The 55,784-nt window shown below is 67.7% G+C and carries 57 protein-coding genes and 1 riboswitch (2 of these 58 running past the window's edge); of the genes, 35 read left to right on the top strand and 22 right to left on the bottom strand.

Translation table 11 applies throughout. The features are described from left to right. The 4 genes from B7L05_RS11850 to ispH form a co-directional block, all read right to left on the bottom strand. Positions 1-111 carry the start of a hypothetical protein gene (locus B7L05_RS11850; protein ID WP_085810454.1) on the bottom strand. The gene continues 489 nt to the left of window position 1, outside the view, so only the first 111 of its 600 coding nucleotides appear in the window; the start codon lies at positions 109-111; its stop codon lies beyond the left edge, outside the window. Positions 112-184: 73 nt separating this feature from the next. Further along, a complete protein-coding gene (rnhA, locus tag B7L05_RS11845) occupies positions 185-661 on the bottom strand; it encodes a ribonuclease HI (RefSeq protein WP_085810453.1) in 477 nt (158 codons plus the stop codon). Further along, positions 658-1,611, bottom strand: a complete 954-nt coding sequence (thrB, locus tag B7L05_RS11840; protein ID WP_085810452.1) for a homoserine kinase — start codon at positions 1,609-1,611, stop codon at positions 658-660. The genes rnhA and thrB overlap by 4 nt, the downstream gene beginning before the upstream one ends. 28 nt (positions 1,612-1,639) lie before the next feature. Further along, positions 1,640-2,608: a 4-hydroxy-3-methylbut-2-enyl diphosphate reductase gene (gene ispH, locus B7L05_RS11835; RefSeq protein ID WP_085810451.1), complete on the bottom strand. Its 969-nt coding sequence runs from the start codon at positions 2,606-2,608 to the stop codon at positions 1,640-1,642. An 80-nt stretch (positions 2,609-2,688) separates the two neighbouring features. Here ispH and B7L05_RS11830 point away from each other — a divergent pair, with 80 nt between their 5' ends. From B7L05_RS11830 to B7L05_RS11805, 6 genes are all read left to right on the top strand, one after another. Next, a complete protein-coding gene (locus tag B7L05_RS11830) occupies positions 2,689-3,336 on the top strand; it encodes a hypothetical protein (RefSeq protein WP_085810450.1) in 648 nt (215 codons plus the stop codon). 88 nt (positions 3,337-3,424) lie between these two features. Further along, positions 3,425-3,527, top strand: a riboswitch (glycine riboswitch). A gap of 162 nt (positions 3,528-3,689) precedes the next feature. Beyond that, the gene (gcvT, locus tag B7L05_RS11825; RefSeq protein WP_256926709.1) at positions 3,690-4,847 is read left to right on the top strand and encodes a glycine cleavage system aminomethyltransferase GcvT; all 1,158 of its coding nucleotides are present in this window, start codon (positions 3,690-3,692) and stop codon (positions 4,845-4,847) included. Between the two features lie 3 nt (positions 4,848-4,850). Beyond that, a complete protein-coding gene (gene gcvH, locus B7L05_RS11820) occupies positions 4,851-5,222 on the top strand; it encodes a glycine cleavage system protein GcvH (protein ID WP_085810448.1) in 372 nt (123 codons plus the stop codon). A gap of 93 nt (positions 5,223-5,315) precedes the next feature. Next, positions 5,316-6,674, top strand: coding sequence for an aminomethyl-transferring glycine dehydrogenase subunit GcvPA (gene gcvPA, locus B7L05_RS11815; RefSeq protein WP_085810447.1), 1,359 nt, complete (start codon positions 5,316-5,318; stop codon positions 6,672-6,674). Positions 6,675-6,761: 87 nt separating this feature from the next. Next, positions 6,762-8,336: an aminomethyl-transferring glycine dehydrogenase subunit GcvPB gene (gcvPB, locus tag B7L05_RS11810; protein ID WP_085810446.1), complete on the top strand. Its 1,575-nt coding sequence runs from the start codon at positions 6,762-6,764 to the stop codon at positions 8,334-8,336. Continuing rightward, the gene (locus B7L05_RS11805) at positions 8,337-8,648 is read left to right on the top strand and encodes a hypothetical protein (RefSeq protein WP_085810445.1); all 312 of its coding nucleotides are present in this window, start codon (positions 8,337-8,339) and stop codon (positions 8,646-8,648) included. Here the strand turns inward: B7L05_RS11805 and B7L05_RS11800 are convergent, their stop codons facing one another. Genes B7L05_RS11800 through B7L05_RS11790 form a run of 3 tightly spaced genes read right to left on the bottom strand, consistent with a single transcriptional unit; the run spans position 8,649 to position 11,627 of the window. Beyond that, entirely contained in the window at positions 8,649-8,888 is a 240-nt protein-coding gene (locus B7L05_RS11800; protein ID WP_085810444.1) for a hypothetical protein, read from the bottom strand. A gap of 19 nt (positions 8,889-8,907) precedes the next feature. After that, a complete protein-coding gene (locus tag B7L05_RS11795) occupies positions 8,908-10,725 on the bottom strand; it encodes a DUF885 family protein (protein WP_256926708.1) in 1,818 nt (605 codons plus the stop codon). Next, a complete protein-coding gene (locus B7L05_RS11790; RefSeq protein WP_085810443.1) occupies positions 10,722-11,627 on the bottom strand; it encodes a DMT family transporter in 906 nt (301 codons plus the stop codon). Before B7L05_RS11790 ends, B7L05_RS11795 begins: the two co-directional genes overlap by 4 nt. A gap of 399 nt (positions 11,628-12,026) precedes the next feature. Here B7L05_RS11790 and cas5 point away from each other — a divergent pair, with 399 nt between their 5' ends. The 4 genes from cas5 (at position 12,027) to B7L05_RS11775 (ending at position 14,632) form a co-directional block, all read left to right on the top strand. Then, entirely contained in the window at positions 12,027-12,323 is a 297-nt protein-coding gene (gene cas5, locus B7L05_RS17610) for a CRISPR-associated protein Cas5 (RefSeq protein WP_218776011.1), read from the top strand. 72 nt (positions 12,324-12,395) lie between these two features. Then, on the top strand, positions 12,396-12,611 hold the full coding sequence (locus B7L05_RS17605; RefSeq protein WP_218776010.1) for a hypothetical protein: 216 nt from the start codon (positions 12,396-12,398) through the stop codon (positions 12,609-12,611). A 57-nt stretch (positions 12,612-12,668) separates the two neighbouring features. Continuing rightward, positions 12,669-14,204, top strand: a complete 1,536-nt coding sequence (locus B7L05_RS11780) for an aminoacyl--tRNA ligase-related protein (RefSeq protein ID WP_085810442.1) — start codon at positions 12,669-12,671, stop codon at positions 14,202-14,204. After that, positions 14,204-14,632 (top strand): hotdog fold thioesterase, encoded by a 429-nt coding sequence (locus B7L05_RS11775; protein WP_085810441.1) that lies wholly within the window; start codon positions 14,204-14,206, stop codon positions 14,630-14,632. The genes B7L05_RS11780 and B7L05_RS11775 overlap by 1 nt, the downstream gene beginning before the upstream one ends. A gap of 48 nt (positions 14,633-14,680) precedes the next feature. On the opposite strand, the gene B7L05_RS11770 is transcribed toward B7L05_RS11775, so the two are convergent. After that, positions 14,681-15,511, bottom strand: a complete 831-nt coding sequence (locus B7L05_RS11770; protein ID WP_144037245.1) for a TIGR00266 family protein — start codon at positions 15,509-15,511, stop codon at positions 14,681-14,683. A gap of 133 nt (positions 15,512-15,644) precedes the next feature. On the opposite strand from B7L05_RS11770, the gene B7L05_RS11765 reads away from it, so the two are divergent. From B7L05_RS11765 to queE, 8 genes are all read left to right on the top strand, one after another. Then, the gene (locus B7L05_RS11765) at positions 15,645-16,676 is read left to right on the top strand and encodes a DUF5694 domain-containing protein (RefSeq protein ID WP_256926707.1); all 1,032 of its coding nucleotides are present in this window, start codon (positions 15,645-15,647) and stop codon (positions 16,674-16,676) included. 87 nt (positions 16,677-16,763) lie between these two features. Continuing rightward, positions 16,764-17,954 (top strand): aspartate aminotransferase family protein, encoded by a 1,191-nt coding sequence (locus B7L05_RS11760; protein ID WP_085810438.1) that lies wholly within the window; start codon positions 16,764-16,766, stop codon positions 17,952-17,954. A 41-nt stretch (positions 17,955-17,995) separates the two neighbouring features. After that, positions 17,996-18,217, top strand: a complete 222-nt coding sequence (locus tag B7L05_RS11755; RefSeq protein WP_085810437.1) for a hypothetical protein — start codon at positions 17,996-17,998, stop codon at positions 18,215-18,217. Beyond that, positions 18,217-19,137: an ornithine carbamoyltransferase gene (argF, locus tag B7L05_RS11750; protein ID WP_085810569.1), complete on the top strand. Its 921-nt coding sequence runs from the start codon at positions 18,217-18,219 to the stop codon at positions 19,135-19,137. The genes B7L05_RS11755 and argF overlap by 1 nt, the downstream gene beginning before the upstream one ends. 112 nt (positions 19,138-19,249) lie before the next feature. Then, positions 19,250-20,167, top strand: a complete 918-nt coding sequence (locus B7L05_RS11745; RefSeq protein ID WP_085810436.1) for an Hsp33 family molecular chaperone HslO — start codon at positions 19,250-19,252, stop codon at positions 20,165-20,167. Positions 20,168-20,255: 88 nt separating this feature from the next. Further along, positions 20,256-20,663 carry a hypothetical protein gene (locus B7L05_RS11740; protein WP_085810435.1) on the top strand — a complete coding sequence of 136 codons (408 nt, stop codon included), beginning with the start codon at positions 20,256-20,258 and terminating at the stop codon, positions 20,661-20,663. A 156-nt stretch (positions 20,664-20,819) separates the two neighbouring features. Then, positions 20,820-21,533, top strand: coding sequence for a 7-cyano-7-deazaguanine synthase QueC (gene queC / locus B7L05_RS11735; protein ID WP_085810568.1), 714 nt, complete (start codon positions 20,820-20,822; stop codon positions 21,531-21,533). Then, a complete protein-coding gene (gene queE, locus B7L05_RS11730) occupies positions 21,533-22,165 on the top strand; it encodes a 7-carboxy-7-deazaguanine synthase (protein WP_085810434.1) in 633 nt (210 codons plus the stop codon). The genes queC and queE overlap by 1 nt, the downstream gene beginning before the upstream one ends. A 46-nt stretch (positions 22,166-22,211) precedes the next feature. On the opposite strand, the gene B7L05_RS11725 is transcribed toward queE, so the two are convergent. From B7L05_RS11725 to B7L05_RS11705, 5 genes are all read right to left on the bottom strand, one after another. Beyond that, positions 22,212-22,841, bottom strand: coding sequence for a DedA family protein (locus B7L05_RS11725; RefSeq protein WP_085810433.1), 630 nt, complete (start codon positions 22,839-22,841; stop codon positions 22,212-22,214). A gap of 126 nt (positions 22,842-22,967) precedes the next feature. Beyond that, the gene (locus tag B7L05_RS11720; RefSeq protein WP_085810432.1) at positions 22,968-24,353 is read right to left on the bottom strand and encodes a UdgX family uracil-DNA binding protein; all 1,386 of its coding nucleotides are present in this window, start codon (positions 24,351-24,353) and stop codon (positions 22,968-22,970) included. Positions 24,354-24,376: 23 nt separating this feature from the next. After that, the gene (locus B7L05_RS11715; RefSeq protein ID WP_085810431.1) at positions 24,377-24,862 is read right to left on the bottom strand and encodes a hemerythrin domain-containing protein; all 486 of its coding nucleotides are present in this window, start codon (positions 24,860-24,862) and stop codon (positions 24,377-24,379) included. Positions 24,863-24,945: 83 nt separating this feature from the next. Next, a complete protein-coding gene (locus B7L05_RS11710) occupies positions 24,946-25,638 on the bottom strand; it encodes an NTP transferase domain-containing protein (RefSeq protein WP_085810430.1) in 693 nt (230 codons plus the stop codon). A gap of 27 nt (positions 25,639-25,665) precedes the next feature. Next, positions 25,666-26,772: an inositol-3-phosphate synthase gene (locus B7L05_RS11705; protein ID WP_085810429.1), complete on the bottom strand. Its 1,107-nt coding sequence runs from the start codon at positions 26,770-26,772 to the stop codon at positions 25,666-25,668. A 191-nt stretch (positions 26,773-26,963) separates the two neighbouring features. Here B7L05_RS11705 and B7L05_RS11700 point away from each other — a divergent pair, with 191 nt between their 5' ends. From B7L05_RS11700 to B7L05_RS11690, 3 genes are read left to right on the top strand one after another with little or no spacing between them, the layout of a single operon-like run. After that, the gene (locus B7L05_RS11700; protein WP_179187198.1) at positions 26,964-27,779 is read left to right on the top strand and encodes a CDP-alcohol phosphatidyltransferase family protein; all 816 of its coding nucleotides are present in this window, start codon (positions 26,964-26,966) and stop codon (positions 27,777-27,779) included. Further along, positions 27,779-28,234 carry a MaoC family dehydratase gene (locus tag B7L05_RS11695; RefSeq protein ID WP_085810567.1) on the top strand — a complete coding sequence of 152 codons (456 nt, stop codon included), beginning with the start codon at positions 27,779-27,781 and terminating at the stop codon, positions 28,232-28,234. Before B7L05_RS11700 ends, B7L05_RS11695 begins: the two co-directional genes overlap by 1 nt. 53 nt (positions 28,235-28,287) lie before the next feature. Beyond that, positions 28,288-28,827 (top strand): superoxide dismutase family protein, encoded by a 540-nt coding sequence (locus tag B7L05_RS11690; protein ID WP_375601258.1) that lies wholly within the window; start codon positions 28,288-28,290, stop codon positions 28,825-28,827. Positions 28,828-28,869: 42 nt separating this feature from the next. On the opposite strand, the gene B7L05_RS11685 is transcribed toward B7L05_RS11690, so the two are convergent. The 5 genes from B7L05_RS11685 to B7L05_RS11665 form a co-directional block, all read right to left on the bottom strand. Next, positions 28,870-29,292, bottom strand: coding sequence for a Fur family transcriptional regulator (locus B7L05_RS11685; protein WP_085810565.1), 423 nt, complete (start codon positions 29,290-29,292; stop codon positions 28,870-28,872). A gap of 84 nt (positions 29,293-29,376) precedes the next feature. Continuing rightward, a complete protein-coding gene (gene rimI / locus B7L05_RS11680; protein ID WP_085810427.1) occupies positions 29,377-29,853 on the bottom strand; it encodes a ribosomal protein S18-alanine N-acetyltransferase in 477 nt (158 codons plus the stop codon). Then, the gene (tsaB, locus tag B7L05_RS11675; protein ID WP_085810426.1) at positions 29,850-30,467 is read right to left on the bottom strand and encodes a tRNA (adenosine(37)-N6)-threonylcarbamoyltransferase complex dimerization subunit type 1 TsaB; all 618 of its coding nucleotides are present in this window, start codon (positions 30,465-30,467) and stop codon (positions 29,850-29,852) included. The genes rimI and tsaB overlap by 4 nt, the downstream gene beginning before the upstream one ends. Positions 30,468-30,507: 40 nt before the next feature. Continuing rightward, positions 30,508-31,101: a malonic semialdehyde reductase gene (locus B7L05_RS11670; protein WP_085810425.1), complete on the bottom strand. Its 594-nt coding sequence runs from the start codon at positions 31,099-31,101 to the stop codon at positions 30,508-30,510. Positions 31,102-31,133: 32 nt separating this feature from the next. Next, positions 31,134-31,706, bottom strand: coding sequence for a NifU family protein (locus B7L05_RS11665; RefSeq protein ID WP_085810564.1), 573 nt, complete (start codon positions 31,704-31,706; stop codon positions 31,134-31,136). 103 nt (positions 31,707-31,809) lie between these two features. Between B7L05_RS11665 and B7L05_RS11660 the strand changes: the two genes are divergently transcribed. Further along, a complete protein-coding gene (locus B7L05_RS11660; RefSeq protein ID WP_085810424.1) occupies positions 31,810-32,973 on the top strand; it encodes a winged helix-turn-helix domain-containing protein in 1,164 nt (387 codons plus the stop codon). On the opposite strand, the gene B7L05_RS11655 is transcribed toward B7L05_RS11660, so the two are convergent. Next, positions 32,961-33,866: an aspartyl/asparaginyl beta-hydroxylase domain-containing protein gene (locus B7L05_RS11655; RefSeq protein ID WP_085810423.1), complete on the bottom strand. Its 906-nt coding sequence runs from the start codon at positions 33,864-33,866 to the stop codon at positions 32,961-32,963. The two genes, B7L05_RS11660 and B7L05_RS11655, sit on opposite strands and share 13 nt — an antisense overlap. Before the next feature lie 185 nt (positions 33,867-34,051). Here B7L05_RS11655 and B7L05_RS11650 point away from each other — a divergent pair, with 185 nt between their 5' ends. Beyond that, positions 34,052-36,982, top strand: a complete 2,931-nt coding sequence (locus B7L05_RS11650; protein WP_085810422.1) for a pitrilysin family protein — start codon at positions 34,052-34,054, stop codon at positions 36,980-36,982. A 43-nt stretch (positions 36,983-37,025) separates the two neighbouring features. Here the strand turns inward: B7L05_RS11650 and B7L05_RS11645 are convergent, their stop codons facing one another. The 3 genes from B7L05_RS11645 to B7L05_RS11635 are packed head-to-tail and all read right to left on the bottom strand — an operon-like array spanning position 37,026 to position 41,698. Continuing rightward, on the bottom strand, positions 37,026-38,813 hold the full coding sequence (locus tag B7L05_RS11645) for a long-chain fatty acid--CoA ligase (protein ID WP_085810563.1): 1,788 nt from the start codon (positions 38,811-38,813) through the stop codon (positions 37,026-37,028). 58 nt (positions 38,814-38,871) lie between these two features. Beyond that, entirely contained in the window at positions 38,872-40,638 is a 1,767-nt protein-coding gene (locus tag B7L05_RS11640) for a gamma-glutamyltransferase family protein (RefSeq protein WP_085810421.1), read from the bottom strand. A 31-nt stretch (positions 40,639-40,669) separates the two neighbouring features. Continuing rightward, positions 40,670-41,698 carry a quinone-dependent dihydroorotate dehydrogenase gene (locus B7L05_RS11635; RefSeq protein ID WP_085810420.1) on the bottom strand — a complete coding sequence of 343 codons (1,029 nt, stop codon included), beginning with the start codon at positions 41,696-41,698 and terminating at the stop codon, positions 40,670-40,672. Positions 41,699-41,947: 249 nt separating this feature from the next. On the opposite strand from B7L05_RS11635, the gene B7L05_RS11630 reads away from it, so the two are divergent. From B7L05_RS11630 to glgA, 12 genes are all read left to right on the top strand, one after another. Beyond that, positions 41,948-42,805: a helix-turn-helix domain-containing protein gene (locus B7L05_RS11630; RefSeq protein ID WP_085810419.1), complete on the top strand. Its 858-nt coding sequence runs from the start codon at positions 41,948-41,950 to the stop codon at positions 42,803-42,805. A gap of 78 nt (positions 42,806-42,883) precedes the next feature. After that, positions 42,884-43,348: an SUF system Fe-S cluster assembly regulator gene (locus B7L05_RS11625; RefSeq protein ID WP_085810418.1), complete on the top strand. Its 465-nt coding sequence runs from the start codon at positions 42,884-42,886 to the stop codon at positions 43,346-43,348. 1 nt (position 43,349) lies between these two features. Then, positions 43,350-44,813 (top strand): Fe-S cluster assembly protein SufB, encoded by a 1,464-nt coding sequence (sufB, locus tag B7L05_RS11620; protein ID WP_085810417.1) that lies wholly within the window; start codon positions 43,350-43,352, stop codon positions 44,811-44,813. A gap of 64 nt (positions 44,814-44,877) precedes the next feature. Then, complete coding sequence (gene sufC, locus B7L05_RS11615) at positions 44,878-45,621, top strand: Fe-S cluster assembly ATPase SufC (RefSeq protein WP_085810562.1); 744 nt, start codon at positions 44,878-44,880, stop codon at positions 45,619-45,621. Beyond that, complete coding sequence (locus B7L05_RS11610) at positions 45,621-46,697, top strand: SufD family Fe-S cluster assembly protein (protein WP_085810416.1); 1,077 nt, start codon at positions 45,621-45,623, stop codon at positions 46,695-46,697. The genes sufC and B7L05_RS11610 overlap by 1 nt, the downstream gene beginning before the upstream one ends. Further along, complete coding sequence (locus B7L05_RS11605) at positions 46,694-47,917, top strand: cysteine desulfurase (protein WP_256926706.1); 1,224 nt, start codon at positions 46,694-46,696, stop codon at positions 47,915-47,917. Before B7L05_RS11610 ends, B7L05_RS11605 begins: the two co-directional genes overlap by 4 nt. Positions 47,918-47,927: 10 nt before the next feature. Further along, on the top strand, positions 47,928-48,398 hold the full coding sequence (locus B7L05_RS11600) for an SUF system Fe-S cluster assembly protein (protein ID WP_085810415.1): 471 nt from the start codon (positions 47,928-47,930) through the stop codon (positions 48,396-48,398). Beyond that, positions 48,398-48,751, top strand: a complete 354-nt coding sequence (locus B7L05_RS11595) for an iron-sulfur cluster assembly accessory protein (RefSeq protein WP_085810414.1) — start codon at positions 48,398-48,400, stop codon at positions 48,749-48,751. Before B7L05_RS11600 ends, B7L05_RS11595 begins: the two co-directional genes overlap by 1 nt. A 61-nt stretch (positions 48,752-48,812) precedes the next feature. Next, positions 48,813-51,245 (top strand): glycogen/starch/alpha-glucan phosphorylase, encoded by a 2,433-nt coding sequence (locus B7L05_RS11590; protein WP_085810413.1) that lies wholly within the window; start codon positions 48,813-48,815, stop codon positions 51,243-51,245. Next, a complete protein-coding gene (glgB, locus tag B7L05_RS11585; protein WP_085810412.1) occupies positions 51,242-53,398 on the top strand; it encodes a 1,4-alpha-glucan branching protein GlgB in 2,157 nt (718 codons plus the stop codon). The genes B7L05_RS11590 and glgB overlap by 4 nt, the downstream gene beginning before the upstream one ends. Positions 53,399-53,414: 16 nt before the next feature. Next, the gene (gene glgC / locus B7L05_RS11580) at positions 53,415-54,674 is read left to right on the top strand and encodes a glucose-1-phosphate adenylyltransferase (RefSeq protein WP_085810411.1); all 1,260 of its coding nucleotides are present in this window, start codon (positions 53,415-53,417) and stop codon (positions 54,672-54,674) included. 22 nt (positions 54,675-54,696) lie between these two features. Next, on the top strand, positions 54,697-55,784 hold the 5' portion of the coding sequence (gene glgA / locus B7L05_RS11575) for a glycogen synthase GlgA (RefSeq protein ID WP_085810410.1). Its footprint extends 343 nt past the window's final position; only the first 1,088 of its 1,431 coding nucleotides appear in the window; its start codon is at positions 54,697-54,699; its stop codon lies beyond the right edge, outside the window.

The raw sequence follows: 55,784 nt of genomic DNA, 5'->3' as shown, positions 1-55,784 counted from the left end.
CCGCGCGCCGCGTTTCAGCTTCAGCGCACGCGACAGGCCGCCGAGCACCTCCGCGATCGCCAGCCCGAGCAGCAGGCCGTAGACCGCGAATACCAGATCGAACCCCGTCATCGATCGCTCCCCAGCTTCCCCGCAGCGGCTATGCTAGCGGCGGAGGGTAGAAGGCAATCGTCTGGCCGAGGCGCTAGATCTTTCGCCCCGCCAGCACCGCCGCGTCGCTCGCCAGCTTATCGGCGCGCTCGTTCTCGGGATGGCCGGCATGGCCCTTGACCCATTGCCACTCGACACGGTGGCGTGCGGCGGCGTCGAGCAGCTGCTGCCATAGCTCGGCGTTCTTCACCGGCTTCTTGTCGGCGGTCTTCCAGCCGTTGCGCCGCCAGCCGTGGATCCACTTGGTCAGCCCGTCCATGACGTAGCGGCTGTCGGTGTAGAGCGTGACGTGGCACGGGCGGGTAAAGGCGGCGAGCGCCTCGATCGCGGCGGTGAGCTCCATGCGATTGTTCGTCGTCAGCGTCTCGCCGCCCGACATCTCTTTCTCGTGCGTCCCCATGCGAAGCACCGCGCCCCAGCCGCCGGGGCCGGGATTGCCCTTGCACGCGCCGTCGGTGAACGCCTCGACGCGGGGCAGTTCCTTCGTGGTCGGAGAGATAGTGTCGGTCATGCGAACGCGTCCGGATTGGCCTCGTACCAGGCGAGCCGGCGAAGATAGGCTAGGGGGTCCTTGCGGGTGACGAGAGCGTCGGCCGGCGTGTGCAGCCAATCCCACGCGCGGCTCAGTAGGAAACGGATGCACGCGCCGCGCGCGAGCACCGGCAGCGCGGCGCGCTCGGCGTCGCTTAGCGGGTGCGCGGCGACATAGCCGTCGAGCAGCCCGCGTCCGATCGCCGCGTCGGGATTTTCACCCCGCGCGTCGAACATCCACGACGTGTGCATCACGGCGAGGTCGTAGGCGCGGATATCGGTGCAGGCGAAGTAGAAGTCGATCAGCCCGGTCACGCGATCGCCGAGCATCAGGACGTTGTCGGGGAAAAGATCGGCGTGGATCGCGCTGGTCGGGAGCGACGCGGGCCAGGCGACCTCAACCGCGCCAAGCGCGTCGGCGACCCGCGCGTAGAGCCCGTCGGCGATCGTATCCATGTCGCGCCCGCACCGCTCGAGCAGCGGGCGCCACTCACCGATCCCCATCGAATTCGCGCGTACCGGCGCAAAATCGGCCACCGCATGGTGCATCGCGCCCATTGCCGCGCCGGCGGCGCGCGCCTGCGCCGGCGTCGGGTGCGACAGCGACACGCCGGGCAGGAACTTGATGAGGCATGCCGGGCGGCCGGCGAGCTCCTGTATCTCGGCGCCGCCGCGATCCTTGATCGCGGGCGGCACCGGCATCCCCTTGGCATCAAGATGATCGAGGAGCGCCATGAAGAACGGCAGATCGTCCGCCGCCACGCGCTTCTCGTACAAGGTCAGGATGAAGCGACCTTCGGTCGTGTCGACGAGGTAATTAGAATTCTCCACCCCTTCGGCGATGCCCTTCGCCGAGACGAGTTCGCCGACGTCGTAGCGTGCGAGGAACGTCGCGAGCGCCTCGGCCGCGACATGCGTGTAGACCGCCATCGATCCTGCCCCTTCGGCTGCCGACGGGCTAGGCCGCCTGCTCCAGCGCGCGCGGCAGCTTGAACGCGATCGTCTCGCGCGTCGTCTCCTCCTCGCGCTCGGTCACGTCAAACCGCGTCGCGAGCAGATCGACCAGCTCGCGCACCAACAGTTCGGGCGCCGACGCACCCGCGGTGATGCCGAGCGTGCCGATCCCGTCGAGGAACGCCCAGTCGAGATCCGCAGCGCGCTGGATCAGCGCGGCGCGCACGCCTTCGCGCTGCGCTACCTCGACCAGTCGTACGGAGTTCGACGAATTGGGGGCGCCGATCACCAGCACCGCGTCGCACGCTCCCGCAATCGCCTTCACCGCCGCCTGGCGGTTCGACGTCGCGTAGCAAATGTCCTCGCCGCGCGGCGCCTGCATCGCGGGGAAGCGGCGCTGCAGCGTGCGCACGACTTCGGCGGTGTCGTCGACCGACAAGGTCGTCTGCGTGAGAAACGCGAGGTTGTTCGGATCGGCCGGCGCGAACGCCTCGGCATCCGCGACGTCCTCGATCAGCGTCATCGAGCCTGCCGGCACCTGGCCGAAGGTGCCGATCACCTCGGGATGCCCCTCATGCCCGATGAAGACGATGTGCCGCCCCGCTGCCACCAGCCGCTCTGCCTGGCGGTGGACCTTGGAGACGAGCGGGCAGGTGGCATCGAGATAGTCGAGCCCGCGTGCCTGCGCGTTCGCCGGCACCGACTTGGGCACGCCGTGTGCGGAAAACACCACCGGCGCGCCGTCGGGCACCTCGTCGAGCTCCTCGACGAAGACGGCGCCCTTCGCGCGCAGCGTATCGACGACGAACTTGTTGTGGACGATCTCATGCCGGACATAGACCGGTGCGCCGTGCTTCTCGATCGCGAGTTCGACGATGCGGATCGCCCGATCGACCCCCGCGCAGAAGCCGCGCGGCGCGGCGATCAGCAGCTCGAGGACGGGCTTGGCGGCGGTCGCTGGCGTCTCGGTCATGGTGCGAGCGCTTACGCGATTGCCTGCCCGCACGGAAGGCGGTTATGAGCGCGGCCGTATCGTAAGAGGTTTACCCGCCCGTGTCCTTTCGCCACTTCGCTGCCCCGCTCACGCTCGTCCTCCTCGTCGGGGGCTGCGCCAAGAGCGGCGACATATCGGTCGAGGGCGGCGTCGGGATCAGCGCGGTTCGCTCGGCCTGCCCGGTGGTCGGCGTGCCGGCCGGCACCGGCGACATCACCGTGTTCGATCCGCCGGCGAGCCGCGACGCGAGTGCGATCGACGTCACCGCAGTGATGACCAACGTGCGCGGCACGTGCGACGAGGGCGCGAGCGACATCACCAGCACCGTCAGCTTCGAGGTGCGCGCGCGCCGCACACGGACGGACGGGCCGCGCGACGTCGTGCTGCCCTATTTCATTTCGATCGTGCGCGGCGGCACGCAGGTCGCAGCGAAGCGCGTCGGCCAGGTGCAGGTACATTTCGACGCCGGCCAGGCGCTCGCGACCACCAGCGGTCAGGCAAGCGCGACCGTCAGCCGCGCCGCCGCGACGTTGCCCGAGGCGGTGCGCGAGCAGCTGACGCGCAAGCGCAAGGCGGGCGACGATGATGCCGCGGTCGATCCGCTCTCCACGCCGGAAGTTCGGCAGGCGGTGCTGACTGCGAGCTTCGAGGCGCTGGTCGGCTTCCAGCTGACGCAGGACCAGCTGCGCTACAACGCGCAACGCTGACGCCGAACCGCCGCTTCGGTACGTCGGCGGGCGATTGACTAAGCCGGCGTGCGTCGGCAGAGCAGCACGGTCGATGCCGGGCAACCGGCGTGGGCGCGCGGGAGAGTGCGGACGGCCTTCCAGGCCACCATCCGCCGCCGAAGGAGCAACCACCCCGGAATCTCTCAGGCATCAGGGACCGCGCGCTCGATGTGACGCTCTGGAAAGCGGCCGTGCCGGCAGGCGCTGCCCACCGAAGGTGTAAGCGCGGGCGAATGCCCAACGCGAAAGCTCTCAGGTTCCGTGACAGAGGGGGAGTTGCTCGCGTCGCCCACGGGGGATGCGTTCGCCCTTTCGATGATGGAACACGCCCGGTGAGCGATCACGACGACGACGACGTAATCATCGAGACGCTGGCGCTGCCGCTCGACGGCTGGCACCGCGCGCGCGGCGGCCGGATGGTGGAGTTCGCCGGCTATTGGATGCCCGTCCAGTACGAAGGCATCATGGCCGAGCATCTGTGGACTCGCGAGAGCGCCGGGCTGTTCGACGTCAGCCACATGGGCCAGCTAAGCATCACCAGCGACGATGAGGCGACCGACGTGGTTGCGGCGCTCGAGGCGCTGATGCCCGCCGATATCGCCGGGCTCGCGCGCAATCGCGCACGCTACTCGCTACTCCTCGATTCGGGCGGCGGCATCCTCGACGATCTGATGCTGACCCGTCCGGCCCTGGCCGAAGGCGAGGGCGAGCGCGTCTACATGGTCGTCAACGGCGCGACCAAATACGACGACGTCGCGCACATGATCGAGCATCTGCCCGATGCGATCACGATCAACCTGATGGAGGATCACGCGCTGCTCGCGCTGCAGGGGCCCAAAGCGGTCGATGCGCTCGCGCGGCTCGTGCCCGGCGTCCAGGCAATGGTGTTCATGCAGGCGGGCGCCTGCGCGTGGCAGGGGTACGATCTGTGGATCAGCCGCAGCGGCTATACCGGTGAGGACGGCTTCGAGATCTCGGTTCCGGCGGAAGCTGCCGAGGCGCTCGCCGACGCGCTCGTCGCGCAGCCGGAGGTTAAGCCGATCGGGCTGGGCGCGCGCGATTCGCTGCGGCTCGAGGCGGGATTGCCGCTTTACGGCCACGATCTGACGCCCGAGACGACGCCGGTGATGGCCGATCTCGGCTTCGCGCTGTTCAAGCGCCGCCGCGAGCAGGGCGGCTTCCCCGGTGCCGAGCGCATCCTTGCCGAGCGCGCGAGCGGCCCCGTGTCGAAGCGCGTCGGCCTGCTGGTCGAGGGGCGCCAGCCGGTGCGCGAGGGCGCAAGCGTGATCGATGCGGAGGGCAGCGAGGGCGGCCGGGTGACGTCGGGCGGGTTCGCGCCCAGCGTTGGGGCGCCGATCGCGATGGCGTACGTTCCCGCCGCGATGGCCGTTCCTGGCACCCGCATTCAGCTGGCGCAGCGCGGCAAGGTGCACGCCGCGACCGTTACCGCAATGCCGTTCGTTCCCCACCGCTATTTCCGAGGAGCCTGAGTGATGAGCCGCTATTTCACCGAGGATCACGAGTGGATCGACGTCGACGGCGACGTCGGCACGGTCGGCATCTCCGATTACGCGCAGGGTCAGCTTGGCGACATCGTGTTCGTCGACGTTCCCGAGGGGGGCAAGCAGCTCGCCAAGGGTGATGAAGCGGCGGTGGTCGAGAGCGTCAAGGCGGCGAGCGACGTCTACTCGCCCGTCTCGGGCACCGTCATCGAGGGCAATCCCGCGCTGACCGACGATCCAAGCCTCGTCAATTCGGATCCGGAGGCGGAGGGCTGGTTCTTCAAGCTGTCGCTGAAGGATGCCGGCGAGCTCGACGGCCTGATGGACGAGGCCGCGTATGAGGCGTTCGTCGCCAAGCTGTAACCGCGGCCGTCACCGAGCCGGAAGCTGACCGGCCCGGCAGCTCGGCCGGTGACGATCTTTGCCCCTCCTTGCGGAGGCGGGAGTTTTTCCAAGATGCGCTACCTACCGCTTACCGACCATGATCGCCGCGCGATGCTCGACGTCATTGGTGCGGGCTCGATCGACGATTTGTTCGTCGACGTTCCCGCGGCCGCGCGGCTCGCCGAGCCGATCGCGGGCCTGCCGATGCACGCGAGCGAGCTTTCCGTCGAACGGCATATGACGAAGCTCGCGCGGCAGAACCTGTCGGCGGGCGAGGCGCCCTTCTTCCTCGGCTGCGGCGCGTACCGCCACCACGTGCCGGCGAGCGTCGATCACCTGATCCAGCGCGGCGAGTTCCTCACCGCCTACACGCCCTATCAGCCCGAAATCGCGCAGGGCACGCTGCAGATGCTGTTCGAGTTCCAGACGCAAGTTGCGCGGCTGCTCGGCACCGACGTGGCGAACGCCAGCATGTACGACGGCTCGACCGCCTGCTGGGAAGCGATTGGCATGGCGCGGCGGATTACCAAGCGCGGGCGTGCGATCCTGTCGGGCGGGCTTCATCCGCACTACGTCTCGGTCGCCAAGACGATGGCGAAATACACGGGCGACGCGCTCGACGTGTCGCTGCCGATGCTGACCGCGGAGGGTGATCTCGACGCGCTGATTGCCAAGATCGACGGCGATACGTCGTGCGTCGTGGTGCAATACCCCGACATTCTCGGCCGTATCGCCGACCTAACGCCGCTTGCCGACGCGTGCCACGCCAACAAGGCGCTGCTGATCGCCGTCGTCACCGAGCCGGTGGCGCTTGGTGCTTGTCGGTCGCCCGGCGAGATGGACGCTGACATCGTGGTCGGCGAGGGGCAGTCGCTGGGTGTCGGACTCCAGTTCGGCGGGCCGTACGTCGGCCTGTTCGGATGCAAGGACAAATACGTCCGTCAGATGCCGGGGCGGCTGTGCGGCGAGACGGTCGATGCCGACGGACGCCGCGGCTTCGTGCTGACGCTGTCGACGCGCGAGCAGCATATCCGCCGCGAAAAGGCGACGAGCAACATCTGCACCAACTCAGGCCTGTGTGCGCTCGCCTTCTCGATCCACATGACGCTGCTCGGCGAGGCGGGGCTGCGCGCGCTCGCCGCGACCAACCACGCGGGCGCGGTGGCGGCAGCGGAGCGGCTCGCGCAGGTGCCGGGTGTGAGCCTCGTCAACGATACCTTCTTCAACGAGTTCACGCTCGATCTCGGTCGCGAGGCGCGCCCGATCGTCCGCGCGCTCGCCGACAAGGGCGTGCTTGCGGGCGTGTCACTCGGCCGGCTCTATCCAGGCGAGCAGGCGCTGGAGAACGGCCTCGTCGTCGCGGTGACCGAGACGACGACGCCCGAGGATGTCGAGGCGCTGGCGACCGCACTACAAGCGGCGCTGGTCTGATTGTTTCACCCGCCCCGGCGCGTGGCCGGGGTTCAGCGACGCGACGCTGAGAGCAGGACCCGGCACCGCCGGGGTGGAGAGAAGACGATGGCATTGAACCAGAGCGGTTGGCGCCCGACGACACCGGAAGCGGGCAGCAACGCCGCCCCGACCTTTACCGGAAACAAGGCGCTGATGCTGGAGGAAGCGCTGATCTTCGAGATCGGCTCGACCGACACAACCGGCGTCGAAGTCGCCGCGCCCGTCACTTCTGCGTCACGGCTCGGCGCGCTCGCACGTACCGCGCCGATCGGCCTGCCGGGGCTCAGCGAGCCCGAGACGATCCGCCACTATACCCGGCTCAGCCGGCAGAATTACGCGATCGATCTCGGCCTGTTCCCGCTCGGCTCGTGCACGATGAAGCATAACCCGCGGCTCAACGAGAAGATGGCGCGGCTGCCCGGTTTCGCGGACGTCCATCCGCTCCAGCCGGTCGATACCGTTCAGGGTGCGCTCGGCGTCATCAACGAACTCGCCTTCTGGCTCATCGATCTCACCGGCATGCACGGCGTCGCGATGAGCCCCAAAGCGGGGGCGCACGGCGAATTGTGCGGCATGCTGTGCATCAAGGCGGCGCTCGAGAAGCGCGGCGAGGGGCATCGCAAGGTCGTCCTCGTCCCCGAGAGCGCGCATGGCACCAACCCCGCGACGGCCGCCTTTGCCGGCTTCACGGTCGAAGACATTCCGGCGACCGCTGGGGGCCGCGTCGATACCGAGGCGCTGAAGGCGCGCCTTGGCCCCGACGTTGCCGCGGTGATGATCACCAACCCGAACACCTGCGGCCTGTTCGAGCGCGATCTCAAGGCGATCTCGGACGCGGTCCACGCGGCGGGTGGCTACGTCTATTGCGACGGGGCAAACTTCAACGCGATCGTCGGGCGCGTTCGTCCCGGCGATCTCGGCATCGATGCGATGCACATCAACCTGCACAAGACCTTCTCGACCCCGCACGGCGGCGGTGGCCCGGGCTCGGGCCCAACGGTGCTGTCGGAGGCACTGGCGCCGTTCGGCCCGCTGCCGTTCACCGCGCGGATGAAGGACGGCCATATCGCGCTGATCGAGGAAGAGACGGCGGGCGACGACCACCCCGACACGTTCGGCCGCATGACGGCCTTCCACGGCCAGATGGGCATGTTCACCCGCGCGCTGACGTACATCCTCAGCCATGGCGCCGACGGCCTGCGCCAGGTCGCCGAGGATGCGGTGCTCAACGCCAATTACGTGCTGCGCAGCCTGGAGGACACGCTGGACGCGCCGTTCGCGTTCGCCGGCCCGTGCATGCACGAGGCGATCTTCTCCGACGAGGGCTTCCCGGAAGGCTTCTCGACGATCGACGTCGCCAAGGCGCTGATCGACGAGGGCTTCCACCCGATGACGATGTACTTCCCGCTCGTCGTCCACGGCGCGATGCTGATCGAGCCGACTGAGACCGAGTCGAAGGCAGCACTCGATCAGTTCATCGGCGCGCTGCGCTCGGTGGCGGAGCGCGCCAAGGCGGGCGACGCGAGCCTCAAGACGGCGCCGCATTTCGCGCCCCGCAGCCGCCTCGACGAGACGCTTGCCGCGCGCAAGCCGAAGCTGGTGTGGAGGGAGCCGGTCGTCGCTAGCGAGGCGGCGGAGTAGATGGGCAAACGGGCGGCTCTGGCGGGGCTGCTCGGCTTCGTCGGCGGCGCGGCGGCCGGGCTGCTCGCCGCGATGCTGCTTGTCTATCTGTGGTTTGACGTCTTCCACCTGCCGGCGATGAACGACGATCCCAAGCCCGGCATCGCGATGCTCGGTTATGCCGTGCCGATCATGGCCGGGCTGGGCGCGGTCGGCGGCGCGACGTTGATGGTGCGGCGCGCGCGCTCTGCTCGGGCGACGACCCTTTGGGCGGCGGCGTTCGGCATTGCGATCCTCGTCGTCGTCCTAGCGCTGTTCCTGATCGTCAACTGATCAGCGCCGCAGCCGCGTGGCGAGCGTGATGCCTCCGGCGAGTTGCGCCATCCCGTAAAGCCGCCTCATTCCCGGCCGCGCGTCGAACCGCCTGACCAACGCGTCGACCGCCACGACGTCCGATCGCCAGAGATCGACGTGCCGCGTCGGCTGCAGGAGGCCAAGCAGACCGTCGCCGATCATGAAGATCGCCGCCATTTCCGCGGACCGTTTGATGCCGAGCGCAACCATGTCGTTCATGCGCTCTCAACGCCTCGGTTCAGGCCGCGGGTTCCTTCGGATAGGGTGACGGGCCGCCCTCGGCGATGAAGCGGTCGATCCGCGCCTCGAGCACCGGGATCGGCACGCTACCGAGGCTGAGCACGGTATCGTGGAAGTTGCGGATGTCGAACTTCGCGCCAAGTGAGGCTTCGGCCTTCGCACGCACGCGTTGGATCGCGAGCTGGCCGAGATAATAGCTCAGCGCCTGCGCCGGCCAGCCAATGTAGCGATCGATCTCGGTGGTGATCTCGTGCTCGCTGAGCGCGGTATTGTCGCGCATATAGCCTTGCGCCTGCTCGCGGCTCCAGCCCTTGGCGTGGATGCCGGTATCGACCACCAGTCGCGCCGCGCGCCACGCTTGGTATGACAGCATCCCGAACCGCTCGTACGGCGTGCGATAGAAGCCCATCTCGTCGCCGAGCCGCTCGGTATACAGCGCCCAGCCTTCGCCGAAGGCGGAGATATAGCTGTTGCGGCGGAACGGCTTAAGCGTTGTATTCTCGATCGACAGCGGCATTTGGAAGGCGTGTCCCGGCGCGCTCTCGTGCAGCGTCAGCGCGGGCAACTGGAACAGCGGGCGCGACGGCAGATTGTAGGTATTGACGAGATACGTGCCCGGCCCGCCGCGCCCCGCGGTGTAGAATGGCGCGATATCGGGCGGCACCTCGATGATCGCGAAGCGCTGCCGCGGCAGCCGGCCGAACCATTTGCCCGCCATCGCGTCGAAGCGCTTGGCGTGCCATGCGGCCTCCTTCATCAGCTCGTCGGCGGTCTTGGGATAGAATTGCGGATCGCGGCGCAGGAAGGTGAGAAACGCGGGCAGGTCGCCGGCGAACTTCGCCTCCTCCTTCACCGCCTCCATCTCCGCGCGGATCTTGGCCATTTCCGACAGGCCGAGCGCGTGAATCGCGTCGGGCGTCATGTCGAGCGTGGTGAAGGCGCGGATGCGGCTGCGGTAATAGGCCGCGCCATCGGGATAGCTCGTCGCGCCGAGGTTTTTGGTGAGGCCGGGGAAGTAGCGCGTGCGCAGAAAGGCGAGCAGCGTCTTGTGCGCGGGCACGATCCGCTCGGCGATGATCGCGCGCGCCTCCGCCTGCAGCGCGGCCCGGCGCGCGGCGGGGATCGACGCGGGCATCTTGGCGAACGGCTGATAGTAGACGACCGTCGTTGGATCGGTCGCGGCGGCGATCGTCTCGACCGATTTCTCGCGGCCCTGCATCACGATCGACGGCGGGGTAAAGCCGCGCTTCAGCCCGGCGGCAAGATTGTCGGTCTGCTGCGCGAGGTACGTCGGTACGTCGCCCAGCCACGTGAGGTAGCGGCGGTAATCGGCCTCACCGCCGGTGAAGTCGCCGCGCGCGGCATAGTGGAGGTCCGACCAGAAGGCGCTGTCGCCGTTGACCGGCTTCTCCCATTCGCGAAAAGCCTCTTCGTCGACCTGCGCGGCGATCTGCGCACGATAGACCTGCCAGTCGGTCAGCGCGTCGGGCGACAGGCGTTTGGTATCGATCGCGTCGAGCTTCGCCAGCGTGCCGCGCCAATAGGCGAGCCGGCGGGCATGCGCCGCCGCGGAAACGTCCGGCAGATGCTCGTCGACGATGCCGGGGCCGCCGTCGGCGATGCGCTCCTGCTGGCGCCACGCCCATTCCGCCTGCCAGATCGCGTCGAACGCCGTATCCGCAGCGGTAGCGGCGGGAGCGGGGGCGGCGATTGCCACGGGGACAGAAAGGACGGCGGGGGCGACGAGCGCCAGCGGGGCGAGGATGCGCATCGCACCGTGGTGGCGGATCGCCCGGCCGGCCGCAAGCCGCGTCAATTCTGCGCGATCGCCCCGCGCGTCTCCTCGCGTCGCCGGCGGTGCTCGCGCCAGACGATGTAGAGTCCGGAGGCGACGATCACCGGCGCGCCCGCCCAGGTGCTCGCCACCGGCAGCATCCCGAACACCGCCCACCCGAAAATCGTCGCCCACAGCAGCGCGGTATAATCCATCGGCACGACGAGGCTGACCTCGCCGAGTTGCAACGAGCGCGTCATCGCGATCTGCGCCGCCCCGCCGAGGAGGCCGATGCCGAGCAGCAACGCCCAAACGACCGGGGCGTGCGGCTGCATCACGCCGGCGTAGGCGACGCTGAGCGGCACGAGCGACAGCGTCGAGAACCAGAAGACGGTCGTCAGCCCCGATTCGGTCTTGCCGATCGTGCGGAGCAGGATCGAGATGCACGCGGTGCAGAACGCCGCGCCGAGCCCGGTGGCGATGCCAAGCGCCGGAATATGCCCGTCACCCGGCTGCGTCACGATCAGCACGCCGGCGAACCCCGCGAGCACCGCCGCCCAGCGCCGCCAGCCGGTCGGCTCGTGCAGCACGAGCGCGCCGAGTACGGTGGCGAAGATCGGCATCGAGAAGCCGAGCGTCGTCGCCTCCGCCAGCGGCAGCAGCAGCAGCGTCCAGAAGGTCAGCGACATCGCGGTAAGGCCGATCACGCAGCGCAGCACGTGCGCGCCGAAGCGCTGCGTCCGCAGCGAGGCAAACCCCGGCCCCGCGCCGACGATTGCGCCGACCAGCAGCGCAGCGCCGAACTGCCGCCAGAACAGAATCTCGCCCAGCGCCGCGCCTCTCGCCTCGGCCAGCTTGATCAGCACGTTCATCGTCGCGAACAAGCCGACGGACAGAAGGCGCAACCCGATCGCGCGAGAGAGGGAGGTATCGCGAGCGGCCATCCGCTCCGCTTATCCCGGCGTCGCGCGACGGCAAGCGCTTATGGGCGACGCGGCCAATTCATTTCGGCGGTCGGCGGCCGGGTCCGGGCATGTTTGGCGGGCTTTGCAGCTCGTACGGATCTAGGTCCTTCGACGCGCAGTGAGACGGAAAACGACGATCGCTCTTCCGCGACAATCGTAATAGTAAAAGTTTGTGATGCCATCTGACATGTTGCTGATCAAAGCCTTTCGGCTGAGGCCAGCATTGTCAGGGCCAAACACTGGAACAACGAAACGCATCAATTCGGATTATTTATATTTGAGGTCACATCTTCCGCGTCCTCGTAAACGAACGACTAATTTCTCCGGATTGGATTGAAATGGTTTAGCGCATCGTATGAGTGAACATATGTGGAACGCATGGATGATGAGACGTCTATCGGCATTCTCGTTCGCGGCGACACTGCCTATTTCCCGCGCCCCGAGTTTCGACGCGATCAAGTTTCCTATGATGCGCTAACACCCGCTGCGGCGCACGGCATCCTCGACCGCATCCATTGGCGACCCGCGATTCGCTGGGTTGTCGACGCCATAACGGTGTTGAACCCAATCGTATTTGCTGAAGCGGCTTCGTCAGGCGAAAGTCATGTTTCGAGCCGGTCCGTTTTCCTGCGTAACGTCGGCTATCTGATCGATGCGCACTTCGAACTCACTTAACGCGCAGGATCTGCGGACGAGCCGCGCCGACACAAGGGAATGTTTCGGCGGCAGGTCCGGAACGGCGCGTCGGTGTTCCTCGGTCGCGATGCGCATCCCGCAACGGTCTCACTTTGCGACGATGTTCCGGCCGACGCGCTTCGTCCGATCGATCTGACGCATGATCTGGGCTGGATGGTTCACGGGCCTGACTTCAGCGACCGAGGGCGGCTGCGTTTCTTTCGTGCGCAGATGATGCGCGGGATCATTGCCGTGCCCCCGCCCGGCAGCCCCGAAATCTATGGCTGACCCACGCCTGCACGTCATGCTTGGCACGATGCCCGATCGCCCGCTATCCGCACGCACATGATCAAGCATGCGCTCCCCGTCACCCGCGAGGCGGATTTTGCCGCCTGGTACCAGGCCGTCATCGCCGAAGCCGATCTCGCCGAGGAATCGGGGGTGCGCGGATGCATGGTTATCCGGCCGTGGGGCTATGGCATCTGGGAACGGATCCAGCGGCTGCTCGACGATCGCATCAAGGCCACGGGCCACGAGAATTGCTATTTCCCGCTGTTCATTCCGCTCTCCTATTTCGAGAAGGAGGCCGAGCACGTCGAAGGCTTCGCGAAGGAAATGGCGGTCGTCACGCACCATCGTCTGGTGTCGGACGGAAAGGGCGGGCTGACCCCCGATCCCACCGCGAAGCTCGAGGAACCCCTCGTCATCCGTCCTACCAGCGAAACGGTGATCGGCACCGCCTTCTCGCGCTGGGTGCAGTCGTGGCGCGACCTGCCGGTGCTGATCAACCAGTGGGCCAACGTGGTGCGGTGGGAGATGCGCACGCGGATGTTCCTGCGTACCGCCGAGTTCCTGTGGCAGGAGGGCCATACCGCACACGCCAGCGCGGATGAGGCGCGCGAAGAAACGCTGCGCATGCTCGAAGTCTATCGCGACTTCGCCGAGGAGTGCCTCGCGCTGCACGTCATCGCCGGCGAGAAGCCCGAGAACGAACGCTTCCCGGGCGCCGTCGCGACCTACTCGATCGAGGCGATGATGCAGGACGGCAAGGCGCTGCAGGCGGGGACGAGCCACTTCCTGGGCACCAATTTCGCGCATGCGCAGAACATTCGCTTCCAGAATGCGAGCGGCGAACTCGAATATGCCAATACGACCAGTTGGGGCGTCTCGACCCGTATGATTGGCGGCGTCATCATGGTGCACGGCGACGACGACGGGCTGCGCGTGCCGCCGCGCATCGCGCCGTGGCAGGTCGTGATCGTGCCGATGCTGCGTGACGCGCCAGAGGATGCGGCGCTGATCGACTATTGCAGGGCGCTGCAAGCAGATCTCGCGAAGCAGGTCGCGCTGGGCGAGCCGGTGCGCGCGCTGCTCGATCTAAAGCCTGCCAAGGCCGCCACCAAGCGCTGGGGCTGGGTGAAGAAGGGCGCGCCGATCATCGTCGAGGTGGGCCCGCGCGACATGGTGGGCGGCAACGTTTCCGTGCTGCGCCGCGATCGCTTGTATCGCGCCGACGGCAAGCTCGACAGCCAGATCGTCGGTCGTGACGGCTTCGTCGCCGAGGTGGCGGCGCAGCTCGATGGCGTGCAGGCGACGCTGCACGAAGAGGCGACCGCACGGCTGAAGAGCAACATCGCGCCGGTCGACGATTGGGCCGGCGTCGAGGCAATGTTCGGCGACGATGCGCGTAAGCCCGGCTGGGCGGACGTCGCGTGGTCGAAGCCGACCGGCGCCGCGCTCGATGCGGTGGTCGAGCGGCTGAAGGCACTGAAGCTTACCATCCGCAACGCGCCGATGGGGCAGACCGGCCATCCCGGCGCGCCGTGCATCTTCACCGGCGCGCCCGCGGTCGAGCGCGTGCTGATCGGGCGGTCCTACTGATGGCGGTGTGGACCCGACCGATCGATCTGGCGCAGCTGACGGCGCTGGGTGACGGCGTGCTGCCGGGCCTGCTCGAGATCGAGTTCACCGCCTACGGTGACGACTGGATCCGGGCACGCATGCCGGTCGGCAGGAAGGTGCACCAGCCGTTCGGGCGACTCCACGGCGGCGCGTCGGTCGTCCTCGCCGAGACGGTAGCGTCGGTCGCCGGCGCAATGGCGGTGCCTGAGGGCAAGGTGACGGTCGGGCTAGACATCAACGCCAATCACGTGCGTGCCGCGCGCGACGGTTACGTCCACGCCACCGCGACCGCCGAGCAGATCGGGCGCACGACGCAGGTGTGGACGATCCGGATCGAGGACGATGCCGGCAAGCTCGTCTGCCTCTCACGCATGACTGCCGCGGTGATCGACGCCGCGCAGGGCTGACGATCAGGGCTGAGGCGCCGGCTGGCTCGCCGGCGCCCCTTCCGCCGATCAGTTGTTCCCGCCGATGATGTCGCCGAGCCCGCCGAGCACCGATCCCTCGCCGCGATTGCCGCCGGTACCGCCTGCGGCGGCGAGCATGCGGCCCGCGAGCCGTGCAAACGGCAGCGACTGGATCCATACCTTGCCCGGCCCGGTGAGCCGCGCGTAGAACACGCCCTCGCCGCCGAAGATCATGCTCTTCACGCCGCGCACCATCTCCAGATCGAAGTCGACCGAGGGCGTGAAAGCGGCGAGGCAGCCGGTATCGACGTGAAGCTGCTCGCCTGGGGCGAGTTCGCGCTCGACCAGCGTCCCGCCCATTTGGACGAAGACCCAGCCGTCGCCGTCGAGCTTCTGCATGACGAAGCCCTCGCCGCCGAACAGCCCGGTCATCATGCGCCGCTGGAAGAAGACGCCGATCGACACGCCCTTCGCGGCGGCGAGGAAGCTGTCCTTCTGGCAGATCAGCGTGCCGCCGACGTCGGCGAGGCGGATCGGCAGGATCGATCCCGGTGTGGGACTGGCGAACGCGACCCGCGCCTTGCCGCGCCCGCGATGCGTGAAGACGGTGGTGAACAGGCTCTCGCCCGTCACCAGCCGCCGCCCGGCGCCGAGCAGCTTGCCCATGAACCCGCCGTCGCTGCCGCCCGAGCCGTCGCCGAACACCGTCGTCATCTCGATCGACGCATCCTTCCAGACGAACGCGCCCGCCTCGGCGACCGCGCTCTCGCCCGGATCGAGCTCGATCTCGACGAATTGCAGTTCCTGCCCCTTGATCTCGAAATCGATGTCGTCCGACACGCCGGAGCGGGCGTGATGCGACCAGGGTCCTGCGGTCATGGCGTCTCTCACTCCACCTGTGTTGATCAACTAACACACGTCTGTTAGCCGAACGATCGATACGAGGGGAAGGGCTATCATGCGGGCGAGATTTAGGCGGGTGGTGGGCGCGGCGTTGGCAATCGGAGGTGTCGTGGCATCGCTGGCAGCGCAGGCGCAGCCGGCGCGGTTCGATCCGCGGCAGTACCGGGACTTTGCCGGCCCCGCGTCGCAGGTGCTGGTGCTCGGCACGCCGCATCTGTCGGGCCTGCCCGACACATTCCGGCCCGAGCTGCTGGAGCCGTTGCTCGACCGGCTCGCCGCTTGGAAACCGCAACTGGTGACGATCGAGGCGCTGTCGGGGCCGCAGTGCGAGTATCTGCGGCGCTACGCGGCGCTCCACGACAATCCAGCAAAGGATTACTGCCCCGATCCGTCTGCGGCGCAGCGCGCGCTCGGGCTCGACATGGCGGGGGCGACGCTCGCCGCCGACGCGATGCTGCGGGCGTGGCCGGCAGCGCCTAGCGCGAGCCAGCGTAGGCGGCTCGCCGCGCTGTTCCTCGCGGGCGGCGATCCGACGTCGGCGGTCGTGCAGTGGCTGCGGCTGCCGGCGAAGGAGCGGCGCGCGGGCGATGGGCTGGACGACGCGCTGGTCGCGATCGTCACGAAAGCGCAGGCGCGTCGCAATGAGAATGTGCAGATCGCCGCCGCACTCGCAACACGGCTGGGGCTCGAGCGCGTCTATCCGACCGATGACCACACCGCGGACGATGCGGTCAGCGCCGAGCCAAGCTACGGCAAGGCGGTCGGGGCGGCGTGGGACAATGCCTATACCAAGCAGCGCATGGCGAAGGACGCGGCGTTTACAGCGGCGCTCGCGCAGCCAGGCGGGATGCTGGCGCTGTACCGCGCCTACAACGATCCGGCGGAAGCGGAGACGGTGTACCGCAGCGACTATGGCGCAGCGCTCAACGAAGCATCGCCGCAACGCTACGGGCGACGCTACGCCGGCTGGTGGGAAACGCGCAATCTTCGGATGGTCGCCAACATCCGCGCCGTGCTCGCCAAGCAACCGGGCGCGCGGCTGCTGACGATCGTCGGCGCGTCGCACAAACAGTATTTCGACGCGTATCTCGATATGATGCATGATGTGACGGTTGTGGACGCGCAAACGGTGCTGCGCTGATGTTGACGCTGCCCGGCCGGGTTCTTTATTGAGAAATGGCGGGCGGTCCTTTTCCGGGCCGCCCTTGCTGTTTTCAGGAGACGTTCCGTGTCGATCACCGCGCTCATGCCCGTCTATCCCCGCTGCGGGGTGCGGCCGGTGCGAGGCGAGGGCTGCCACCTGATCGGCGAGGACGGATCGCGCTACCTGGATTTCGCCAGCGGCATCGCGGTGAACGCGCTGGGGCATGGCCACCCTGCGCTGACCAAGGCGATCGCGGATCAGGCGGCAACGTTGATGCACGTCAGCAACCTGTACGGCAGCCCGCAGGGCGAGCATTTCGCGCAGCGGCTGGTCGACAACACGTTTGCGGACACGGTGTTTTTCACCAATTCCGGCGCAGAGGCGGTGGAGTGCGCGATCAAGACCGCGCGGCGCTACCATTTCGCCAACGGCAATCCCGAGCGGCACGATCTCATCACCTTTTCGATGGCGTTCCACGGTCGCACGATCGGCACGATCTCGGCGACCAACCAGGCCAAGATGCGCGACGGGTTCGAGCCGCTGCTGCCGGGCTTCGAATACGCCGAGTTCAACGATCTTGAGGGCGCGCTGGCGCTGATCGACGAGCATACTGCGGGCTTCATGGTCGAGCCGATCCAGGGTGAGGGCGGCATCCGCGCGGCGACGCCGGAATTCCTGCAGGGCCTGCGCAAGGCGTGCGACGAGCACGGGCTGTTGCTGGTGCTCGACGAGGTGCAGGCGGGCTACGGTCGCACCGGCAAGCTGTTCGCCCACGAGCTCTACGGTATCACGCCCGATATCATGGCAGTGGCGAAGGGCATCGGCGGCGGTTTCCCGCTCGGTGCGTGTCTCGCCACCGAGGAAGCGGCCAAGGGCATGGTGTTTGGCACGCACGGCTCGACCTATGGCGGCAACCCGTTGGCGATGGCGGCGGGCGAGGCGGTGCTCGACGTCATCCTCGGCGACGGTTTCCTCGATAATGTCGCGCGGATGGGTGACCGGCTCCGCTCCAGCCTCGAGCAGATGATCCCCAACCACGATCACCTGTTCGACAGCGTGCGCGGCCACGGCCTGATGCTCGGCCTCAAGCTCAAGAGCGACAGCCGCCGCTTCGTCGAGTTCGCGCGCGACAATCATGGCCTGCTGCTCGTGTCGGCAGGTGAGAACGTCGTGCGCATCTTGCCGCCGCTGGTGATCGACGAGAGCCACATCACGGAATGCGTCGAGCGGCTGAGCGAGGCGGCGCGCGTCTACGTGCCCGTCAGCGACGACTGAGCGGGAAAGAATACCAACATCTCTTGGGGGAGAATGACGGCATGCTCGCGGATTCGATCGTGACGGTAGCGGCGGACGGGTTCACGCGCGGCCGCCGCGTTCACCTGGAAACGACGACGCTCGCTGGCGCGCCGATCTCGGAGATCGAGCATTTGGGCGGCGGGCTGCTACGGTATCGGCATCCCGGCCAACCGAGCGATCATTATGTGCCAGAGCGCGCGATCCTGCGCCTCTCCGTCATGCCGCCCGAGGACGAGCTGTGATGAACCGCCATTTCCTTAACCTCTCTGATGCCGGCGGCGACGGGCTCGCTGCGATCCTCGCCGACGCGCTCGATCGGAAGGCCGCGCGCGCCGGTTGGACGAAGGGGCGGGTCGATGCCGATGCGCCGCTGGCCGGCCACGTGCTGGGCATGATCTTTGAGAAGAATTCGACGCGCACCCGCGTATCGTTCGACATGGCGGTGCGCCAGCTGGGCGGCCAGTCGATCGTGATGGAGGCGGGGCAGATGCAGCTCGGCCGCGGCGAGACGGTGGCGGATACCGCGCGCGTCCTGTCGGGCTACGTCGACGCGATCATGATCCGCACCGACGATCATGCCAAGGTCGAGGAGATGGCGGCACATGCCTCGGTACCCGTCATCAACGGCCTCACCGACGCGTCGCACCCGTGCCAGATCGTCGCCGACCTGCTGACGATCATCGAGCAGGGCAAGGCGCTGCCCGGGCTCAAGGTGGCGTGGCTGGGCGACGGCAACAACGTGCTCGCCTCGATCATCGAGGCAGCCGGGCTACTGCACTTCGACGTCGTCGCCGCGTGCCCGCAGGGGTTTCAGCCGTCCGACGCCGATCTGGCGCGCGGCAAGGGCCGTGCGCGCGTCGTCGGCACCGCACGCGAGGCGGTGGAGGGGGCGGACATCGTTGCCACCGATACGTGGATCTCGATGGGGCAGGCGCACGCCGAGACGAAGCTCGCCGCGATGCTGCCGTTCCAGGCGGACGCCGCGCTGATGGCGCAGGCGAAGCCCGACGCGCACTTCCTCCACTGCCTGCCGGCACACCGCGGAGAGGAAGTGACGGCCGAGGTCATCGACGGGCCGCAGTCGCTGATCTGGGGGGAAGCGGAGAACCGGCTTCACGCGCAGAAATCGATCCTCCGCTGGTGCTTCGGCCAGATCGGTTGATCTCGACCCGGCAATAGCCATCTAGTCGGCTCCTGCCTGCTCGCTGCCGCGTCCGGCTGCCGCCCTCGGCATCGAACCGCGTGTCGCGATCGGCCCAGCCCGAACGGACGCAATGCACGCCACCATCCGAGACATCGATCGCGCGATCGGCTTCGCGATTCCCCAGCACCACGCCCGCGGCCGTATCGTCCGCCTCGGCCCGGTGCTCGACGAGATCCTCGCGGCGCACGCCTATCCACCGGCGATCGAGGCGCTGCTCGCCGAAGCGCTGACGCTGACGGCGCTGGTCGGCGCGACGTTGAAGGACGCCGACGGCCAGCTGACGATGCAAACGCAGAGCGACCAGGGCGTCGTGCGCCTACTGGTTTGCGACTATCGCGGCGGCGAGCTGCGCGGCTACGTGCAATATGACGCCGATCGGCTGGCCGAGGCGCCGTCCGACCCGACGCTGTTCGCGCTGTTCGGCAAGGCGTATCTCGCGATCACCTTCGATCTCGCGGCGTCGGGCGAGCGGTATCAGGGGATCGTACCGCTCGACGGCGATCGGCTGGCCGACGCGGTGCAGAGCTATTTCGCGCAGTCCGAACAGATCCCGACGCACGTTCGCGTCGGTTTCGCCAAGGACGCCGGCGGGTGCGTCGCCGGCGGATTGCTGCTCCAGCATCTGCCCGAAGGCGAGGAAGGGCGCGAGCGGCTCCATACCAAGCTCGACCATCCCGAATGGGAGCATGTTGCGGCGCTCGGCGCGACGATGGGGACCGACGAGCTTGCCGACGCGGCCTTGTCGCTCGAGACGCTCATCTGGCGATTGTTCAACGAGGAGGATGACGTGCGTGTCATCGCCAGCACCGCGATGGTGAAGGGGTGTCGCTGCTCGATCGATCACATTTGTTCGGTGCTGGCGAAGTTTCCGGTCGACGAGCGGCGCGCGATGGCGGACGAGAATGGCGTGATCGGGGTCGATTGCGCGTTCTGCTCGACGGTTTTCCCGATCCGGGTCGCCGATCTCGCAACGCCGCATGTCGATTGATGATACGTGGGCGTAACGGATCTGCTATAGCGATTCGCCCGCCAGAGACCTGAGGAACGCAAGGCCGCCGGGGCAGGGGATAGAGACCATGCTTCGTTCGTCGCGCCTGGGCCTGGCCGGGCTCGTTGCCTTTGCCGCCGCCGCGAGCGCGCAAGCACCGCGCGCAGCGATCGACCAGCTGTCGCCGGGCAATTGGATGCTGCACGAGATCGGATCACGCGGGCCGGACCGCGCCTTGTGCGTGCGGGATGCCGGTGCGCTGCTCCAGATCCACCATCCCGGTTTGTCGTGCGCACGCTTCGTGGTGGCGGACGAGCCGCGTGCCGTCACCGTCCATTATACGTGCCCGGGTGCCGGCCACGGCCGCACCACGCTAACCGTCGAAGCGCCGAGCCGGGTGCGTATCGCAACGCAGGGGCTGGCGCGCGGCGCGCCGTTCGACGTGGAATATGCGGCGCAGCGCGACGGAACGTGCGCCGCATCCGACAGGAATTAGCGTCTCTTTAACGCTTCGCGCGTTATGGTGTCACATGCTTCTAGCCGAGCATGACCCTCTCTAGATTTTTGCCCTTGCGGGCAGCCTGGCCGCTCGATCGCTCGAGCGGCCTTTTTCTTGCAACGCGGGGCCAATCGGCCTAGCCGCGCCGCGATCATGACAAGCGATCAATCCTCTGCCGCGCTCGCGCCGGCCGTCGTGCTCGTATCGGGCGGGCTCGATTCGATGGTGTCCGCCGCGCTCGCGCGCGAGGCGGGGCATCCGCTGCTCGCGCTCTCGATCGACTATAATCAGCGCCACCAAGTCGAGCTTGCCGCCGCCCGCCGCATCGCTCGGCTGCTCGGCGCAACGCGCCACGTCGTCCTGCCGATCGATCTGTCGGCGTTCGGCGGCTCGGCGCTGACGGCGGATATCGAGGTGCCGAAGGACGGCGTGGGCAGCGACATTCCCGTCACCTACGTGCCGGCGCGCAACACCGTGTTCCTCAGCCTCGCACTCGCCTGGGCCGAGGCGTCGGGTGCGCGTTCGCTCTACATCGGCGTCAATGCGCTCGATTATTCGGGCTATCCCGATTGCCGGCCTGAGTTCATCGCCGGCTTTGAGACGCTGGCCGAACTCGCCACCAAGGCCGGCGTCGAGGGGAAGCCGTTCCGCATCCATGCGCCGCTGCAGAGCATGACGAAGGCCGATATCGTGCGCGAGGGCACAAGGCTCGGCCTCGATCTCGGGATCAGCTGGTCGTGCTACGATCCCGCGCCGGGCGGGCTCCACTGCGGGCTGTGCGACAGCTGCCGGTTGCGTCACAAGGGTTTCGACGACGCCGAGATCGCCGATCCCACCGCCTATGCGGTCACCCCGCCGGCACCCTGATGAGCTACGCGGTCAAGGAAATGTTCCTCACCCTGCAGGGTGAGGGCGCGCAGGCCGGACGACGCGCGGTGTTTGTTCGCTTCGCCGGATGCAATTTGTGGTCGGGGCGCGAGCAGGATCGCGCGAGCGCGATCTGCCGCTTTTGCGACACCGATTTCGTCGGGATCGACGGGCTGGGCGGCGGGCGCTTCGCCGATGCCGCCGGGCTCGCCGAGGCCGCCGTCAAGATGTGGGACGGCGGTGAGGCGGATCGCTTCGTCGTGCTGACCGGGGGCGAGCCGATGTTGCAGGTCGACGACGCGCTGGTCGATGCGCTGCACGCCGCGGGCTTCTTCATCGCGATCGAGAGCAACGGCACGCTGCCCGTCCATCCTGAGATCGACTGGGTGTGCATCAGCCCCAAGGCGGGCAGCACGACGGTGCAGCGACGAGGCAACGAGCTGAAGCTGGTGTGGCCGCAGCCGGGCAGCGACGTCGCGGCGATGGAGGGGTGGGATTTCCACCACCATTTGATCCAGCCGCTCGACGACGCGAACGCCGCGGCGAACCAGGCAGCGGCGATGGCGCTGGTGATGGAGCGGCCGCGCTGGCGCCTGTCGTTGCAGACGCACAAGATGCTCGGCCTGCGCTGAACTGGCGGCGGTGCAACCGGCGGCGGTGCAGCGCCGCCGATCGCGATCAGTGCTTCTTCAGCCCGTGGAACTTGTGCCACAGGTAGAATGCGCCGGCGGCGACGATCGCGACGCCGATGACGATATGCGCCTGATGGAACGCCGCTTTCAGCCGCGGATCGGTATGCCACGCGCTGCCCAGCTTCGCGCCGACCCAGGCGAGCAGGTAGCAGAACGGCCATGAGCCGATGAACGTATAGACGTGGAACGGGATCAGCTTCATCCGCGCGACGCCGGCGGGGAAGGCGATAAAGGTGCGGATCACCGGCAGCATCCGCCCGATCAGGATCGCCGCCGCGCCCCAGCGGTTGAAGAAGCGATCGGCGAGATCGAGCTCAGCCGGACCGACGAGCACGTACTTGCCCCATCTCTCCGCCATCGGCCGCCCGCCGCGGCGCCCGACCTCATAGGCGACGATCGAGCCCAGATTGCAGCCGAGCGCGCCCGCCGTCGCGGCGAGATAGAGGTTCATCTCGCCCGTCGACGCGAGATAGCCGGCGAACGGCATGATGATCTCCGACGGCAGCGGGATGCACGCGCTCTCGATCGCCATCAGCAGGGCAACGCCCCAATAGCCACCCGCGCGGATGACTCCCACCACGAAGACGAACAGTGCCGCGATAATCTTCTCGATCATGGCGCGCGCCCTGCGTGAAGCCGCAGCGCCGGTCAATCCGGGGAGCGGCCGGGTAACGAAACGTCGCGGATCGCGTGGCGGTCTGATCGGCGAACTGCCGTGCCGATCGCTTCGTGAAAGCCGGCGCTAGGCGGCAGCCGCCTTGGCCAGTTTCAAATCCTCGACGAAGCGGGCATATTCTGCCGTCCGCGCGGCCTCGTCGGGCAGCCGCAGCAGGTAGCTCGGATGCACCGTGATCCACGCCTCGCCGCCTTCGGGCAGGGCGAGCGCACGGCCGCGCTCGCGGCTGATCGTCATCGTCTTGCCGAACAAGGATCGCGCGGCGGTGGCGCCGAGCGCCACCGTCACCTTTGGCCGGACCAGCATCTGCTCCTGCTCGATCCACCAGCGGCACGCCTCGATCTCGCCTGCGTCGGGCTTGGCGTGAATGCGCCGCTTGCCGCGCGGCTCGAACTTGAAGTGCTTCACCGCGTTGGTGACGTAGGTTTCGGCGCGGTCGATCCCGGCCTCGCCGAGCGCCCGATCGAATACCTGCCCCGCGGGGCCGACGAACGGGCGCCCGGCCAGATCCTCCTGATCACCCGGCTGTTCGCCGACGAACATGATCGCGGCCGATACCGGCCCTTCGCCGAACACCGTCTGCGTCGCTGGGCGATAGAGATGGCAGCGCGTGCACCCCAGCGCCTCCTCGCGCAGCGCGTCCCATGCGATCTCGCTGTTGCCGCCGGGCGTTGTCCGTGCCTTCTCGATCATCCCGCTCTCCCGTGCCTGCGCCTGCGCGAGCAGTCCGGGGACGAGCGCGGTTTCGGGCATGTTCTTCCAGTATTTGCGCGGCATCTCCTTCAGCATCGCGCCGACCTTGACGCGCGCCGGGTTGAAGATCGACGCATAATAGGTTTTCCACACCTCCTCGATCGGATCGCCGTCGGGCGCATCCGCCTTGGTCGCGCCTGGTCCTTCGCTGAGCGCGGCGCCATCCCAGTGCAGCGATACCTCGGGCGTCAGGATCGACCAGCGCATGCTGGCGAAGCGATTGACGAAGAAGGCGGCGTTGGCGCGCACGATATGGTGATCGGGCTCGAACCATGCGACATAGCGGCTGTCGCCCTGGTCTACGACCTCGCGGAACCGGACAAAGGCGCGCATCTTGTGGATGTCGCGGCGCACGTGCTTTGCAAGGCCCTCCAGCCGGCGCACCAGCGGATCGGCGTGATCCTCAATCAGTCCCGTCTCGCGCCGCAGCCGGGTGAGCAGCGTGTAGAGCAGCGCGAACCGTTCAGGATCGCGGTGCAGAATGGCGTTGCGCGCGAGATCGATAAAGCCGCGCGGCACCTTGAGCGGCGCGCCGACGGCATCGTGGCGCGGCGTCGCGCCGGCGGCAAACAGGTCGCCGACTTGCGATCCCACCTGCCATACGATGTCTTCCGGCGGCACGTCGTCGCTCGCCAGCGCGCGCGCCTGATCGCGCCACGCGTCAAAATCGTCGGGCGTCGCCAGGGTTACGAGACGCATCGCGCCGTGCGCCGCCGCGTCGTTCAGTCGCGCTCGTCGCTGCCTGGCGGATTGTCACGCGCGAGCTCGAGCTCCTTGGGCTTACGCTCCTCGTAGGTGTCCGCCATCTCCGCCTCGACCTTGTCGTCGAGCGCGGCGTCGGCCGCCGGGAACATCTCTTCCTCTTCTTCCTCGATATGATGTTCGTAGCGGTGGCGCATGTGGAAGAATTTCGACTCCCATTCGTCCGATCCGAAATCGATGTCCATCAGCTCGCCGAGCAGGTCGTCGACCTCCTTGTGCTCGGCGACCGAGTGGCGCGCGTCGTCGCGCAGATCGGGCTTGCCGAGCATCACGGCGTAGAGCGATTCCTCCTCCGCCGCGGCATGGCTTTGCAGCTCGAGCCGGAATTCCTCGAACAGCTGCTTGCGCTTGTCGGTATCGCCGCGAAGCTCGCCGAGTGATTTGAGCATCGCGCGCTGCTTGTCGTGATCGGCCTTCAGGTCGCGATAGATTTGCGCCGTCGTCATCGTTTGCCCGTCCTTCAAGGTTCGGACAGTAGAACCGGTCACGTGGCGGCTTGTTTCACTTGCGATCGCTTCGCATCGAAGGGTCAGGCGAGTGCCGCTTCAGCCTGTGCCAATGCGCGCGGATCGTCGACGTCGAGCCACCACTTGTCGCCGACGTCGATGACGCGTGCCTCGCCGCGCGCCGCCAGCGCCTCGACACCGGCGGAGATCGATCCCGGCCCGCCGGTGGCGATCGAGCACCGTAACGCGTCATGGAACCGCCCATCGACGGCGAACACGCCGCAGTCATAGGCGTCATAGTCGGGAAGATGCTTGCCGATCGCGACGATACGATCGCCGTCGGTGCGGACGCGCGTGACGTCGTCGAGGTCGACCAGCGGATTGGCGAGGCGGCGATCGACCGCCAGCGTCAACGCCGCTGCGGGGGCAGCGATGGTCGTGCGGACGATCGCGGGGTCGAACAGATGATCCGCCATCATCAGCAGGTGAGGTGCGGCGCCGATCACCGCCGCACCGGTCAGCACCGAGTGGCCGTTGGCGAGGTTCCAATCGGGCGTCGCGACGCAGGTAATCGCCGGATCGAGCGCATCGAGGAAGGCGGTCAACTGAGCGCCCTCGTGCCCGGTAACCACGACGAACCCGGTCGCGCCGCCCGCTCGCGCCGCGGCGATCACGCGCGCGATCAGCGGCACGCCGGCGACCGCGGTCAGCGGCTTCGACGGGGAGATCGATCGCAGCCGGCTGCCATAGCCGGCCGCGACAATGAGCGCCTTCACTGCGCTGCCCTGGGTCGCGCCGCCCGCTTACTCGGCGGCGAGGCGCGCGTCGGCGTGGATGAACTCGTCGGTCAGCTGCGCGGCGATGTCATCGGTGAACTGCTCGGGCGGGTGCTTGCAGAAGAACGCCGACGGGCCGGTCAGCGCGCCGCCGGTGCCGCGATCGAGCGCCACCTTCACGCAGCGGATCGCATCGACCACGACCGCCGCGGAATTGGGCGAATCCTCCACCGACAGGCGCAGTTCGAGGTTCATCGGCACATCGCCGAACAAATTGCCCTCGAGCCGCAGGAAGCACAGTTTGTTGTCGTGCAGCCACGGAATGTAGTCCGACGGCCCGACGTGGATGTTCTCGTCCGCCAGCCGCTCGGCGAGCACCGCCTGCACTGCCTCGGTTTTCGACTCCTTCTTGCTCGACAGGCGATTGCGGTCGAGCATGTTCATGAAGTCGGTGTTGCCGCCAGTGTTGAGCTGGTAGGTGTGATCGATCGTCACGCCCCGCTGGCGGAACAGGTTCGACAGCACGCGGTGGACGATCGTCGCGCCGACCTGCGCCTTTACGTCGTCGCCGATGATCGGCAGCCCGGCGTCGGCGAACTTCTTCTCCCACTCCGGTCGGCTGGCGATGAAAACCGGCATGCAGTTGACGACGCCGACGCCCGCCTCGAGCGCGCATTCCATATAGAATTCGGTCGCATCCTGGCTGCCGACGGGCAGGAAGTTGACGAGGATCTCCGCACCCGACGCCTTCAGCTCGGCGATGATCTCGGCCTTCGACGCGTCGCGCGTGTCATCGATCTCGAAGCCGCGATCGTTCGCCGCGGTCAGCATGTGCTTGGCGACGCCATCGAGCTTCGCGCCCATCTTCACGACCGTGCCCGTATCGGGCACGTCGGCGTGGAACACCTTTGTGCAGTTCGGCTTGGCAAAGATCGCCTTGCCGAGATCCTGACCGACCTTGCGCGAATCCACGTCGAACGCCGCGACGAAATCGAGGTCGGACACGCGATAGCCGCCGATCTCCTCGTGGATCAGGCCGTGCGCCGTGTTGCTGGAGGCATAGTGATACTTGCCCTGTACCAGGCTCGACGCGCAATTGCCGACCCCGATAACCGCAACCTTGATCGTCGCCATTTCTATGCAAACCCCCGAGCGCCGGGGAACCGCCCGGCGATGACAAAAGAATGGCAGCGTCGTGACAGATGCGCGACGCCTGTCAAGCGACGCATGGCAGTGCTAGGGGCACGCCCAAGGGGGCGCGAAAAGTGGCGACGATCGAATTGCGACCGACTGTGACGGGAAAGCCGCGCGAACTGCAAGGCTTTTTGAATCGCGTTCTATATCATCCCGCGGCGCGCCGGCTCGCGACCGCGCTCGCGCGTACGCCGGTAACGCCCAACATGGTGTCGCTGTTCGGCGCCGCGATGGTGGTGACGACAGGCATCCTCTACGCGCGCGTCGGCACGCCGGCCGCGATCGCCGGCGGGTTCCTGCTCCACCTGCTGTGGCACGTCGTCGACGGGGCGGACGGCGATCTGGCGCGGATGACGGGGCGGGCGAGCCCGATTGGCGAGCTCGTCGATGGGCTGTGCGATTACGGCGGGCACATCATCCTCTACGTCCTGCTCGCCACCGCGCTGGACGACACGATCGGGATCGGCGCGTGGGTGCTCGCGGTCGCCGCCGGGCTGTCGCGCGTGATGCAGTCGGTGTTCGCGGAAAGCTCGCGACGCAGCTATCAATGGTGGGCCTATGGCGTGCCGTGGCTGCAGCACAATCGCGGCGTGCCGCGCGGGCCTGGCCGAGCGTTCAGCGCGCTCTACCTGCTGCTCTCGGGCCTCGTCACCGGCGCGACCGACCGCGTCAACGCGCTGGTCGCTGGCGCGGAGATCGATCCGCACGAGCGGCAGCGGATCGCCCGGCTCGCGCGGGAAAGCGGCCCCGCGATCCTCGGCATTCCGGCGGCGCTAGGCGCCAATCCGCGCACCGTCATGCTCGGGCTCAGCATGCTGGCCGGCAGCCCGATCTGGTTCTTTCTGGTGGAGATCACCGTGCTCAACGTCCTGCTCGTCACCGGCATCGTGCGTCAGCGCGCGCAATGCCGCCGCCTGATCCGCCTCATCGCCCGGGCGCGCGGCTGATGGCCGGGCTCTGGTTCGAGCAGTTCGAGATCGGGCAGCGCTTCGTCCACGAGATCCGCCGGACGGTGATCGAGGCGGACAACATGCTGTTCTCCGCGCTGACCTACAATCCCGCCGCGCTGCACATCGATCACGCTTATGCCGAGACGACCGAATTCGGCCGCCCGCTGATCAACTCGCTCTTCACGCTCGGCCTCGTCATCGGCCTTAGCGTGCAGGACACGACCTTCGGCACGACCATCGCCAATCTCGGCATGAGCGAAACGGTGTTTCCCAAGCCGGTGTTCGCCGGCGACACGATCCGCGTCGAAACCGAGGTGAAGGCGCTGCGCCCGTCGGCGTCGCGGCCGGGGCAGGGCATCGTTACCTTCGAGCACGTCGGGCTGAATCAGCGTGACGAGGTCGTCTGCCGCACGACGCGCGCGGCGTTGATGATGGCGCGCCCCGCCGGCTGATGGCGGAACCAGCAGTCGCGACCCTCGTTGCCCCCGCGTAACGGGAGATGAAGATGATCCGTCTGATGATGGTCGCCGGTGTCGGCGCGTGCACCCTGGCACTGGGCGCGTGCAACGAGGACAAGCTGGAAACCGGCATGCCGGTGGCCGGCGGTGCCGGGGCGAGCGCAATGCTGAAGACGGCGGCGGGTGCCGACGCCGGCCGCGCCACCGCGACCGAGGTCGCCGGTGGCCTGCGCTTCACAGTCGACGTGTCTGGAATGCCCGCGGGCACGCATGGCGTTCACGTCCATACCACGGGTCGCTGCGACGCGCCGACGTTCGAGACCGCGGGCGGGCATTGGAACCCCACGGCGATGAAGCATGGATCGATGAACCCGCAGGGGCCGCACCAAGGCGACATTCCCAATCTGATCGTCGATTCGGGCGGCCGCGGCACCGTCGCTGCCACCGTGCCGGGCGCAACGATGGCCGGGTTGCTCGACACCGACGGCGCGGCGTTCATCGTTCATGCCGGGCCGGACGATCTAAAAACCGACCCGTCGGGCAACAGCGGCGGCCGGCTTGCCTGCGGTGTATTTCAAGCGTCCTGATGTTTGAAGGGAGGGGCGCGCCGTGGCGCGCGCCCGCCGGCGTCAGTCGTTTCGGCTCAGGCTGACGCCGTAGAGCTCCATGCGATGATCGACGAGGCGGAAGCCCAGGCGTTCGGCGATCTGCTTCTGAAGCAGCTCGAGTTCGGGATCGACGAATTCGATCACGCGGCCGGTTTCCACATCAATCAAATGATCGTGGTGCGCCTCGGGCGAGGGCTCATAGCGCGCACGGCCATCGCCGAAATCGTGCCGGTCGAGAATGCCGGCTTCCTCGAACAAGCGCACGGTGCGGTACACCGTCGCGATCGAGATCCCCGGATCGATCGACGATGCGCGCTCGTACACCTTTTCCACGTCGGGATGATCGTCCGCCTCGGACAGGACGCGCGCGATGACGCGGCGCTGCTCGGTGATGCGCAGGCCCTTTTCCTGGCACAGGGTCTCGAGGTCAATCTTGCGTGGCATGCCGTTCATGTAGTGGCGCGGGCTTGTTGCGAAAAGCGCTACCGACTCGCAACAAGCGATAAGCCGCTAATTGCGTCCGCCAGATCAGGCCAGCGTGACGGCGTAGCTGTGCGCGTCGAAGCTCTCGCCGCCGCGCCCGCGATAATAGTCGCGTCGCTCGCCCGTCTTTTTGAAGCCGTGCGCCTGGTAGAGCGCGATCGCCCCGTTGCCCGCGCGCACCTCAAGGTGAACGACGGTCACGCCGCGCCCGCGCGCCTCGGCGATCACGCTGCGCAGCAGCGCTGCGCCGATCCCGCGACGACGGTAGCGGGGCGAGATCGCGAGCAGCAGCAGCTCCGCCTCGTCGAGGATCAGCCGCGCCAGCGCGAAGCCGACGATCGCGCCGTCCACGCGCGCCATCGTCAGCCAAATGCCCGGCATGCCGAGGATGCCGAGGCATTGCGTGCGCGTCCACGCCTCACCGAAGCGCGGTTCGAACGCTTCCTGCATGACGCGTTCGACGGCGGCGATATCGGCCGCGCTCCCTGTGACCAATTCCACCATGCGCAGGCCGGTGCTCACGCCGGCAGTTTCGCATCGGGCGCGCGGCCGTAAAGCGGGCGCGGCGGCAGATCGGTAAGGTCCGGCGGCAACAGCCGCGCGTTGGCGGCATCCGGCAAAGCATCGCACACGTCCAACGCGCCATCGATGGCGAGCAGCCGGCGTGCCCCGCTGCCTATCGCAGACCGCCCGCCCAGCGCCGCGATCGCGGCCTCGGGGCGAAGCGAGACCAGCGTATCGAACGGAACGATCGGGGAGGCGACGTATCCCTGCATGAACACCTCACCGTGCCCGCCTTCCAGCACGACGGCAAGCGGACTCGCCATGCCGCGCGCGAACGCGCCAGCGGCCACCACGCTCATCGAGGAATAGCCGCATACTGGCACGCCCCAGCCGAGCGCCAGTCCGCGCGCCGCCGCAATGCCGACGCGGATGCCGGTAAAGCTACCCGGCCCGACGTCGACGAGGATCGCGGCGGCGCGACCGCCTTCGGGAAGCTCCGCGATCATCGGCACCAATCGTTCCGCATGCCCGCGGCCGACCACTTCGTGGCGCGCGGCGATCAGCGCGCCGTCTTCCAGCAGCGCGACCGAGCAGGCGGCGGTGGCGGTTTCGATGACGAGCGTGCGCGACATGCCGCTCCTTTGCCACCGGCCGCGCGACGCTCAACCCGTTTCAGGCGATGCGGTTGAACTTTTCGAAAGCGGGCCGCGGGCTGCGATCGAAGATCGTCGCCGGATCACCGTGGCCGAGCGTGGAGATGAAGTTCACCCGCACGCCGGGCTGATCGGCGAAGAAAGCCTTATCGACCGCGCCGCCGTCGAACCCGCTCATCGGCCCCGTATCGAGCCCGAGTGCGCGCGCGGCGAGGATGAAATAGCCACCCTGGAGCGAGGAATTGCGGAACGCGGACGCCTCGCGCAGCTCGGCATTGCCGTCGAACCAGCTCTTCGCATCGGCGTGCGGGAACAGCTCGGGCAGGTGCTCGTGAAAGTTGGTGTCCATGCCGATCACCACCGACACGGGCGCGCGGCGGATCTTGTCGGCGTTGCTGTCGCTCGCGCACGCCGCGAGCTTCTCCTTCGCCTCCTGACTCACGCACCACACGAACCGTGCTGGTAGCTGGTTCGCGCTCGTCGGCCCCATCTTGACGAGATCCCAGAGCGCGCGGAGCTGCGCCTCGGTCACCGGCTCGTCGGTGAAGCCGTTATAGGTGCGGCCCTCGCGGAAGAGGCGATCGAGAGCGACGTCGTCGAGCGGGGTAGTCATCGATGAACTCCGGGCAGATGCTGAACGGCGGATCAGACCGCGCGAACCTCGGTCACTTCAGGCACGTAGTAGCGCAGCAGCTGCTCGATCCCGTTCTTCAGCGTCGCGGTGGACGATGGGCAGCCGGCGCAGGCGCCCTGCATGCGCAGGAACACCTTGCCCTTGTCGAAGCCGCGATAGACGATGTCGCCGCCATCGTTCGCCACCGCCGGGCGTACGCGCGTGTCGATCAAGTCCTTGATCTGCTCGACGATCTCGGCGTCCGCGGGATCATCTGCGAAGGCCTCCTCGGCGGCCGGCACCGAGAAGCCGGCGGACGGCGCGCGGAACAGCGGCATCTGCGCACTGAAATGGTCCATCAGGATCGCCAGCACGTCGGGCTTCAGCCCGCGCCAGTCGACGCCCGGCGCCGCGGTGACCGACACGAAGTCGCGCCCGAAGAACACGCCTGTCACGTCTCCCAGGCCGAACAGCGCATCGGCCAGCGGCGAGGCTTCGGCCTCTTCCGGCGTCGCGAAATCGCGCGTGCCGGCGTCCATCACGGTTTGTCCCGGCAGAAACTTCAGCGTTGCCGGATTGGGGGTCGGTTCGGTCTCGATCAGCATGGCCGCCATGTGGCCCGCGTGCGGCGGGCGATCAAGCGCCAGCGGCGAAAGGAATGGTTTCCCGTCGCGCAGCTCGGCTGCCTGGCCTAGGTGTGGCGCGATCATGACCGAACGGATCAGTCCTGCCGCCGCCCGTCGCATTGCGCTAGCCGCGCAGGGGTTCGGTACGCGCAAGCCCGCGCGCGTCACCGACGGCCATCTGCGGCGTACGCTCGATCGGCTCGCGCTGCACCAGATCGACAGCGTCAACGTGCTCGCGCGGGCGCATTATCTGCCGGCGTTCTCGCGCCTCGGCGCGTACGACACCGCAACGTTCGATCGCGCCGCGTGGGGCAGGGGGCGGCAGCGAGGGATGTTCGAATATTGGGCGCACGAGGCATCGCTCCTGCCGCTCGACCTCCATCCGCTGCTGCGCTGGCGCATGGCGCGTGCCGATCGCGGCGAGATGCGCTCGGCCGCGATGCGCGCGTTCGCGACCGAGCGCCGCGGCGAGGCGATGGTGCTGCTCGATCGCATCCGCGCGGACGGACCGCTCGCCGCGTCCGACATCGAGACGGGGCGCACCGGCTGGTGGGCGTGGAGCGGCGCGAAACAGGCGCTCGAATGGCTGTTCTATGCCGGCCACATCACCACCGCCTCGCGCCGCCGTGGGTTCGAGCGCGTCTACGATCTTCCCGAGCGCGTCCTGCCGCGCGCCATCCTCGACCTACCGACGCCCGACGCGGCGAGCGCACAGGCGGCGCTAGTCGAGCGGGCAGCGCGCGCGCTTGGGGTCGCCACCGCGGGCGAGCTGCGCGACTATTTTCGCCTTTCGCCGGCCGAGGGCACTGCCGCGATCGCGCGGCTCGTTTCCGAAGGCACGCTGGTGCCCGTCTCGGTCGATGGCTGGCCGCCGGCGTTCCTCCACCACCGCGCACGCCGGTCGCGCCGGATCGAGGCGCAGGCGCTGCTCGCGCCGTTCGATCCGCTGATCTGGGAGCGCGCGCGGGCGGAGCGGCTGTTCGGTTTCCGCTACCGCATCGAAATTTACGTGCCCGCCGCGAAGCGCCTGCATGGCTATTACGTCCTGCCGTTCCTGCTCGGCGACCGGCTCGTCGCGCGCGTCGACCTGAAGGCCGACCGCGCGCATTCCCGGCTGCGCGTGCAATCGTGCCACCTCGAGCCGGGCGCGCCGCCGGAGACGTCGGATCGGCTCGGCGCGGCGTTGGAGCAGGTGGCAGACTGGCTTGGGCTCGGCGCGGTGCTGGTGCGGCCTCAGAGCGGCTGACGGGCGGCGCGGCGATCGCGCTGCGCGACCGCGGCATTCCAGGCGGCGATGTTCTCGCGCACGTGCCGCACCGATGCCGAGCCGCGCACCGCCGCGACGAAACGCTCGGCGATCCAACGCCCCGGATTACGCAGCGGCCGGGCGACCTGCAGCAGCAGCACCACGCGCGTGCCGGCGGTGTCGTTCCACACCTCATGCGGGTAGGTATCGTCGAACACCAGCGTCTCGCCCTCGGCCCAGCGCACGACGCGGTCGGCGATCCGCATCCGCGCGTCGCCGTCGCGCGGTACCACCAGCGCCAGGTGACAGGTGATCAGCCCCTTGGTGAGCCCGCGATGCGCCGGGATGCGCGTGCCGGGCGCCAGAATCGAGAAGAACGCGCTGTTCAATCCCGGGATCGCGCCGACCAGCGCGCTCGTCACCGGGCAGCGGGCGGCATTCTCGTCGATCCGCTCGCGATGCCCCCACAGGAAAAACGAGCGCCACATGCCGCGCGCCGCGATCCGGCGGTGGTCGGGCGAGATGGCGGCGAGGCTCGGGCTCGCTTGCCCGGCTAGCGCGACCTCCACCGCCTCGTCGCGGATCGCGTGCCAATTGTCGCGCAGTGCCTGGGTCCAGGGAAAGGCACGGACGTCGAGCACCGGTGTGTTGGGCACCAGCGACGACGCGGCGATCACGCGATCGAGGCCGCGGCGCATCCACTTGCTTGCGCGGATCGCCAACGGGCGCGGCGGTGCGGGTATGTCGCCGACGAGCGGATCGGCGATCGGCAGGGGCGCGGCGCAGGGGGCAGGGCGCTGATCGACGGGCACGTCGTCGGCACCGCGGCGCACGGCGATGTCGCCGTGATCCTGCCGCAATTGCGGCCGCGCGCTACTGATCGTGCCTGCCATCCTGATATCCGTCCGGCGCCGCACGCGCATCGTTGAGCCGCGCATTGCAAGGGCGGCCGACCAAATTTGCGGCTTCGCGCCGTCGCTTAGAGTCGATTCGCGACGAAAACGTGGCATCGACGCGTTGCTCGAAAGATCGCGCCGGGGTGTGGCAACGATGCACGCGGGTGGCTACAATCGTCCGCATGATCGCTTTCCCGCGCGCGCTCGGCGCGTCGTTCGCCGCCGTCTCGCTCCTTGCCGTCGTTCCCGCCATCGGCCAGCAGGCAGCCCGCAAGCCCGTCCGGCCAGCAGCGCCGGCCGCGGCGCCGCCGGCGCCTTCGCAGACCACTGTGGTCGATCCCTCCACGATCCGCGTCGACACTGCGCCGTGGCTGTTCAAAGGGTCGGACATTCCGCCCGATCCGGCGTGGAACTTCGGTGCGCTGCCCAACGGGCTGCGCTACGCGGTGCGCAAGAACGGCGTGCCGCCCGGGCAGGTCGCGGTGCGCGTAAGGATCGACGCCGGGTCGCTCAACGAGACCGACAGCGAGCGCGGTTACGCGCACCTCATCGAGCACCTCTCGTTCCGGGGATCGAAATACGTGCCGGACGGCGAGGCGAAGCGCGTGTGGCAGCGCTTCGGCGCCACCTTCGGCTCGGATTCGAACGCCTCCACCACACCGACGCAGACCGTCTACAAGCTCGACCTCCCGGCCGCGACCGAGACCAACCTCGACGAGAGCCTCAAGATTTTCGCCGGCATGATGTCCGAACCCGGCATCAACGACCAGGGGCTCGCCGCCGAGCGCCCCGCCGTGCTTGCCGAGCAGCGCGAGGCGCCGGGGCCGCAGGTGCGGCTGTCGGACGCGCGCAACGCCTTGTTCTTCGCCGGCCAGCCGCTCGCGGATCGTTCGCCGATCGGTAACGTCAAGACGCTCGAGGCGGCGACCGCCGGGAGCGTGAAGGCGTTCCACGATCGCTGGTATCGTCCGTCGAAGACGGTGGTGATCATCTCGGGCGACATCGATCCGGCAATCGCGGCGCGGCTCGTCGTCAAGAACTTCGGCGGCTGGAAAGGCGTCGGCCCCGATCCCGCCGAGCCAGACTTCGGCAAGCCCGATCCCAACGCCACCAAGACCGCAGCGATCAGCGAGGCGTCGCTGCCGCCGCTCGTCATTGCCGCGACGCTGCGCCCGTGGACGTATCGCGACGACACGGTGATCTTCAACCAGAAGCGGCTCGTCGACCTCGTCGCGATGCGCGTGATCAACCGCCGGCTCGAGACGCGCGCGCGTGCCGGCGGCAGCTTCCTGCAGGCGAGCGTCAGCCTCGACGACGTCGCGCGCTCGGCGAACGGCACCTTCACCAGCATCCTGCCGATCGGCGATGATTGGGAGGCCGCGGTAAAGGATGTGCGCGCGGTGATCGCAGATGCGATGGCGACCGCGCCGACGCAGGCCGAGGTTGATCGCGAGACCGCCGAGTTCGACGGGGCGATGAAGAACGACGTCGAGACTGCCCGCGTCGAGGCTGGCGCGAAACAGGCCGACGACATGGTGCAGGCGCTCGACATCCGCGAGACGGTTGCCGGCCCGCAGGAATCGTACAACATTTTCCTCGCCGCGCGGCAGAAGGGCATGTTCTCCGCCGCCGGCATCCTCGAATCGACGCGCCGCGTGTTCAAGGGCGATGCCGAACGCGCGTTGCTCAACACGCGCGCCGCGGATCCGACCGCCGCCGCCAAGCTCGCCGCGGCGCTGTCCGCGGACGTGTCGAAGCTCGCCGGGCGCCGCGCGCAGCAGGCGAAGGTCGATTTCAAGGATCTGCCCAAGCTCGGCAAGCCGGGCACCGTCACCGTGCGTGAGGCGGTGAGCGATCCGGGAGTCGAGAAGGTCACCTTCGCCAACGGCACGCGCATGCTGCTCTACGCGAACTCGTCGGAAACCGGGCGCGTCTACCTGCGCGTGCGCTTCGGGCGCGGCCAGTCCGCGCTGCCGAGTAACCGCTCGACGGCGGCGTGGGCGGCGGATTCGGCGTTGGTGCAGAGCGGCATCGGCAAATGGAGCCAGGGCGATCTCGACGCGCTCACCACCGGGCGGCGCATGGGGCTCGACTTCGATCTGACCGATGATGCCTTCGTGATGAGCGCGATGACGACGCCGGGGGATTATGCCGACAACCTCGCGTTGATGGCGGCGAAGCTCGTCGCGCCGCGCTGGGATCCGGCGCCGGTGCTGCGCGCCAAGGCGGGCGCGCTGGCAGGATACGCCGGGTTCGAATCGTCGCCCGACGGCGTCCTTTCGCGCGATCTCGAGCGGTTGATCCGCGCCGGCGATCCGCGGTGGGGCCCGCCGACCCGCGCCGAGATCGACGCGCTGACGCCCGAGGCGTTCCGCAAGCTGTGGGAACCGCTGCTCGCGACCGGGCCGGTCGAGGTCGACGTGTTCGGCGACGTGAAGGCGGACGAGGCGATCGCCGCCGTGGCACGGACGTTCGGGGCGTTGAAACCGCGCACCGAGGCGCCCGTCGTCGCACCGACCGCCGCGTTCCCGGCGCACAACGCGCAGCCCGTCGTCCTTACCCACAATGGCGCGGATACGCAGGCCGCCGCCGTCATCGCATGGCCGACCGGCGGCGGGACGGACGGCATCGCGGAGAGCCGCCGCCTCGACATTCTGTCGGCAATCTTCGGCGACCGGCTGTTCGACCGGCTGCGGTCGGTCGCCGGTGCAAGCTACAGCCCGAGCGCGGCGAGCCAGTGGCCGCTCGGCCTGCAATCGGGCGGGCGGTTCATCGCCGTCGGCCAGGTCGCGCCCGCCAACGTCGATCTGTTCTACAAGCTAAGCCGCGAGATCGCCGCCGAGCTCGTCGCCAAGCCGGTCGATCAGGACGAGCTTCGCCGCGCGATCGGGCCGATGATGCAATATCTGTCGCGCGCCTCGTCGGGGAACCAGTTCTGGCTGATCCAAACGAGCGGCGGTGCGTATGATCCCAAGCGTCTCGCCGGGGCGAGCACGCTGGTGAGCGACTATATGTCGATCACGCCAGCGATCCTTCAGGCGACGGCGGCGAAGTATCTGCGCCCCGACAAGGATTGGACGCTAGTGGTGCTACCGAAGACCGCCGCGAAGTGATGCGGTCCCGCCCCGGTGACGGCCGGGGCGGGATCGCGACGGATCAGTTCTTGTAGAGCGCATCGAGCCGCTCGCCGTACACCTGCCGCAGCACGTGGCGGCGGATCTTCATGCTCGGCGTCATTTGCTCGTTCTCGATCGTGAATTGCGCGTCGGCGAGGATGAAGCGGCGGACGCGCTCGATTACCGACAATTCCTTGTTGGTCCGCTCGACCGCGCGGCCGATCGCGGTGCGATAATCGCTGTTCTGCGCCAGCGTCGTGAAATCGCACCGTGTGCCGCTCGCCGCGCACCATTCCTGCGTCCATTCCGGATCGGGCACGATCACCGCCACCATGTGCGGCTTGCGATCGCCGGCGATCATCGCCTGCAGGATCTCGGGCTGCAGCGTCAGCATCCCCTCGACCTTCTGAGGGGCGATATTGTCGCCCTTGTCGTTGATGATGAGATCCTTCTTACGGTCGGTGATCTTGATCCGCCCCGCCGCGTCGAACACGCCGATATCGCCGGTATGCAGCCAGCCGTCCTGCAGCACGCGCTCCGTCTCGGCGGGATTGCGCCAATAGCCGTGCATGACGAGCTCGCCGCGGACCAGGATCTCGCCGTCGTCGGCAATCCGCACCTCAGTCGCGGGCAGCGGCGGGCCGACGCTGTCGACCGTCACGCCCACCTTTGGCCGGTTGCACGAAATCACCGGCCCAGCCTCGGTCTGGCCGTAGCCTTGTAGGAAGCGGACGCCGAGCGACTGGAAGAAGATGCCGACCTCGGGCGTCAGCGGCGCGCCGCCCGATACCATCGCCTTCATCCGGCCGCCGAACCGCTTGGCGATCTTGGGCTTGAACAGGCGGTCGACGACCAGCGCCTTGGGGCGATCTGCCAGGCGCAACGTCCCCGCGGCGCGCTTCTCGCCAATCTCGATCGCCGCACCGAGCAGCTTTTGCGACAGGCCGCCCTGCTTGGCGATCGTCTTGCTGATGCGGGTGCGCAGCACCTCGAACAGACGCGGCACGACGAACATGATCGTCGGCTGCGCTTCCTCCATGTTCGCGGCGAGCTTCTCCAGGCTCTCGGCATAGTAGATCTGCCCGCCCATGCCGATCGGCACGAACTGCCCGCCGGTATGCTCGTACGCGTGGCTTAACGGCAGGAACGATAGAAATACCTCGTCGTCCCAGCCGAGATCCTCCGAAATGACGTCGGCGCACCCCGCGACGTTGTGCAGGATCGCGCCGTGATGCTGCATCACGCCGCGCGGCGCGCCGCCGGTGCCCGAGGTATAGATGATGCAGGCGGTATCGCTGCGCGCGAACGTCGCCTGTGCCGCGATCGTCGCCGGATCGGCGGGATGATCCTCGATTAGGCCGTGCCAGTTGCAGCTGCGCACCCCCGACGGGCGCGGGCGCAGTGGCTCGATCGCGATGACGGTTTCGATATGCGTCGTGCGCAGCACCGCCTTCAGCAGCACGTCGGCGAGCTTCTGCGTCGAGACGATGACGGCGCGTGCGCCCGAATTCTCGATGATGTGCGCGTGATCGCGCTCGGTATTGGTAGTGTAGGTCGGCACGGTGATCGCGCCCGCGGCCATGATCGCGAGGTCGCTCAGGCACCATTCGGGGCGGTTCTCGCTCACCAGCATCACGCGGTCGCCGGGCTGCACCCCCTGCGCCTTGAGCGCCGTGGCAAGGCTCGCCACCTGCCGCGCCGCCTCGGCCCAGCTGGTCGCCCGCCACGCGCCGTTGCGCTTCGCCCACAGGAACGGCGCGTCGCCCTTCTCCGCCGCGCGGGTGAAGAACATCGTCACGAGGTTGGGAAAATGCTCGAGCTTACGCAACGCCGCGGTCCTCTCTGCCAAAATCTCCCGCTGCCGGGGAGTATCGATTTGCCGGCGGTTACTGCCGCAGCGCGGTGCCGACGCCGCGCGGATCGGCCGCGCCAACCCAGCCATCGACGGTCTTCTCTGCGGCGTTCGCCTTTAGTCCCAATCGCCCGACGCTCACCGTGTGCCCCAGCTTTTCCAGTGCCGGCTGCATCGCGACGAGGCTCGTCCCCTGTTCGAGCACCAACCCTTCCTGGTTGAAGAAGACGAGCCCGAGCCCGATTGCCTCACGCGCCGGCATCTTCCAGTCGACATGCGCGATAATTGCCTTGGCGACCTGCATGATAATCGTTTTGCCGCCCGCCGCGCCGACCGTGAACACCGGCTGGCCCGCGGCATCGTAGACGATCGTCGGCGCCATCGACGACAGCGGCCGCTTGCCGCCCTCTACACGATTGGCGACGGGCGCACCGTTGCGCTCGGGCGCCAGCGTGAAATCGGTCAGTTCGTTGTTGAGGACGTAGCCGTTGGCGATCAGCTGGCTGCCGAACGGCCCTTCGACCGTCGACGTTATCGTCGCGATGTCGCCTGCGCGATCGATCGCGATGAAGTGCGTCGTCCCCGGCCGGTCGGGCTGGACTGCCATGGTGCGCGGCGCGGCGCCGGGCGGCGTGCCGGGCGGATAACGGCCAAGCGTGCGGTCCGCCGCGATCAGCCCCGAACGCTGCGCGATATAGCCGCGATCGATTAGCCCGGCGACCGGCACCGCGACGAAATCGGGGTCGCCGAGATAGGTCTCGCGATCGGCATAGGCGAGTTGCATCGCCTCGGCGATGAGGTGCCACGCGACCGGCGATGCCTGGCCGAGCTTGGCGAGATCGAACCGTTCGAGCATCCCCAGGATCTGAAGCACGGTCGTCGCGCCCGACGAGGGTGGGCCCATGCCGCACACGCGATAGCCGCGATAGCTGCCGCACACCGGTGCGCGTTCCTTCGCCTGATAGGCGGCGAGATCGGCGCGCGTCATGTCGCTCGGTGCGACGCTGGTGGTCGTCACCGCCTTGATCAGCGCGGTCGCGTTCTGGCCCTTGTAGAAGGCATCGGGGCCGCGGGCGGCGAGTTGCCGCAGCAGCTTGGCAAGCGCGGGATTGCGGACGGTCGCACCCTCGACCAGCGGCTTGCCGTTCTGCGTGTAGAGCGCGGCGACGTCCGGAAAGCGCCCGCTCGCGGCGCCGGTCCCGGTCGACGCGCCGCCTTCGGGCCCGGCGACCGCGGTGCTGCCGCCCGCCCATAGCGGCGACAGGTTGGCGCTCGCCGCGGCCATCGGTCGCGTGACGCGATAGCCCTGCTCGGCGAGGCGGATTGCGGGCGCGAACAGGGCGCGCCACGGCAGCTTGCCCCATTTCTTCGTCGCCAGCGCCATCAGCCGCACGTTGCCCGGCACGCCGACCGACTTGCCGCCGGGAAACGCCTGAATGTGCGGCACCGGCTTGCCGTCCGGCCCGAGGAAACGCTGCGGCGTCGCGGCAGCCGGCGCCTTTTCACGCCCGTCGATCGTTTCCAGCGGACCGCCCGCGCTTTGATGCAGCAGGAAGCCACCGCCGCCGATCCCACTCGACTGCGGCTCGACTACCGTAAGCGCGAGCATCATCGCCATCGCCGCGTCCGCCGCCGAACCGCCCGCGCGCAGGATCTCCGCGCCGGCTTCGGTTGCGCGGGGATCGGCGGACGTCACCATGCCTGGCGACGCAGTGCGGGTAGTTGCGGCTACCTGCGCAAGGGCGGGGATTGGGGCGGCAAGCGGGGCGAGCAAGGCGGCGAGCGCCAGCGTTCTGGTCATGCCGCGGACCCTATCGGCGCCTTCCGCGGCGTCAACCGGTGCCCACCGCCTCACCGACAGAGGCAAAGCCGTCGCGGCGCAGCAGCGCTGCCAAATCGCGCAGCAGCCGCTGCGGCAACCCCGGTCCGGCATAGACCATCGCCGAGTAGAGCTGGACCAGGCTCGCACCTGCGCGGATGCGGGCATAGGCCTCTTCGCCGCTGTCGATGCCACCGGCGGCGATCAGCGGGATTGCGCCGCCCGTTGCTCGCCGAAAATCGCCCAGCCGCTCCGCGGCGAGCGCGGCGAGCGGCGCGCCCGATAGACCGCCCATCTCGTTGCGCGCCGGCGAGGCGAGCGGGGGCCGTGACACCGTCGTGTTGCCGACGATCAGCGCGTCGAGGCGGTGGTCGATGACCGCCCGCGCGATATCGTCGATCGCCGCGGGCGTGAGATCGGGCGCGACCTTGAGGAACAGCGGCCGCGTACCAGCCGCGGCGCGGGTCGCAGCGAGCAGATCGCGCAGCGGCTGCCCGTGCTGAAGATCGCGCAGCCCCGGCGTGTTCGGCGAGCTGACGTTGATCGTGACATAGTCCGTGATCGCCGCCGCTTTGCCGACGCCCGTGACGTAATCGGCGATGCGATCCGCCGCGTCCTTGTTCGCGCCGACGTTCAAGCCAAGCACACCGCGCCGCTTTGCCGGCAGTCGGGCGAGCCCCCCGTCGAGGCCACCGTTGTTGAAGCCCATGCGGTTGATCACGCCGCGATCGGCGACGAGCCGGAACAGGCGCGGCTTGGCGTTGCCGGCTTGCGGTAGTGGTGTCAGCGTGCCGACCTCGACCGCGCCGAAGCCAAGCGCGTGCAATCCCGCCACTGCTTCGCCGTCCTTGTCGACCCCGGCTGCAACGCCCAGCGGATTGCCGAAGTCGATGTCGGCGACGCGTGTCGCGAGCATCGGATCGTCGAACCGTCGCGCTCCAGGCGTGCCAATCGCCCCCCAAGCGGCAAGGCCACGGATCGTCAAACGATGCGCCCGTTCGGGATGAAGAGCGAAAAGGGCGGGACGCAGCGCAAAGGTCATGCCGCGCCCGGTGCCACAGGCACCGCCGGAATCAAGCGCCCTTTCATCATTATTGGTCCACCGTACGCGGCGGCGATTCCATACAATACATCGTCGCGATTCGAGGGCCTATTGTGCTCGCGACCTGAAGAACCCGCGGTTTGCGGGTTCTAACCTACGGCCCGGCGCCAGCGGCGACCGGGCCGCTTTGCACCGGGTCAGACAAAGCGCTATTCTTCCCGACGCGGCCGGAAGGGGGGGGGCGCAACTGTGGATGTCGTTCAGCTCGACTATCGGGTGCCGCCCGAGGACCTTCGGCCGTACGTCACGCTATTCTACCATTTTCGCGCCGATCTTGCCGTGTTCGACGATGTCGAGCGCGCCGATCACGCGCAACTGCGCTTTCGGCTGCGATCGGGGGCGGAGGCGAGCTACCGCTTTGCCGACGGGCGCTGCCAGCCTTCGCCGATGCTGCACGTCATCGGGCCGACGACGGGCGCGATTCGCACCCGTGCCGAGGGCCCGATCGAACTCGTCGGTATGGGTCTGCAGCCGGCGGGTTGGCACGCGCTGATCGGGATCGAGGCATCGGCGATGATCGATCGCGCGGCGGATGCCTGCGACCTCTTGAGCGTCGGCGTCGTCGATGCCGCGGCGGCGATGCGCGCGGTGAACGACATCGATGCGCGGATCGACATCGCGGCGAGCTTCGTCCGCCGTGCTGTCGCGATCGGCGCGCGCTGCTCGACCGAGTTCGCCGCAAGGATCGACGCTTGGCTCGCCGGCAGCGCATCACCCAATGTGGTCGAACTCGTCGCAATGACCGGGCTGTCACGGCGACAGGTCGAGCGCCGCTGCAACGCGCTATACGGCGCGCCGCCAAGGGTGCTCGCCCGCAAGTATCGCGCACTGCGTGCCGCGTCAGCGCTCGCCAGCGGCAGTGCATCGCTCGACGAACTGCTTGCGGAGGGGTTCTACGATCAGTCGCATCTCATACGCGAATTGAAACGGTTTACCGGCATGACGCCGCGGCAGCTGCGCGAGCGCCCGACGCTGCTCGCGCAGCTCACGATTAGCCAGCGGCACGCGCTGCACGGTCAGGTCCACCCAATCATCTCAGACACGTGATCACCGGTTGATTTCCCCGGCGCGCGCGCCCATCTGCCAATCAGACGAAATCAGTCTGATTTGAGAACCGCTCGCAACATGCGCCTGTCCAGCCTTGCCGACTATGCGATCGTCCTGATGACGGCCGCGGCGCGCCATTGCGGCGGGATGGCGCGCGTCAACGCGACGAGCCTCGCGCAGGAGACCGGCGTGCCGCTGCCGACGGCGCAGAAGCTTGTCAGCCGGCTATCCGCAGCAGGGCTGATCGAAAGCACGCGCGGCACCGGCGGCGGCTTTCGCCTGTCGCGTCCGCCGTCGGCGATCAGCCTCGTCGATGTGATCGAGGCAGTCGAGGGCCCGATCGCATTGACGACCTGCGTCGATACCGACCGGCACGATTGCGCACTCGACGGCACCTGCCTCGTCCGCCCGCATTGGTCGCTTGTCAATCGCACGGTGCGCGACGCGCTCGCGGGCATTGCGCTGACGCACCTCACGGCGACCGCGCCATCGCCTTCGGCCGCTGCCGGCCGCGCCCCGAACATGATGAAGATGGAAGCCTGACATGGCCACGAAGAACGCCGAGGCGCTCGCCGCCGTATCCAAGAAATACGAATGGGGTTTCGCGACCGACATCGAGCAGGACTTCGCGCCCAAAGGACTGAGCGAGGAAACGGTTCGCTACATCTCCGCCAAGAAGGGCGAGCCGGAATGGATGCTCGACTGGCGGTTGAAGGCGTACGCCAAGTGGCTGACGATGGAGTCGCCGGATTGGGCGAAGCTCAATATTCCGCCGATCGACTATCAGGACGCCTATTACTACGCGGAGCCAAAGCAGAAGAAGACCATCGCGTCGCTCGACGAGCTCGATCCCGAAATCCGCCGCACCTACGAGAAGCTGGGCATCCCGATCGCTGAGCAGGAAGTGCTCGCGGGCGTCGAGGGCGCGCGCCGCGTCGCGGTCGATGCGGTTTTCGACAGCGTCTCGGTCGCCACCACCTTCCGCAAGGAACTCGAGGCCGCCGGCGTCATCTTCCGCTCGATCAGCGAGGCGATCCGCGAATATCCGGATCTGGTGAAGAAGTGGCTTGGCAAGGTCGTGCCGCAGCACGACAATTACTTCGCCACGCTCAACAGCGCCGTCTTCTCCGACGGGACGTTCGTCTACATTCCGGAGGGCGTGCGCTGCCCGATGGAGCTCAGCACCTATTTCCGCATCAATGCCGAGAACACCGGCCAGTTCGAGCGCACACTGATCGTCGCTGACAAGGGTGCTTACGTCTCGTATCTTGAGGGCTGCACCGCCCCGATGCGTGACGAGAATCAGCTGCACGCCGCGGTGGTCGAGCTGGTCGCGCTGGACGATGCCGAGATCAAATATTCGACGGTGCAGAACTGGTACCCCGGCGACGAGAACGGCGTCGGCGGTATCTACAATTTCGTCACCAAGCGGGCGCTGTGTCAGGGCAAGAACAGCAAGGTAAGCTGGACTCAGGTCGAGACCGGCAGCGCGGTAACGTGGAAATATCCGTCCTGCGTGTTGCTGGGCGATGGCAGCGTGGGTGAGTTCTACTCCGTCGCGGTGACCAACAACCGCCAGCAGGCGGACACCGGCACCAAGATGATCCACCTCGGCAAAAATACTCGCTCGACCATCGTGTCAAAGGGGATCAGCGCCGGGCGATCGGACAACACCTATCGCGGGCTCGTGCGCGTTGCGCCAACTGCGGAGGGCGTGCGCAACTTCACGCAGTGCGACAGCTTGCTGCTGGGCGACCAGTGCGGCGCGCACACTGTACCGTACATTGAGGTGCGCAACCCCTCGGCGCAGATCGAGCATGAGGCGACCACGTCGAAGATCAGCGAGGACCAGCTATTCTACGCCATGTCGCGCGGCCTCGATCAGGAAGCCGCCGTGGCGCTGATCGTCAACGGCTTCGCCCGCGAGGTGCTGCAGCAGCTGCCGATGGAATTCGCCGTCGAGGCGCAGAAGCTGCTTGGCATCAGCCTTGAGGGTTCGGTGGGATGACCCGCGCTTCGCTCACTCACCTTTTCGGGTCGGCAGCGCCGACCGCCTCCTTTTCGGAATGACCATGCTTAAAATCGAAAATCTTCACGCCGAGATCGACGGCAAGCCGATCCTCAAGGGCCTAAGCCTCTCCGTAAACGCGGGCGAGATCCACGCGATCATGGGGCCGAACGGCGCCGGCAAGTCGACGCTCGGCTATGTGCTTGGCGGGCGTCCCGGCTATGAAGTGACCGAAGGCAGCGTGACCTTTGATGGCGTCGACCTGCTCGAGCTGGAACCGCATGAGCGCGCCGCGGCGGGGCTGTTCCTCGGCTTCCAATATCCGGTGGAGATCCCGGGCGTATCGAACGTCCAGTTCCTGCGCGAGAGCCTCAACGCCCAGCGCGCCGGCCGCGGTGAGAAGCCGCTCTCGGGCGGAGAGTTCCTGAAGCTCGCGCGCGGCCAGGCAGATGCGCTCGGGCTTGATCAGGACATGCTCAAGCGCCCGGTCAACGTCGGCTTCTCGGGCGGTGAGAAGAAGCGCAACGAGATGGTGCAGATGGGCATCATCGATCCCAAGTTCGCGATCCTCGACGAGACCGATAGCGGCCTCGACATCGACGCGCTGCGCATCGTCGGCGACGGCATCAACCGCATCATGCGCAAGCCCGCGAAGGCCGTGCTGCTGATCACCCACTATCAGCGCCTACTTGATTACGTGAAGCCCGACTTCGTCCACGTGCTCGCCGACGGCCGCATCACCCGCTCGGGCGGCGCGGAGCTTGCGCATCAGCTCGAGCGCGAAGGCTATACGGAGATCGCAGCCTGATGAGCGCGCTGCTCGATCTCCCCTCGACCCGCGTCGAGGCATGGCGCTGGGCCGATCTCGGCGCGCTGACCGCGGCTGCCGCGCTCGCGCCGATCGCGGCACCGGCGAGCGAGTTTCTCGACCTGCCCGGCGCGCGCCTACTGTTCGTCGATGGCGTGCTCGATCACGGGCGCAGTGACCTCCAACGCGTGACGATCACCGACCTGGTCGGCGACGATCACGCGCTCGGGCGGCACGCGCGCGGTGTTGGCTGGTCGCTCCACCTCGATGCCGCGGCGGCGGCCGATCCGGTGCAGATCGTTCATGTCGCGACGGCGGGCGAGAACCACCTTCCGGCGGAAGTCGTGCTGGCCGACAATGCGGTCGCGACGGTCATCGAGACGTTCGTCGGCGCCGGTTGGCAGAACCGCTTCACGCGCACCCGGCTCGGGCGCGGCGCGCGTTTGATGCGCGCCGTACGACTGCTTCAGACGGCGGGCTTCGTATCGCTGCGCGAGGCGGCGGAGGTCGGCGAGGCGGCGAGCCTTGTCGCGACGTTCCTGGGCGCCGGCGGGCAGGGGAGCCGGATCGACGCGCAGCTGACGATGGCCGGTGAGGGGGCGTTCGTCGAATATGGCGGTGCGCTGCTGACCGCTGCCGAGCAGCGCCAGGAGTGCGCCGTCCGCGTCAATCACGCGCAGCCCAACGGCGCGTCGCGTCAGGTGTGGCGCGCCGTGGCCGCCGATCGCTCGCAGGTGAGCCTCGCCGCTGCGGTCGAGGTCGCGCGTCATGCGCAGAAAACCGACGGCGAGCAGAGCCTGCGCGGCCTACTGCTCGATCGCACCGCGACGGTGAACCTGAAGCCCGAGCTCGAGATTTTCGCCGACGACGTGAAGTGCGCGCATGGCGCGACAGTCGGCGAGCTCGACCAGCGCGGGCTGTTCTACATGCAGAGCCGCGGCATTCCGCGGGCGCGTGCCGAGGCGATCCTGACGCGGGCGTTCGTCGCCGATGCGCTCGAGCGGATCGGGGACGAGACGGTGCGCGCGGCGTTCGAGGCGGATGCCGATGTCTGGCTGGAGGCGGCGCTGCAGTGACGCAGACGGACACGATCCTCGACGCTGCCCGCCCGCTCGACGTGCTGGCCGACTTCCTCGCGATCCCGGCGGGCTGGGCGTATCTCGATACCGCCGCGACGGCGCAGAAGCCGCGACCGGTGATCGACGCGATCACGCGCGGCTATGACACGACCTATGCGACGGTCCACCGCGGCGTGTACCAGCGGTCGGCGGACATGACGCTGGCCTATGAGGCGGCGCGGCGACGCGTGGCGAGCTTCATCGGCGGCGCGGAAGAAGAAGTCGTGTTCGTCCGCGGCGCGACGGAGGCGATCAACCTCGTTGCGCACAGCTGGGCGGGAACGCAGCTCAAGGCCGGCGATCGCATCCTACTATCGGCGCTGGAGCATCATTCGAACATCGTGCCGTGGCAGATGGTGGCCGAGCGGGTCGGCGCGGCGATCGACGTCGTGCCGCTGACTGCTGATCATCGCATCGATCTCGACGCAATGGCGGCGATGCTGACGCCGGCGCACAAATTGATTGCGCTCGCGCACGTGTCGAACGTGCTGGGATCGGTGCTCGACGCGAAGCGTGCGGCGGCGCTGGCGCATGGTGTGGGCGCGAAGATCCTGATCGACGGGTGCCAGGCGGTCCCGCGGCTGCCGGTCGACGTCGTCGATCTCGACTGCGATTTTTACGTTTTCTCCGCGCACAAGCTGTACGGCCCGACTGGCCTCGGCGTACTGTGGGGCCGGGCAGAACTGCTCGACGCGATGCCGCCCTATCAGGGCGGCGGGTCGATGATCGACCGTGTGACGTTCGCCAGGACGACCTACGCCCCGCCGCCGACGCGGTTCGAGGCGGGAACGCCGCATATCGTCGGCGTGCTCGGGCTGCACGCGGCGATCGATTATGTCGAGGCGATCGGCCTCGATCGCATTCACGCGCATGAGACCGCGCTGGTCCGCCAAACGCGCGAGGCGCTGTCTGCGATCAACTCCGTCCGCCTGTTCGGGCCGGAGGACAGCGCCGGGATCGTATCGTTCGCGATCGAGGGGGTGCATCCGCACGACATCGGCACCATCTTGGACGAAGCGAAGGTCGCGATCCGCGCCGGCCATCATTGCGCGCAGCCGCTGATGGAAACGCTGGGCGTCGAAGCGACCGCGCGCGCGAGCTTCGGCGTCTACAATGGGCCTGCCGATGTCGAAGCGCTGGCGAGGGGCATCGAGAGAGTGAGTCGGATCTTTGGATAGGAATAGTCGGATGAGCGAGTCGATCCGCGTCGAGGAAGTGGACGCCGAGACGAAGCCGCCGCGCGCGCGCGTCGACGACGCGGTCGAGACTCCCGCGGAGACGTTCGCCCGCAAGCGCGACTATCTCGAGGGATTTCTCGCGCAGAAGCCGCAGGGCGAGAATGCGCACGAGCCGGGCGGCGCGCTGTACGAGGCGGTGATCGACGCGCTGAAGGAGATCTACGATCCCGAAATCCCGGTGAACATCTACGAGCTCGGGCTGATCTACAACGTCGAGGTGACCGACGGCGGCCACGCTGTCGTCACCATGACGCTGACGACGCCGCACTGCCCCGTCGCCGAATCGATGCCCGCCGAGGTCGAGCTGCGCGTCGGATCGGTGCCCGGCATCGCGATTGCGGACGTCAATTTGGTATGGGATCCGCCGTGGGATCCCGCCAAGATGTCCGACGAGGCGCGGCTCGAACTGGGGATGCTGTGATGGCGACGACGGTACGCGCACGTCCCGCGGCGTTGATCCTGACGGACACCGCCAAGGCGCGGATCGCCTCGCTGATGGCGAAGGCACCGGCGGACGCGGTCGGCGTCAAGCTGTCGACCCCGCGCCGCGGCTGCTCGGGCCTCGCCTATTCGGTCGACTATGTCACCGAAGCGAAGCCGTTCGACGAGAAGATCGAGACTGACGGCGGCACGCTCTACGTCGATGGCGGATCGATCCTGTACCTCATCGGATCGACGATGGACTGGGTTGAGGACGATTTCACCGCGGGCTTCGTGTTCAACAATCCGAATGCCAAGGGCGCGTGCGGCTGCGGGGAAAGCTTCACCGTCTAAAACGGTGTGCGCGCGGTTCGGCGCGTGACTCGCGGGCGAGCATCGTTAAGCTGCCGTCACGATGACATCCCTCGCTGCACCCGACGCCGCCGCGCCCCGTTCGGCGCTTGCCACCCGTATCGTCGACACGCTGATCCATCGTATCGGCAAGGACGAGCGTGCGGCCCGCCAGCACGATTGGCTCGAAGCGACGATCCTGACGCTGCGCGACGAGATCATCGACAAGTGGATGGCGTCGACCCGCGCGGCGCACGCGGCGGGCGCGAAGCGGGTCTATTACCTCAGCCTCGAATTCCTTATCGGTCGGCTGCTGCGCGATGCGCTGTCGAACCTTGGCCGCAATGCCGAGGTTGGCGAGGCGCTGCGCTCGCTCGGCGTCGATCTCGCCGCGATCGAGGAGATCGAGCCCGATGCCGCGCTCGGCAACGGCGGTCTCGGCCGGCTCGCGGCATGTTTCATGGAGAGCCTCGCGACGCTCGACCTGCCGGCCTACGGCTACGGCATCCGCTACGTGAACGGCATGTTCCGCCAGCGGATCGACGACGGCTGGCAGGTCGAGCTGCCCGAGACGTGGCTGGCGCATGGCAATCCTTGGGAGTTCGAGCGGCGCGAGAGCGCGTATTTCGTCGGCTTCGGCGGCGAGGTGACGAGCAGCGACAACGGGCTGGTGCACTGGAAGCCGGCGGAGGCGGTGGAGGCGGTCGCCTATGATACGCCGGTCGTCGGTTGGCGCGGGACGCGCGTCAACACGCTGCGACTGTGGAGCGCACGCGCGTTCGATCCGATCCGGCTCGATGCGTTCAACGCCGGCGACCATATCGGTGCGCTCGCCGGGCAGGCGCGCGCCGAGACGCTGGTGCGCGTCCTCTACCCCAGCGACTCGGTGGCTTCGGGGCAGGAGCTTCGGCTGCGGCAGGAATATTTTTTCTCCTCCGCCTCGATCCAGGACATCGTGCGCCGCCACGTCCAGTATTTCGGAGATATTCGCACGCTGCCCGAAAAGGCGGCGATCCACCTCAACGATACGCATCCCGCGGTGTCGGTGGCGGAGCTGATGCGGCTGCTGATCGACTATCACGATCTGGCATTCGACGAGGCGTGGGCGATCACGCGCCGCACCTTCGGCTACACCAACCACACGCTGCTGCCCGAAGCGCTGGAGAGTTGGCCGCTGCCGCTGTTCGAACGGCTGCTGCCGCGTCACATGCAGCTGATCTACGCGATCAATGCGGCGGTGCTGCGCGAGGCGCGGCAGGCGGATGGCATCGACGATGCGGCAGTGAGCGCGATCAGCCTGATCGACGAGAACGGCGCGCGGCGCGTGCGGATGGCCAATCTGGCGTTCGTCGGCAGCCACAGCGTCAACGGCGTCGCCGCGCTCCACACCGATCTGATGAAGCAGACCGTCTTCTCGGATCTGCACCGGCTGTACCCGCAGCGGATCAACAATAAGACCAACGGCATCACGCCGCGACGCTGGCTGCTGGCGTGCAACCCGGGGCTTACCGCGCTGATCGAGGAAGCGATCGGCCGGGCCTTCCGCGACGATGCCGCCGCGCTTGAGGCGTTGCTGCCTTTTGCGCAAGATGCTGCTTTCCGGGAGCGTTTCGCCGGGGTGAAACGTTGCAACAAGGTGGCATTGACGCAGTATATAAAGGGGGAGACGGGGCTGCGGCTTGATCCGGACGCGCTGTTTGACGTCCAGATCAAGCGCATTCACGAATACAAGCGCCAGTTGCTCAACATCATCGAAACGGTGGCGCTGTACGATCAGATTCGCAGCCACCCGGAGCGTGAGTGGACGCCGCGGGTAAAGCTGTTCGCGGGCAAGGCGGCCTCGAGCTACCATAATGCGAAACTGATCATCAAACTCGCCAACGATGTGGCGCGCCGGGTCAATGGCGATCCCAGCGTCGGCGGGCTGCTGAAGGTCGCCTTTCTGCCGAATTACAACGTCAGCCTGGCGGAACGTATCGTGCCCGCGGCGGACTTGTCCGAACAAATTTCGACGGCCGGGATGGAAGCGTCGGGCACGGGTAACATGAAGTTCGCGATGAACGGCGCGCTGACGATCGGTACGCTTGACGGCGCCAACGTCGAGATCCGCGACCACGTCGGCGCCGATAATATCGTGATTTTCGGCCTGACCGCGGATGAAGTGGCGGCGAAGCGCGCGGGGGGATATGACCCACGGCGCACGATCGAGGAGAGTCCCGAGCTTGCGCAGGCGGTACGCAACATCGCCTCCGGGGTCTTTTCGCCCGACGATCCGGATCGTTACAAGGGATTGATGCAGGGGCTGTACGACGGCGACTGGTTCATGGTCACCGCCGATTTCGACAGCTACGCCGCGGCACAGCGCGATGTCGACGCACGCTGGGGCGATCGGCCTGCGTGGCAGGCGGCAGCGATCCGCAACGTTGCCAAGATGGGCTGGTTCTCGTCCGATCGGACAATCGGCGAATATGCGCGCGACATCTGGGGCGTCGGGTGAAGCCGCCCGAGGCCGCGATCGCGGCGCTTCTCGCCGGGCGGCACGACGATCCCTTCTCGCTGCTCGGCGCGCATGCAGGGCCCGAAGGGACGTTCGCGCGCGCGCTGGTCCCCGGCGCGCACTCGGTCTCGGCGCACGATCTGGCCGGTACGCTGCTGGGCAAGCTCGTGCGGACCGATCCGCGCGGCGTGTTCGAGGGGCCGATTGCCGGCGCGCCGCAGCCGCTTCGGCTGCGCGCATCCGGTGGCGACGACGCGGATTGGTGGATCACCGATCCCTATAGCTTCGGGCCGGTGCTGGGGCCGGTCGACGATCTGCTGATGGCGGAAGGCACGCATTTTCGCCTTCACGACAAGCTTGGTGCGCATCTGATCGAACACGAGGGCGCGCGCGGCATGCATTTCGCCGTGTGGGCGCCGAACGCACGGCGCGTATCGGTGGTCGGCGATTTCAACGACTGGGACGGCAGCCGCCACGTCATGCGCCGGCGCGGCGACGTGGGTGTGTGGGAGATCTTCCTGCCCGGCGTCGGGGCGGGGCAAAACTACAAGTACGAAATCGTCGGCGCGGACGGCGAGCTTCAGCCGCTCAAGGCCGACCCCTACGCCTTCGCCACCGAATTGCGACCCGGCACGGCATCGGTCACCACCAGTCAGCCGACGCATATCTGGGGCGATGCCGAACATCGTGCGAGCTGGGCGGCGGTCGATCCGCGGCGCGTGCCGATCAGCATCTATGAGGTGCACGCCGGCTCGTGGCAACGCGATGCGGATGGCTGGTTCCTGCCATGGGACGCACTGGCCGATCGGCTGATCCCCTATGCGGTCGAGATGGGCTTCACGCACATCGAATTGCTGCCGATCTCGGAACATCCCTTCGACCCGTCATGGGGGTATCAGACCACCGGGCTCTACGCTCCGTCGGCGCGGTTCGGCGACGTCGAGGGGTTCGCGCGGTTCGTCGACGGGGCGCACCGCGCCGGCATCGGCGTGCTGCTCGACTGGGTGCCGGCGCATTTTCCGACCGACGCCTTCGGCCTCGCCCGCTTCGACGGCACGGCGCTGTACGAGCACGAGGATCCGCGGCTCGGGTTCCACCCCGACTGGAACACCGCGATCTACAATTTCGGGCGGCGCGAGGTGGCGGCGTTCCTCGTCAACAACGCGCTGTTCTGGGCCGAGCGCTATCATATCGACGGGCTGCGCGTCGATGCGGTCGCCTCGATGCTGTACCGTGATTACAGCCGCAAACCGGGCGAGTGGATCCCCAACCGAGAGGGCGGCCGTGAGAATTGGGAAGCGGCGGCCTTCCTCCAGTCGGTCAATTCGGCGGTCTACGCCGCGCATCCCGGCGTGTTCACCGTCGCCGAGGAATCGACCGCCTGGCCGGGGGTGACGCACCCGCCGTACGACGGCGGGCTCGGCTTCGGCTTCAAGTGGAACATGGGCTTCATGCACGATACGCTGAAGTACATGGCGACCGATGCGGTGCACCGGAAATACCATCACCAGGACATCACCTTCGGGCTGATGTACGCCTTCAGCGAGAATTACGTCCTGCCGCTCAGCCACGATGAGGTGGTGCACGGCAAGGGTTCGCTGCTCGCCAAGATGAGCGGCGACGATTGGCAGCAGTTCGCCAATCTGCGCGCCTATTATGCGATGATGTGGGGCTATCCCGGCAAGAAGCTGCTGTTCATGGGGCAGGAGTTCGCGCAGCGGCGCGAGTGGAGCGAGGAGCGAGCGCTCGACTGGGAACTCTGCCATTCCGCGGCGCATGATGGGGTGCGCAAGCTCGTGCGCGATCTGAACCGCCTCTATCGCAGCCGGCCGGCGCTCCACGCGCGCGACTGCGAACCCGAAGGCTTCGAGTGGATCGTCGCCGACGATTCGGCGAACTCGGTGTTCGTCTGGCTGCGCAAGGCGCCGGACGCGAAGCCGATCGCGGTGATCTGCAACATGACGCCAGTCGCGCGCGCGCCGTATCGCGTGCCGCTGCCGCACGACGGGCGCTGGCGCGAGATCCTCAATTCCGACGCGCACGATTACTGGGGCTCGGGGCTGGGCAATCTCGGCGGCGTCGTGGCACGCGACGGCGCGGCGATGGTCACGCTACCGCCGCTCGCGACCATCATGCTTGAATTTGATCGATAAGGAGCGGCGCGAGAGGATGGATCACCGAAAAGGACAGCCGCTTGCGCGCGATGCGATGGCGTACGTGCTCGCCGGCGGGCGTGGCAGCCGGCTCGCCGAGCTGACCGACACGCGCGCCAAGCCAGCGGTCTATTTCGGCGGCAAGAGCCGGATCATCGATTTCGCGCTGTCGAACGCGATCAACTCGGGCATCCGCCGGATCGGCGTCGCGACGCAGTACAAGGCGCACTCGCTGATCCGCCACCTGCAGCGCGGCTGGAACTTCCTTCGCCCCGAGCGCAACGAAAGCTTCGACATCCTGCCCGCGTCGCAGCGCGTCAGCGAGTTCCAATGGTATGAGGGCACGGCCGATGCGGTGTTCCAGAACATCGACATCATCGAGAGCTACGGTCCCGAATATATGGTCATCCTGGCCGGCGATCACATCTACAAGATGGATTACGAGCTGATGCTCCAGCAGCATTGCGACCAGGCGGCCGACGTCACCGTCGCGTGCATGGAAGTGCCGCGGATGGAGGCGACGGCCTTCGGCGTGATGCATATCGACGAGACCGGACGAATCGTCGATTTCGTCGAGAAGCCCGCCGATCCGCCTGCGATGCCGGGCAAGCCCGACGTCGCGCTCGCCTCGATGGGCATCTACGTTTTCAAGACCGCGTTGCTGATCGACCAGCTGCGCCGCGACGCGGAAACGCCCGGATCGAACCGCGACTTCGGCAAGGACATCATCCCCTGGCTGGTGCAGCACGGCAAGGCGGTGGCGCATCAGTTCAGCCAGTCGTGCGTCCGCTCGTCGAACGAAGATTCGGCCTATTGGCGCGACGTCGGTACCGTTGACGCTTATTGGGAAGCCAATATCGATCTGACCGATGTCGTGCCGGCGCTCGACCTCTACGATCGTTCCTGGCCGATCTCGACCTATTCCGAGCTGACGCCGCCGGCGAAGTTCGTGCACGATATCGACGGGCGGCGCGGCTGCGCGGTGTCGAGCCTTGTATCGGGCGACTGCATCGTCTCGGGCTCGTCGGTGCACCGATCTTTGCTGTTTACCGGCGTGCGCGCGCACAGTTTCTCGATGCTCGACGAGGCGGTGGTGCTGCCGTACGTCCACGTCGGCCGGGGCGCGCGCCTGCGTAAGGTGGTGATCGATCGCGGCGTGGAGATCCCCGACAACCTGGTTGTGGGCGAAGATTCCGCTCTCGACGCGAAGCGGTTTCGCCGCACCGATGGCGGCGTGTGCCTTATCACCAAGCCGATGATCGATCGGCTGGTCTGATCGCCTGCTGCGCAGACGCCGCATGAAGGTCCTCTCCGTCGCGTCCGAGGCGTATCCGCTGGTCAAGACCGGCGGCCTCGCCGACGTGGTCGGCGCGCTGCCCGCCGCGCTGGCGCCGCACGGCATTGCCACGACGACGCTGCTGCCGGGCTATCCGGCGGTGCTGACACAGGTCGCGGGCGCCGCGATCCACCGCTGGCGCGACCTGCTGGGGAACGAAGCAAGGCTGCTGAAGGGCGAGATCGACGGGCACCCGCTTATCGTGCTCGACGCGCCCGCGCTGTTCGCGCGCGAGGGCGGGCTGTACGCAGGGCCCGACGGCCGTGACTGGCCCGACAATTGGCGTCGTTTCGCCGCGCTCGCGCGGGCCGCGGCCGAGATCGCGCGCGGCGGCGTCAAGGGGCTGACCTGTGACGTGCTGCACGCGCACGACTGGCAGGCGGCGCTCGCCCCGGCGTACCTGCGCTATGCCGCCACGCCGGTGAAGAGCGTCGTGACAATCCATAATATCGCGTTCCAGGGCCGCTTCGACGCCGAGATCTTCCCCGAGCTTGGAATGCCCGCGTCCGCCTGGGGCATCGACGGCGTCGAATATTACGGCGGCGTCGGCTTCCTCAAGGCGGGGCTCGCCGCCGCCGATGCGATCACAACCGTCAGCCCGACCTATGCGCGCGAGATTCTTCGGCCCGAATTCGGCATGGGGCTCGACGGCCTGATCGCGGCGCGTGCGGCGCAGGTGCACGGCATCGTCAACGGCATCGATCCCGCGATCTGGTCCCCGGGCGACGACCCGGCGCTGGCGGCGCGCTACACGAGCCGGACCTTGGCGCGGCGGGCGACGAACAAGCGCGCCGTCGAGGCCGCCTTCGCGCTGACGGCAGGCGACGGCCCGATCTTCACCGTCGTCAGCCGGCTGGCGTGGCAGAAGGGGATGGACGTGCTGATCGCCTGCCTCGACGCGCTGGTCGACATGGGTGGGCGACTGGCGCTGCTCGGATCGGGAGATGCTGAGCTCGAGTCCGCGTTGCACGACGCCGCCGCGCGACATCCGGGGCGGATCGGCGTGCGCATCGGCTATGACGAAGGGCTGTCGCATCTGCTGCAGGGCGG

Origin of the sequence: Sphingomonas sp. TZW2008, assembly GCF_002117915.1 — a bacterium.
Lineage (GTDB): Bacteria > Pseudomonadota > Alphaproteobacteria > Sphingomonadales > Sphingomonadaceae > Sphingomonas.
This window is presented reverse-complemented; position numbering and strand designations above follow the sequence as displayed.

What these genes read in the sequence shown, in the direction of transcription:
- tsaB (WP_085810426.1), bottom strand. Translation starts at nt 30,467, where the DNA reads ATGTCGCGCACGCTCGTCATCGAAACCGCCACCGCCGCCTGCTCGGTC.
- B7L05_RS11800 (WP_085810444.1), bottom strand. Translation starts at nt 8,888, where the DNA reads ATGAACGACATGGTTGCGCTCGGCATCAAACGGTCCGCGGAAATGGCG.
- queC (WP_085810568.1), top strand. Translation starts at nt 20,820, where the DNA reads ATGACAAGCGATCAATCCTCTGCCGCGCTCGCGCCGGCCGTCGTGCTC.
- B7L05_RS11775 (WP_085810441.1), top strand. Translation starts at nt 14,204, where the DNA reads ATGGCGGTGTGGACCCGACCGATCGATCTGGCGCAGCTGACGGCGCTG.
- B7L05_RS11790 (WP_085810443.1), bottom strand. Translation starts at nt 11,627, where the DNA reads ATGGCCGCTCGCGATACCTCCCTCTCTCGCGCGATCGGGTTGCGCCTT.
- cas5 (WP_218776011.1), top strand. Translation starts at nt 12,027, where the DNA reads ATGGATGATGAGACGTCTATCGGCATTCTCGTTCGCGGCGACACTGCC.
- B7L05_RS11695 (WP_085810567.1), top strand. Translation starts at nt 27,779, where the DNA reads ATGGCCGGGCTCTGGTTCGAGCAGTTCGAGATCGGGCAGCGCTTCGTC.
- B7L05_RS11690 (WP_375601258.1), top strand. Translation starts at nt 28,288, where the DNA reads ATGATCCGTCTGATGATGGTCGCCGGTGTCGGCGCGTGCACCCTGGCA.
- B7L05_RS11600 (WP_085810415.1), top strand. Translation starts at nt 47,928, where the DNA reads ATGAGCGAGTCGATCCGCGTCGAGGAAGTGGACGCCGAGACGAAGCCG.
- B7L05_RS11805 (WP_085810445.1), top strand. Translation starts at nt 8,337, where the DNA reads ATGGGCAAACGGGCGGCTCTGGCGGGGCTGCTCGGCTTCGTCGGCGGC.
- thrB (WP_085810452.1), bottom strand. Translation starts at nt 1,611, where the DNA reads ATGGCGGTCTACACGCATGTCGCGGCCGAGGCGCTCGCGACGTTCCTC.
- B7L05_RS11650 (WP_085810422.1), top strand. Translation starts at nt 34,052, where the DNA reads ATGATCGCTTTCCCGCGCGCGCTCGGCGCGTCGTTCGCCGCCGTCTCG.
- B7L05_RS11655 (WP_085810423.1), bottom strand. Translation starts at nt 33,866, where the DNA reads ATGGCAGGCACGATCAGTAGCGCGCGGCCGCAATTGCGGCAGGATCAC.
- B7L05_RS11640 (WP_085810421.1), bottom strand. Translation starts at nt 40,638, where the DNA reads ATGACCAGAACGCTGGCGCTCGCCGCCTTGCTCGCCCCGCTTGCCGCC.
- B7L05_RS11685 (WP_085810565.1), bottom strand. Translation starts at nt 29,292, where the DNA reads ATGCCACGCAAGATTGACCTCGAGACCCTGTGCCAGGAAAAGGGCCTG.
- B7L05_RS11625 (WP_085810418.1), top strand. Translation starts at nt 42,884, where the DNA reads ATGCGCCTGTCCAGCCTTGCCGACTATGCGATCGTCCTGATGACGGCC.
- gcvH (WP_085810448.1), top strand. Translation starts at nt 4,851, where the DNA reads ATGAGCCGCTATTTCACCGAGGATCACGAGTGGATCGACGTCGACGGC.
- B7L05_RS11610 (WP_085810416.1), top strand. Translation starts at nt 45,621, where the DNA reads ATGAGCGCGCTGCTCGATCTCCCCTCGACCCGCGTCGAGGCATGGCGC.
- gcvPA (WP_085810447.1), top strand. Translation starts at nt 5,316, where the DNA reads ATGCGCTACCTACCGCTTACCGACCATGATCGCCGCGCGATGCTCGAC.
- B7L05_RS11635 (WP_085810420.1), bottom strand. Translation starts at nt 41,698, where the DNA reads ATGACCTTTGCGCTGCGTCCCGCCCTTTTCGCTCTTCATCCCGAACGG.
- B7L05_RS11715 (WP_085810431.1), bottom strand. Translation starts at nt 24,862, where the DNA reads ATGACGACGGCGCAAATCTATCGCGACCTGAAGGCCGATCACGACAAG.
- B7L05_RS11590 (WP_085810413.1), top strand. Translation starts at nt 48,813, where the DNA reads ATGACATCCCTCGCTGCACCCGACGCCGCCGCGCCCCGTTCGGCGCTT.
- glgC (WP_085810411.1), top strand. Translation starts at nt 53,415, where the DNA reads ATGGATCACCGAAAAGGACAGCCGCTTGCGCGCGATGCGATGGCGTAC.
- gcvPB (WP_085810446.1), top strand. Translation starts at nt 6,762, where the DNA reads ATGGCATTGAACCAGAGCGGTTGGCGCCCGACGACACCGGAAGCGGGC.
- ispH (WP_085810451.1), bottom strand. Translation starts at nt 2,608, where the DNA reads ATGACCGAGACGCCAGCGACCGCCGCCAAGCCCGTCCTCGAGCTGCTG.
- sufB (WP_085810417.1), top strand. Translation starts at nt 43,350, where the DNA reads ATGGCCACGAAGAACGCCGAGGCGCTCGCCGCCGTATCCAAGAAATAC.
- B7L05_RS11595 (WP_085810414.1), top strand. Translation starts at nt 48,398, where the DNA reads ATGGCGACGACGGTACGCGCACGTCCCGCGGCGTTGATCCTGACGGAC.
- rnhA (WP_085810453.1), bottom strand. Translation starts at nt 661, where the DNA reads ATGACCGACACTATCTCTCCGACCACGAAGGAACTGCCCCGCGTCGAG.
- argF (WP_085810569.1), top strand. Translation starts at nt 18,217, where the DNA reads ATGAACCGCCATTTCCTTAACCTCTCTGATGCCGGCGGCGACGGGCTC.
- B7L05_RS11780 (WP_085810442.1), top strand. Translation starts at nt 12,669, where the DNA reads ATGATCAAGCATGCGCTCCCCGTCACCCGCGAGGCGGATTTTGCCGCC.
- B7L05_RS11725 (WP_085810433.1), bottom strand. Translation starts at nt 22,841, where the DNA reads ATGATCGAGAAGATTATCGCGGCACTGTTCGTCTTCGTGGTGGGAGTC.
- B7L05_RS11745 (WP_085810436.1), top strand. Translation starts at nt 19,250, where the DNA reads ATGCACGCCACCATCCGAGACATCGATCGCGCGATCGGCTTCGCGATT.
- B7L05_RS11770 (WP_144037245.1), bottom strand. Translation starts at nt 15,511, where the DNA reads ATGACCGCAGGACCCTGGTCGCATCACGCCCGCTCCGGCGTGTCGGAC.
- B7L05_RS11665 (WP_085810564.1), bottom strand. Translation starts at nt 31,706, where the DNA reads ATGCTGATCGAGACCGAACCGACCCCCAATCCGGCAACGCTGAAGTTT.
- B7L05_RS11660 (WP_085810424.1), top strand. Translation starts at nt 31,810, where the DNA reads ATGACCGAACGGATCAGTCCTGCCGCCGCCCGTCGCATTGCGCTAGCC.
- B7L05_RS11740 (WP_085810435.1), top strand. Translation starts at nt 20,256, where the DNA reads ATGCTTCGTTCGTCGCGCCTGGGCCTGGCCGGGCTCGTTGCCTTTGCC.
- sufC (WP_085810562.1), top strand. Translation starts at nt 44,878, where the DNA reads ATGCTTAAAATCGAAAATCTTCACGCCGAGATCGACGGCAAGCCGATC.
- B7L05_RS11705 (WP_085810429.1), bottom strand. Translation starts at nt 26,772, where the DNA reads ATGGCGACGATCAAGGTTGCGGTTATCGGGGTCGGCAATTGCGCGTCG.
- B7L05_RS11670 (WP_085810425.1), bottom strand. Translation starts at nt 31,101, where the DNA reads ATGACTACCCCGCTCGACGACGTCGCTCTCGATCGCCTCTTCCGCGAG.
- B7L05_RS11755 (WP_085810437.1), top strand. Translation starts at nt 17,996, where the DNA reads ATGCTCGCGGATTCGATCGTGACGGTAGCGGCGGACGGGTTCACGCGC.
- B7L05_RS11720 (WP_085810432.1), bottom strand. Translation starts at nt 24,353, where the DNA reads ATGCGTCTCGTAACCCTGGCGACGCCCGACGATTTTGACGCGTGGCGC.
- queE (WP_085810434.1), top strand. Translation starts at nt 21,533, where the DNA reads ATGAGCTACGCGGTCAAGGAAATGTTCCTCACCCTGCAGGGTGAGGGC.